The sequence below is a fragment of the Psychrobacter sp. Cmf 22.2 genome (assembly GCF_001921745.1).
Lineage (GTDB): Bacteria > Pseudomonadota > Gammaproteobacteria > Pseudomonadales > Moraxellaceae > Psychrobacter.
Map to the genome: position 1 here is coordinate 57,672 of NZ_MRYA01000005.1, position 57,671 is coordinate 115,342.

The following is a 57,671-nucleotide window of genomic DNA, read 5'->3' on the forward strand; positions in this document are numbered from 1 at the left end:
AATATAGCAGCAGACCGCCACACACACCTTTACTGGTCAAGTTTGCCAGCAGACTACCGCCTTTACTAATAGCTAGTAACAGACCAAAGGCACCGATCAGCAGACCAAAGGCCATTGGGTGACCACCAGCGGCAACGACAATAGGAATTAGGGGAATGAGGGGGCCGTGCGTACCCGCAAGGTTGGCCGTCGGTAGCAAAAATCCTGAGAATAAGATAACAAAGAAGGCGACGATTAACAGCTCATAGCGGACGTTTTCTAAGACAAAGGCATCGCTTAGCCCAAGCGGTCCTGCAAACGTAGCGGCAATAGCCCCCACCATAACGACTTTACCGATTGTCGCGGCCATCGCTGGAATGGTGTCTTCATATTCAAAACGATAATCACGAAATGGCAAGTTCATGCGCCAGCGCTTGGGCTGCATAATCTGTAGTTCATGATTTAGATAGGCGTCACGACTATTAAAGTTTGAGCTTGGCTGATGCAAATCAGTATAGCTACCTTGCAATTCATCATCGTAGTGAGCTGGATTTGACTGCTGCGGATTGGTTCTTGAAGCGGGGATCTCGTTACTACTCATCACATCTCCTTATGCCAACTGAGGATTCATTTTTTATCAATGACGACTTATTTGCCCAAAATCGTACAAAAAATAAGCTGCCCAACACAAATTGGCAGCCATTGTATGCTATCAAGGCTAGGATTGCGAGTTTTGCCGTCAAAACTCTTACCCTTCTATTCGCATTTTGATGTATGACTAATTCCACTCTTAGCGTCTATCTAAATATAATGAGCAGAGCCTTCATATATTGATAACAGGCCAAACGTTTACTATAGTATTGATATTATTAAATAATTAACATTCGTTACGCTTTAAGGCTGGTGACAGTTTTTATTTTTGACTATGATAGATGTTTTTTGCTCAGTTTATAATTAGCTCATTCCATAACTAATAGAAATGATGGTTATCAATATATGAGCATCTTTACGTACCGTAAAAGATAGAGAAAGATAAAGGAATAACAGTATGAGCTTCCTACCCAAGAATCTAGAAAATTTAAAACGCAAAACTAAAAAGAACGTCATGCCACTTTTAACGCCACACTTACTTAAGCTGCGTATCAATACTTATGCGCCTTATGTCGGCGCTGGTATCAAGGTCGAGCATGTCGATTTAGATCAGGGCTTGTGCGTAGTCAGTATGGGTCTTAATAGTCTGAACAAAAACATCGTCGGCACACAATTTGGTGGTAGCTTATATTCGATGGTTGATCCTTTTTATATGCTGATGCTCATGCATCAACTTGGCAGTACCTATGTGGTATGGGATAAAAGCTCGCATATTGAGTTCGTTGCTCCTGGCAATAGCAAAGTGACAACCCGCATGAAAATCCCTAGTACAGAAATTGCCACTATTCAAGAGCTGGCAAAAGACGGCGAACCTGTATTTCGCGAATATCAAACAGATATCGTGGATAGTCAGCAAAAAGTCATTGCTACGGTCACTAAGACCATCTATATACGCTTGCGTAAGTACAGCAAGTCCAAAGATCAAAGCAACCGTATAGACAACGTTGATAGCTAATTAATAACGTTGACAACTAAATGTAAACGTAAATACCCTACATACAAAAACCCCAATCTGGCAGTCGCTCAGATTGGGGTTTTGTCTTTTTTGGTATGGCCCGCTTATTTATAAATAAACCTATGAATAAGGGCTTGTATCTACTTTTGCTTCCCTCCTAAGCGCTATGTTAAACAATTTAGGAGGGTTGGCAAGTTTTAGCGCAATGCTTAAACTTAGATACCAGGTGCAGTTTCAACTGCATCAGGTACGCCAGCGTCAGTTTTTTTCTGAGCAGCTGGACGACCACCAAGCTTTTCGCGAATACGTGCTGACTTACCAGAACGCTCACGTAAGTAGTACAGTTTCGCACGGCGAACAGCACCGCGGCGTTTCACTTCAATGCTATCAATGATTGGTGAATGCAATTGAAATGCACGCTCAACACCAACGCCACTTGAAATTTTACGGACAGTAAACGCTGAGTTTAGACCGCGGTTACGCTTAGCGATAACCACACCTTCAAAGGCCTGTAAACGCTCACGCTCACCTTCACGTACTTTTACTTGAACCACGATAGTATCACCTGGTGCAAAGTTTGGGCGTTCAAGTAGTTGTTCGTTTTCGATGACCTGAACCAATGGATGCTTGTTGCTCATGAGAGTTATCTCCTCACATTAGATAATAGAGGCTTTACGCATATCACCTGTTTGTAATAATTAATCGTATCACGCATTTACGAGATACAACATAAATGGGGTCTAACAAACGGCCATTGTCGTATGACCTGTTTCATTATTGATCAAAATCTTCGTTGTTAACTGTTTTCAAGCTATTTTTTTTTGCCAGTGCTTTTAGCCAAGCAACTTGCTGCGCATTTGGAGTAAATGCTTGCCACAAATCTGGACGTCGTACTTTGGTACGCTCGACCTGTTGACTAAAACGCCATTTAGCGATATTGGCATGATGACCTGAAAGTAACACTTCAGGAACGTTTATACCAGCAAACTCATGCGGCTTGGTATAATGTGGACAATCAAGCAAACCATCGACGAACGAATCTTGCTCAGCTGACTTATCATCACCCATTATATCGGGTAGACGACGTATCACACTATCCATAAGTACCATTGCCGGTAACTCACCGCCAGTCAGTACATAATCACCAAGTGACACTTCCATATCGACATACTGCGATAATAAACGCTCATCAATTCCTTCATAACGACCGCATAATAAAATCATGCCATCATACTCAGTCATGCTGACCACACTCTTTTCGCTCAGCACTTGTCCTTGTGGTGACATATAAATCACCGGACAATGTGCTTTATCAATACGGCAACCATGTTGGCTAGCACGCAGACGCGCATCTTCAATTGCTTTAGATAATGGCTCCGCCATCATTACCATACCAGGACCACCACCATAGGGACGTTCATCAATACGGCGATAATTATCCGTGGTATAGTCGCGCGGGTTAATGCACTCAATTGTGATTTGTTCTTGAGTTACTGCTCGTCCCGTAATACCAAACTCACGAATCGTGGCAAACATCTCAGGAAAAATACTGATCACAGCAAAATACATCTGACCTCTGTTTAAATAATGCTCGCTAAATGATACCTATATAGGCACATTATTACTTCAATCTTAAAGATCAAATTAATAATCGCTTGGCCATGCGACATGGACTGTTTTATTGGTCATATCGACCTCAATTACAGTTTGCGCATGCCATGGTATCAAGCGCTCTTCATTATCTAAGCTGTTTGAATGTGCTGCGACACGCATAATGTCATGAGCACCAGTTTCAAACATCTCAGCAATATCACCAAGATACTCATCTTGCTCGTTCAAAACTCTTAGCCCAACCAGTTCCGACCAATAAAATTCGTCTTCTTCAGGTTCAGGTAGTGAGTCTTTTGCAACCCAAATAGCCACACCTTTCATGGTTTCAGCGATATTACGATCAGGAACTTGCTCAAATTGAGCCACAAGCCCTGTACCTTGCTGACGCCACTTACTGACTGTTAACGGCTTCATGCCAGTGGCAGTTTTTATCCACCATGGCTGCATATCAAAGATATCTGAACGTTCATCTGTATCGCTAAACACCCAAAGCCAGCCCTTAATACCATAAGGTTTCTTAAGCTGACCGATCTTTATAAGTGTACTGGCGTCTGGCACAGATGACATAATGTCTAACCTAACAATAAGAAAAACAGTAATCGCCAATAAAAAAGCAATTAAATGATAAAAACAGTTAACGGCGTATACTGGTCAAACCAGCTACGCTATCTATTTTAAAACATACTTAATAGTCTAAGAATTGACTATAAGTACTCAACGACTATCACTTAAGCAGTTGCTTCAGTAGTTGTTGTCGCTGATTTGTTGTAAGCCTTTGCTAATGAAGCAACGCGATCTGAAGGCTGTGCACCTTTTGCGATCCACGCATTGTACGCTTCCATGTTTAGGCGTACTGCTTCTTCAGACTCTTTGGCGAGTGGATTAAAAAAGCCAATGTTTTCAATATAGCGACCGTCACGCGCGCGGCGTTGATCAGCAACAACTACTTGATAAAATGGGCGTTTCTTGGCACCGCCCCGTGCTAAACGAATAACAACCATGTGAATTCTCTCTTTCGCAGGTATACCAAAAAGGGCATAATTATATCACAGTCTTGATTTGTTGAAAACATAAACTGTGTTTATTTAATGACTATTATAACAATGGCTTAAAGGCAATTAAAGGCCTGAAATATCACACCCTATTTATGACGCAAAGGTAGATATCTAATGATAACTTTGTAGCCAGCTCGTAGCGCCTAATGCAGTATTGCACTATACTTTATGCAATACTGCAAGAGCGTTAAATTCTTATGATTACCCCAACTTCTCGTCATCGCCGCACAGCTTGGTTACCACGTTCGTACTCTAGCACTTGGCTTACAACCTTAATGGTGGCCTTCATTGTCATAATCAGCGTTGGTCTATCTATTTGGTTTTTTTGGCGCAGTTTATATTTACCAGAGCTCAAAAACCATGCGCGTTATTTGACAAGCGAGCTGCGTTTAATGAATAGTGCCAGAAAAGACTGGCAAGACAACCCAAGGATGCAACAATGGCTATATCGTAACTCACACGTGGTAGTCGTTAACAATCCTAGTGACTTTCCTCAAGTTGAAGACAAGATTTTTGTAGGAGTATTTACAGATGTTTTGCAACGAGAAATCGGAGCGCAATTAGGCCGACCTGTTGAAGTATATTTTAAATTTAAGCCCACGCCTCAGCTATGGATACAAGACAGTCGTGACCAAAGTTTTTGGATTCGTGAACCAGTTGTCTATTATTCTCAATACAGCCCAACATTGTTAGCGTTATTCCTGTTAGGCTTGCCAATCCTGACTTTATTGACAATTATCTTGCTAGCACGTCAGCTAAACCGTCCTCTTCGTCACTTACAGCGTGCGGCTACCAATTACATTCGTCTTGGTCATGCGACTACTTTGCCAACGCATACAGGACCTACCGAAATCCGCCAGGTCAATACGGCATTCAATCGACTATTTACAACGCTTAGTCAAGCGCAAAAAGAACGCACTATCATGTTGGCTGGTATCTCACACGATCTGCGTACGCCGCTGACACGCATGCGTTTGACCGCTGAAATGTTACCAGATGACTTTTTTCGTGAGGGGTTGATTTATGATATCGAAGACATGGATGCAATTTTAGAGCAGTTTATATCTTTTATGAAAGATGGTTCTGATGAGCCTGTACGCCTCACCAATTTAGACACTATATTTAATGAAATTATGGTCCAATTTGCTCCTATGCCGTTTGTTTATCAATCAGAGCTTCAAAGAGCGGTGCCAATACGTCCCTTATCGATAAAACGCCTAGTTATCAATCTTGTGAATAATGCAAATCGTTATGGTAAGCCGCCAATCTATTTGTCTGCCAATATCGTACCGACCTTCATTGAGACAGTGATTGCAGAAAATACTGATATCGTGACTGAAAGCGAGGTAAATCAAGAAGCTCAGGAGCAATTGATGATATGTGTACGTGACTGCGGCGATGGAGTAGCAGAAGACCAATTAGAACGAATTATGCAACCGTTTGAGCGTGGAGAAACAGCACGTACCACTCAAGGCAGTGGACTTGGTTTAGCTATTGTTAGCCGTATTGCAGGTTTACATCATGGCACTGTAGAAGCTATCAATCATCCTGAGGGTGGACTACAAGTTTGTATCCGCCTGCCTCTTCTATCCAAAGTTGCAGATGAAGCGGTCATTGATGATGATTTGACTACCCCAGATAATGCCATCAATAGCGAAGGCTAACAAAAGAACGAATATAAGACAATTCATCGAAAACCATCATGAAGAGATGGTTTAAAAAGTGGGTTATTCTTTAGTCCCGATTAACGGCGGTACATGCTTGGCACTATTAATAAATGTTATTGGATGCGTGAGCTCTGCTTGTGCAGTCTGTAAACTCTCAGTAGGAGTTGGTTTTTGTATAAACAAGTAGTAGCCAAGCATTAAGGCATTTAGTAATACTAAACCACCGAATAAATAAGGCATTTTACTCTCCTGTACAGCCTTAAACTCAAAATAACGGTAAGCTCAATATTACCGTAGATAAGGTTATTACTTACCAAAACGTGATTTATTGATCTCATTCATAAATCACGTGGTCGACTCCATTAACAACTCTAAATGATTTTAGTTGATAAAGTCTTCTCATACAAATCAATTATTGGCTAATAAGGTTTTTGGGTTACTCATCGCTAAAGTCACGGTCACTTTTTTCTTGAGTCAGCTCATCGGCAGCAAGCACTTGTGTTAAAGGTTTAATGGGCCATGTCATAACAAATCTTGCCCCGCCAAGACTATCGCTTTCATCCACCTTCATACTGCCATTAAACCAAAACGCAATGCGTGAAACAATAGATAGTCCCAGCCCATATCCACCTGATGCTCGTGTACGGCTATCATCTAAACGAGAAAAGGGAATAAATACTTTTTCACGATCTTCCTCAGGTATACCGTGACCATCGTCTTCAACACTAACAAAAGCATTGCCTTTTTTGACACCAGCACTAATAACTATGGTTGTTTCTGCATAGCGCAGCGCATTACCAGCAAGGTTTTGAATAACGCGATGTAGATAGCGGCGATCTGCTATTGCTGTTACTTTTGCACTTGGAAGTTTTCCAACGACCTTGATAGACTTCCCTAAGGCATTGGTCTCGCGTACCACCTGCTCAACCAGTTCCCTAAGGTTTACTGACTCTAATTCTAACTTAGGAGATCCCTCTTCAAGTTTTGCGTAGGTCAAAATCTCATCAATTAATCCATTCAGTGCTTCGATATCTTCGTCGATATAGTCACGCTGCATAAAGCGTGAGTCCTCGTCATCGGTATCTGCAAGCATATCTACAGCAAAGCGAATACGTGCTACGGGCGTACGTAACTCATGAGAAACCGCTCGAGTCAGCTCACGTTGTGATTCAATCAGACGTTTAATATGTTCTGTCATCGCATTGAATGTGGCTGACAAACGCGCGATCTCATCTTGTCCAATGACTTGTACTTGAATATCAAGATTGCCTTGGCTAACTTCGTTCACCCCTACTTGAATCAGCTGTAGTTTACGCTCAAGTGGAAAGATTAACGCATACACACCTAGGCTAATTAGGAACATACTTATCAGAACCATACTGATAATTAAATTTAACGGGAACCAATTAAACAAAGAAACAGGACCCATTACAATAGCCATATCATTGATCTCAGAGGGCACAATTATTCTAATAGCAGAGTTGCCTCGGCTGGTGCTAGTATCTTGAAACAATATAACCACTTCATCACGGCGTAGGCGTGCCATCTGATCAGTGTCCAAGCCCAATGCATTGACGCTCTTAAGCTCTAACGGAAAAGAGAATTTCTCTTCTAACTCTTTTAGACGCGTACGTTTTGCAGACAACGTCGTATAGTAAGACAGATCATCCAACAAAAACACTGCCATTGCCCGTACTTGTTGCTCTGTAACTTGCGATATTCTAACAGTTAATACGCTTTCTCCATCTGGTAGACGATGATAAACATCGGCATAAGTAGGCTGACTGTTATAACGCACGACTGTATTGCCGTTATCAAAACGGCGTAACTCACTTGAACTAAAGTCTATTTCGGCAGTAGGCACAATACGAAAGGTTGAGCCAAATAGACTACTAGCGTCCGATAACCAATATTCGCGTTGAGTGGCGCTTATCTGTCGACCCACACCTTCGCTAACTAAATAAAAGGCGCCTGTAGCCATATTCTCACGATAGGTTTGTACACGCTCCTTATTAATAGTATCCATTAATAACTGAGCAAATAAGGCCACACATAGACAGACTATCAATAGACCGGCATAAATTCGAACAAAAATACTGTGCTTTAAAGAGGAAACTAATGACATACGTGCCGTGACCAAACTGTTGAGTAATAACTGCTAGTACCGTTTTGTATTGAGATATCGACATTACAAAAGGTAACAAGCACTGTTAAATAAGCATAAAACTTAAAGATGATATTTTATCATTATATTTAAATATCATAACCATAATACAATGACTGTTTTAAAGTCAGATCTATATAATGTATATTGAGCTTGCATCCAAAATTACCGCTTAATTAAACCACATAACGCTTGTCTTAAGTTCAAAAACTTGAAATTTAGCCACAAAAAAACCAGCAAAGTGCTGGTTTCTTGTTAACTAAATAAAAATTATCAGTTATGGCTATCGTCAGAATAAGCCTAATTGCCTTCTTTGACGAAGAGATAGCCTTTACTACGTACCGTCTTGATACGTTTCGGGTTTTCTGGATCATCACCAATCTTAGGACGAATACGTGAAATACGCACATCAATAGAGCGATCTTGACCATCATATTCGATACCGCGTAGACGCTCGAAGATATCTTCACGCGACAAAATACGACCAGCATTAGAAGCCAATAACCATAATAAATCGTATTCAGCGCTGGTAAAGTCAACCAACTCGTCACTTAGTGTCACAGATCGACCACCATTATCGATGACCAACTCACCGAACTCTAAACGCTGTGGCACATCTTCTGATGGCGCATTTTCTGAGCGGCGTAACAACGCACGGATACGTGCTAACAATACGCGCGGTTGAGCCGGCTTGGCAACGTAATCGTCAGCACCCATCTCAAGACCCAGTACTTGATCCATATCTTCTGTACGTGCAGTCAGCATCAAAATTGGATTTTGATAATGTGGACGCACTTCACGGCATACGGTTAGACCATCACTACCAGGAAGCATGACATCAAGTACTACTAAATCTGGTTGTTCGTTAACGATACGACGAATGGCTCGATTACCATCAGTCTCGATCGCTACTTCTAAGCCATTCTTAACCAAATAATCTTGGGTTAACATAGCTAAACGCTCATCATCTTCAACAATCAAAATTCGGAGTGTGTTGTCTTCTTCAGTCGTTGTCATTGGTGTGTCCTATAATATATAAAATTAATAGCAGGTAATTTAGTAGCACAATGAAATGGAACAGTTGATGTTCTTATGAATGGTGCAATTGTGGTAACACAGTATACTATCAAATAGTCAGCTTTCTATACTATAGCTTATTGTCGTTAACAAAACCTATAAAGAACATATCCTATAAGTTTAGTCAACGTCCAATAATCTTAAGTCTTTAGATATTTACATAATGAAGAGTAGTATTAAATGGCTAGTAATCAAATATCATAAAAAATCACATTTACTATAAAAGAATACTATTGCTCACAATCTCATTAAAAACGTTCATTACTATTAACGATTCAACTATTATCGATTTAATAAAGAATATAAAATATTTACTTCTTCTAACGAAATACCATATTAGGAAAAGAGATTAGGTAGTAAATTTTATTATTTAATCAACTAAATTTGTTGATAATCATAAAAAAAACAGCCCATGATGGACTGTTTTTTTTATGATTATCAATAATATCAAATAAAAACTGCTACTTAACGTGATAGAAAATATATTAAGCGCGGTTTTTGTATTTACGAATCGTTTGTAGCTGGGCTACTGACTCTGCCAATGATGCCAAAGCGGCATTGGTTTGTACGGTATCAGATTGGTTGACCAGCATTTGCTCCGCTTTTTTGCGTGCTTCAACGATTTTACTTTCATCGAGGTTGTGTGCGCGCATAGCAGTATCAGCGAGTACAGTGACCATCTTTGGTTGTACTTCTAAAACGCCACCTGATACATAAATCACTTCTTCTTCACCGTTTGGTGTTTGCACTCGCATCGCACCCGGTTTTAGCAAAGTAATAAGCGGTGTGTGACCTGGCAATACACCAATCTCGCCTTCAGTACCCGTAGCTATTAACATGCTGATTTCGCCCGAGTACAACTCTTCACGAGCACTTACGACGCGACATTGTAACGTTGCCATATTTAACTCCTTACGATCAAAACACAATCAAAACTGCTATGCGTTATCTATTCGTAAGTAGGCTTGAACAGCCTACTTACGCTTTAGTAAATACTAACACAACTTATGCTGCAGTAGATTTCATTTTCTCTGCTTTGGCGACTACTTCTTCGATGGTACCAGCCATGTAGAAAGCTTGCTCTGGTAGATCATCGTATTCACCAGCGATGATTGCTTTAAAGCTAGCAATGGTATCGCGTAGTGGCACATATTTACCAGGCGCACCAGTAAAGACTTCGGCAACGTGAAATGGCTGCGACAAGAAGCGCTGGATCTTACGAGCACGGTAAACAACTAATTTATCTTCTTCTGACAACTCATCCATACCTAGAATGGCGATGATGTCTTTTAGCTCTTTATAGCGCTGCAACACTTCCTGCACACCGCGAGCAACGTTATAGTGTTCTTCACCGATCACTTGTGGATCTAACTGACGTGAGGTTGAATCTAGTGGATCAACCGCAGGATAGATACCTTGTGAGGCGATGTCACGGCTTAGTACAACTGTCGCATCCAAGTGAGCAAACGTCGTTGCTGGTGATGGATCTGTCAAGTCATCGGCTGGTACATAAACGGCCTGTACTGAGGTGATTGAACCTGACTGCGTTGAAGTAATACGCTCTTGCAGCATACCCATCTCTTCAGCGAGTGTTGGCTGATAACCAACCGCTGATGGCATACGACCAAGAAGTGCTGATACTTCAGTACCCGCTAGCGTATAGCGATAGATGTTATCAACAAATAGTAGTACGTCACGACCTTTGCCAGTGGCAGGATCTTTGGTATCACGGAAGTACTCAGCCATAGTAAGACCAGACAGTGCAACACGTAGACGGTTACCTGGTGGCTCATTCATCTGACCATATACCATTGCAACTTTAGACTTACTAAAGTCTTCAGTATTAACAACGCCAGCTTCTTGCATTTCATGATAGAAATCGTTACCTTCACGAGTACGCTCACCAACACCAGCAAATACTGATAGACCTTCGTGTTTTAGGGCGATGTTGTTGATCAATTCCATCATGTTGACGGTTTTACCAACACCAGCACCACCAAATAGTCCAACTTTACCACCTTTAGCAAATGGGCAGAGTAGATCGATAACTTTAATACCTGTCTCTAGCAGCTCAGTACTATTTGACTGCTCTGCATAGCTTGGTGCATCACGGTGAATCGACCATTTTTCTTCCGCTACAACAGGACCTTCTTCGTCGATAGGACGACCAAGAACATCCATAATACGACCTAGCGTACCTGTACCGACTGGCACAGAAATAGCTGCACCGGTATTAGTAACAGGAAGGTTACGCTTTAGGCCTTCGGTTGATCCCATGGCAATAGTACGTACAATACCATCACCTAGCTGTTGCTGTACTTCTAGGGTGGTTTCGGTACCGTCTACTTGCAAGGCATCAAAAATTTGAGGAACTTCGTTACGGTCAAACTCAACGTCAAGAACCGCGCCAATAATCTGTACAATACGACCGCTACTCATTGCGTTCTCCTTGAACTTCTATATATAGGTGTAGTCAATTATGAAACAGCAGCAGCACCGCCAACGATTTCCGAGATCTCTCGAGTAATCGCCGCTTGACGCAGCTTGTTATAAACCAACTGTAAATCGTTAATAAGGTCACCAGCATTATCTGTTGCTGCTTTCATCGCTACCATACGTGAGGACTGCTCAGAAGCAATGTTTTCCATTACCGCTTGATAAACAATCGACTCAATATAGCGACCAAGCAATTCATCAATCAACGTCTTGATGTCAGGCTCATAGATATAATCCCAGCTAAGCTCTGTCTGTATGCCACTTTCTTCATCATCAAATGAGCGCTCCGGTAAAGGAACCAATTGATTGACGGTTGGCTTTTGAGTCATGGCATTAACAAACTGGTTATATACCACATAGATACGGTCAATATTGCCGTTACTATAATCCTCGAGCATGGCCTGAACGGGAGAGTTTATTTGCTCAAACGTTGGTTTATCGCCATAGTCAGTCACCGCTGACGTCACTTTACCACCAAAGTTTTTGAAAAAACTCACCCCTTTAGCGCCAATGACTGCAAATTCAGTTTGTACAGACTGGTCTTGATAATCTCGAATACTCTTAGATAGAGCCTTGAATAAATTAATATTCAAACCACCCGCCAGACCACGATCAGAGGTAATGACGATATAGCCAACCTTGTTGACCGGACGCGATACCATGTATGGGTGTTTGTAGTCTGATGAAGCATGCACCAAATGTGAAATAACCCGGCGCATACTATCAGCATACGGGCGACCCACTTCCATGCGCTCTTGAGCACGGCGCATCTTACTCGCCGCTACCATTTGCATAGCACGAGTGATTTTTTGGGTGCTTTTAATACTGGTGACTTTGGCACGTATCTCTTTTAAGCTTGCCATAATGATTCCAATATAAGAGGGTTAAAAAGCATTTGCGCATGCAACATACAGTTAATATATAGTATCACTCTATCAGAGTACTCATTACATGTTTTGCATGACGCGACTAATACCGTCAATGGTTAGAATAATGGCGCAAATATCTGCTTAGACAACGCGCCCATTTTAACAATTAAATTATAACCAATCCGGCTTAACCCGTTAAATTAATAACTGTGATTCTGTTTAAAAGTCTGTACTGCTGACTTTAAACGTCCTGCGATATCATCGTTATAATTCGCAGTATCATCAATCTCGCGCATCAATTCACTTTGCTCATCATGCATATAGCGTAAGTAAGCTTCTTCAAAAGCACCAATCTTTTCAACTGGTACATCCGCCAAGAATCCTTCGTTTGAAGCATAAATAACCGCTGCTTGTTCAGCAATTGACATAGGTTGATACTGTTTTTGCTTCATCAGCTCGGTGACGCGCTCACCATGATCAAGCTGCTCACGAGTCGCATCATCAAGATCAGAGGCAAACTGAGCAAAGGCTGCCAATTCACGGTACTGTGCTAGCGCGGTACGAATACCACCAGAGAGCTTTTTAATGATCTTAGTCTGAGCAGAGCCACCAACACGAGATACTGAGATACCAGCGTTAACCGCAGGACGGATACCTGAGTTAAATAAGCTTGATTCTAAGAAGATCTGACCATCAGTGATCGAGATCACGTTAGTCGGTACGAATGCTGATACGTCACCTGCTTGGGTTTCGATGATAGGTAGTGCGGTTAAAGAACCTGTTTTACCTTTCACTTCACCGTTGGTGAACTTTTCTACATAATCGGCATTTACACGTGATGCACGCTCAAGTAGGCGTGAATGTAAGTAGAATACATCACCAGGATAAGCTTCACGACCTGGCGGACGACGTAGCAACAGTGAAATCTGACGATAAGCAACAGCTTGTTTTGACAAGTCATCGAATACAATTAGTGCATCTTCACCGCGATCACGGAAGTACTCACCCATTGTACAGCCTGAGTATGGTGCAAGGTACTGTAGTGCTGCTGGCTCTGATGCCGAAGCGACTACAACGGTGGTATATTCTAAAGCACCGGTTTGCTCAAGCTTACGTACGACGTTGGCAATAGTAGAGCGTTTCTGACCGACTGCGACGTATACACACTTGATGCCAGAAGCTTTCTGGGCGATGATCGCATCGATAGCCATTGCTGTTTTACCAGTCTGACGGTCACCAATAATAAGCTCACGCTGACCACGACCGATTGGAATCATAGTATCAACGGCTTTATAACCTGTCATCACTGGTTGATCAACTGATTGACGATCGATAACACCTGGAGCGATTTTTTCGACTTTATCTGTCAATTTGGCATCGATAGGACCTTTGCCATCAATGGGATTACCCAAGGCATCAACAACACGGCCTAGCATCTCAGGACCTACTGGTACTTCAAGAATACGACCAGTACAATAGGCTTTTTGACCTTCTTGCAGCTGTAGGTAATCACCAAGTACTACCGCGCCAACAGAATCACGCTCTAGGTTAAGCGCCATTCCATAGATTTCGCCTTCAAACTCAATCATTTCGCCGTACATGGCATCTTCAAGACCATGAATCTGCACGATACCGTCAGATACTTTGACAATCGTGCCTTCATTCTTTGCAGTTGCACCCGCATCAAGGTCTTGAATACGCTGCTTAATCAGGTTACTGATTTCCGCTGGATTCAATTGTTGCATTGCCTTGTTTCCTTTAATTTATGATAACCCGCCCACTGACTTAAATGCTCTTACGTTCACGCAGATTTTATATGACTGCGTCACTGAATGGCATTAGGCAGTTAGCTGTGTTTTTAACTGTTGTAACTTGCCGCGCATTGAATCATCAATGACTTTGTCACCGACTTTGATTGTAGCGCCTGCCAATAGACTTGGATCAACTGACTCATGAATTACCACACTAGCATTGAGCGATGCGGCAAGACGCGTTTGAATCGTTTCGCGCTGGGCATCGGTCAATGGATAGGCAGAAGTTACATATGCGTCAAGCTGCTTTAAGCTTATTGCCTTGTGACGGCGATAATGCTCATAAACTTCAGGAAGCAGTGCCAGACGCTCTTGTTCTGATAACTGTTTAATGAAGTTACTAAGTGCTACTGATACTTTCGTATAGCTGGTGTCACCGCTTGGTAGAACACCTTGGTTCTCATTTAACAGCTGCTTAAAAGCAGAGTCATTAGGACCAGCTACTTGCGTATCATAAAGATCGACCAAAGCAGCTGACTTATGCTCAGCAGAAACAGCTGGATTTTCCAGCCAAGTACTGAACGACTTGTCATTGACAACGCGGCTGGCAATAAATAAGAAGTTTTCCCACTCATTTACTACCCCATTTTCGTTGGCATAGTCAAACGCGGCTTTAGCGTACGGTCGTGCTAAGGTTGATAAGTCAGCCATGATATCCTCACAATTACAGCTTCGCCGCCAGTTGGTCTAACATACTGGCATGTTTTTGCTCATCGACTTTGTCTTGCAAAATCTTCTCAGCACCAAGTACAGCCAGTTCAGCAACTTGCGCACGTAATGATTCACGCGCTTGGTTAATTTCTTGTTCGATAGAAGCTTGCGCTTGTTGGCGAATACGCTCACCTTCTGCTTGGGCTTGCGTTTTTGCATCTTCGACAAGCTGGTTGGCACTTTTATTAGCTTGCTCGATTAAAGCAGCAGCTTTAGTCTTAGCAGCATCGAGTTCCTGCTGGACATCTTGCTCCGCGGTTGCCAGGTCTGCTTTTGCTTTTTCTGCGGCATTTAAGCCTTCAGCGATTTTACGCTGACGTTCGTTGATAGCCCCAATAAGTGGTGGCCACACGAATTTCATGCAAAAAATCACAAATATTGCAAAAGCAATGGCTTGACCGACGAGGGTAAAATTGATATTCACGTGATCACCTCTTTGTTAATGAAAAATCAGTTTAATTGGTCATGTTTGGCAGTCAAATCTTGACTATATTTGATAGTAAATCTTTGAACACCAAACACTTACAACTGAGCTTTCGGATTAACCTGCTAGAGGGTTAGCGAACAACAATAGCATAGCAATACCAACACCGATCATCGGAATAGCATCCAAAAGACCTGCTACGATGAACATACGAGTTTGCAACTGTGAGCCAAGCTCTGGTTGACGCGCAACCCCTTCTAAGAACTTACCACCTAGAATAGCAAAACCAATACCTGTGCCAAGTGCACCAAGACCGATAAGTAACGCTACTGCGATAACTGTGTAACCACCTAATACTGGATCCATTGATGTATCCTCATTTACCTATTGAATGTCTAATTAATGTTCAGTTGATGATGCAAGCGACAAGTAAACTATCGTGAGCATCATAAATACGAACGCTTGAAGTGTAATAATCAAAATGTGGAAGATAGCCCACGGTACCGATAACGCCCATTGAATCCAAAATGGCATTAGAGCAATCAGTATGAAAATCAATTCCCCAGCATACATGTTACCGAATAAACGCAAACCTAATGAAACAGGCTTTGCAATTAAGGTAACCGCTTCTAAGATGAAGTTGATGGGGATTAAAATAATTTGCAAGATAGGATTCTTGGCACTAAACGGATGTAGTGTTAACTCACCAACAAAACCGCCCACGCCTTTCTCTTTGATGCTATAAAAAAGAATTAACAAAAAGACTGAGAATGACATGCCAAGCGTGATATTGGGATCAGTTGTTGGAACAATCTTAAAGAACACGTGATGTGGATCATGGCCCATCGCGGCACCAATCTGGCCCGCTAGACTTGGAATAAAGTCGATAGGCAATAAATCCATTAGGTTCATCAAGAAGATCCAGACAAAAATGGTCAATGCCAAAGGTGCAATCAACTTTGAGGTACCACTGTAAGAATCACGAACGTTGTTATCAACAAACTCAACGATTAATTCAACTGCCGCTTGAGTTTTGCTTGGCACGCCTGAAGTCACTTTTTTGGCAACCATCCAAAAGATGGCACAAAATAAAATACCCAGACCAATTGACCATAGCATAGAGTCAAGGTGGATAGCATTAAAGCCCATTTGTCCCGCTTCTTCAGCAGTATAGGCAACTTTCCAACCTTCGCCTGGCAGATAGCCATACGTCCAGTTCGTTAAGTGGTGAGAGATATATTCTGATGATGTTTGTTGCTCGGCTGCCATAATATAAGCTTCTTATTAATCAACGATTGAATCAACTACCAAAGAATACGGTTGTCATCTGATAAGTATACTAATAACAATATTTGCCTGACCTAACTGAACTTTTAAGAAGATTAATAGCATCTTATAGGTTCGTATTATCTGCAAATAAATCGTTTTCGCACTCTCATGTAATCAACAACATCCAACCCATACTTCTGGTGCAGTTACTGGTTTTTGACAGACTTCAATAAAATTTAGTTATCAAAAAAGGGCTTATGAGTATTCATTACTAGCCCTTAGCATCTGCACATAAACGTACTTAAAGTTATCATATTAGTGTTTGCCGATATCTTGATTTGCAAGATATGTGCTCAATACAGCACGTTTAAGCAAAATAATTAGCTGCCTATCTTAATGCAGCGTAGTATTCGTGTAAAGGCAATTATGTGTTTTTTATCTGCTATGTAACTATTATAGTAGCTTGTAACGTTTAACAATATAGGTTTGCGCTCTTAATTAAATTGTAAAACATTATTTTTAAGCAATTATGTTTATAGTAATTATTAGTCTTATAAAACTTCAAAAACACATCATTTATTAATTTTCGACTTAGTCGTAGAGAAGTTGGACGGCAGGATGACATTTTTATGCTATTAACAGCATTATATTTATAGAATAAATATGGCGTTATATCGGATAAATACAAAAGCTCAGAAAATCATCATAAGCGACTGTCATTTATCATTAACGTATATGCCACAACATCCAACTGTGACTAATCTGCATTACCATAAAACCGATGAATAGCGCGGGCGCTGACAGGGGTCGTATGGTAATAAAAATTAGTGCGAAACCAAACACAGTCAACAACCATTTGGCCATTTGACCTCGATATAGCTGGCTAACAATATGTTGGCGCGCGCGATATCCTGTGTACCAAAAGATAAATCCAGCAAATACAGCTTGAGTAACAAAACTTAATAGCGCACCAATCGCAGTACTTTTTGCTACGACAAGATCACTGCTAAGCCAACTGACATCTATAATCCAAGCGACAATAATAAGGATAAATAGTATCCACGCTTGACGTTTAATATAGACGCCGATTTGATCTCTTTGCGTACGTTTGGCAGGTTTGGTCATCAGCTTACCTATAGCGTTGGAATAATAACCGTAGCATTCAAGTCATAGTAGCGTGTAAATGGCATACTTCTCTATGAACGGTTCACTATACAGATATAACCTTTTAACCAAAATAAAACGCCACTTATTATAAGGAGCAACTGAGTAATTAGCAAGTAATATATGGCAAATATCAAGCCTTTAATTCGTTATCGTTAATTAATGGTTCATAAAAATACTAAATAATCCTTAAATGCCAAATTGGCCCACTCATTACTCAAAACATTGTGTTGTTTGTTGATTATTAAGATATACAGTTACGTAATTTTTGCACCATGTTACTCCAGCCGCTAACGAAGTCTTTGCTACCGCTCATGTCTTCAGGCTGTACAATCATATCTACTGGCTGAAGCTTAGCAAGCAAACCTTTACCCGGAGCGCTTGGACTAACCAAACACATTTTTTTAACGGGACGCTGCTCATTAAGCCAACGAATCTGACTGGCTTTAGGTGCCAAATGATGGTCCGTACTCAAACTACCAGCAAGCTGTAATTGCAGCGCTTTTTCAATATATTGGTAAGCATCATGATAAGCCCAATAAGGATAGGTTTTTCGATTATCTAGTTGCGTCAACTCTACTGCTCTATCCAGTCGTTGGGCAAACTTCTTTGCGTTGGCTTGATACAAATTTTTATGCTGAGGGTTTGCATGACTGTGAATCACTGCCAGTGCACGGGTGATGGCTTTGGCGTTTTCAGGATCGAGCCAAATGTGCGGGTCTAAAGTATCTGCAATAGGTTGGCCTTTGACATCACGTAATGGGTGACGGTTAAAAGCATCAAAGCCAAATAAAGCAATCGCATTTGGTGCTGTGTTCAAGCTCGATGCAAGGTTGTTCTCTAATGGCTCACCAAACCACACAACAAACTTACTGTCTTGAATGGCTTTAATATCACCAGGGCTGATACTGCCATGATGTCCGACCTCCCCTGCTTGCAGTAGTCGATTGGCTGATGGCGCGCCTTTAGTGACGGCCTCACTTAATAAAAACAAAGGATAGTTACTAACGCTAACGGTCGCTGCTTGTACAGTCATCATAAATGAGCTTAACAGCATCAACATTAGCGTCAATGTGTATTTGGGTTGACACAAAAACTGTCCTATTCTGTAAAAGGAGAAGCTATTCATTCTATATTGGAAGTACTTATTTTTATTGTATAGATTGCTAAGGTTTTGGAGAGTAGCATTCATCGGATAACTGCCCTATAAGTATGGTCTAAAAAGATCAAGTCTGGAGAAACCACTTGATAAATAACAACGCTGATTTTACAATTTTTATTATGTTATACTATAACAATAAAAATGGCTAATAAAATTTCTTGTTGACAGTTTTTAAATATTTTGGCTTATACTGCTGGGCGTTATATCATCGTTTTTTGGAGTCTATACAATGTCTTCTGCTTCTTCTGTTTGCGAACATTTACATGATGTTCAACACTTTACGTCATATGATGTGACTGAGCGTTTAGAGACCGCCAAAGCTCAATGTCGGTTGCGCGGTGTACGCTTTACCCCGCTGCGTCAGCAGATATATGCACTAATATTGCAAGCCAATAAGCCAATAGGTGCGTATGACTTGATCACAGAGCTGCAACAAATGCGGACGACTACGAGGGCTGACAATGCAAAAGCACCAGCTCGAAAAAACGTAGCCCCGCCAACTGTCTATCGCAGCTTAGAGTTTTTGTTGGGTGAGGGATTGATTCACCAATTGACTTCGATCAATGCTTATGTCCCTTGTTGCCATCCACGTGATGAACATACTGCTGCGTTTTTAATCTGTGAAGTGTGTCAGCGTGTACAAGAGTGTAGTAGCCTGCCAGTACAAGAAATGATGAGCTTTGCAGAGCAAGATGCCGGTTTTATGGTTTCTCGTAGCGTCATTGAGATTAGCGGACGCTGTCAAAGTTGCCAATAAAATATCTATGTTCTATCTACCCCTTCTTCTTACGTCTATTTAATTTTCGGCTGTTATCTTATGAGCCTTTTAGAGCAATCGTCCAATAATAAAAACATCTCTTATGGGTTACCGTTACTTAGCTTGAATGGTATCAATTACCATATTGGTCAACAGCGTTTGGTCAAAGACATCAATATCGATATTGCTGTCAATGAAACTGTCAGTCTGATCGGTCCAAACGGTGCAGGCAAGTCGACGTTGGTCAAACTTATCTTAGGTCTCATCACGCCCACAGCAGGTAAGATTATTAATCATCAACCATTGCAACTTGGTTATGTGCCGCAGCGTTTTACGGTGCCGCCTATCTTACCATTACGAGTAAAAGACCTTTTGACTCAGGCAGACAGACGTCGTTTAACATCAGAACAACGCCAGTTTATTTTTGATAATTTATCCTTAAATCATCTGTTATCACGGCAAATGCTACATCTTTCTGGCGGTGAAACGCAGCGCGTACTACTGGCACGGGCCTTACTAGATAAGCCCAATTTATTGATTTTAGATGAGCCAATGCAAGGGCTTGATCCTGATACTGAGGTTTGGCTCTATCAATTTATCGATGAGCTGCCAGATTTTTTGCGTTGTGCGATGTTGGTGGTGTCACATGATTTACATTGGGTCATGAAAGGCAGCCGGCGGGTTATTTGCTTAAATAAGCATATTTGCTGCGAAGGTCAACCGAGCGAGCTTGCCATCACCGCTGAATTTCAAAAATTATTTGGTCATCATTATGAGCAGCCTTATGTGCATAAGCCCCATGCTTGTGAGCATCAGGCACCAAGCGAGTTATTATAAGTACTATTGTGAGCGACCTTTTTTGGCTCTACAAATCTACTGACGTACTTTTCTTTATATAACCTTTTAATCCCTATTACGAAACGTTCTGTGCTTAGGGCATGTTCTCAATTTAATCGATAGTCATCTAAATGAGGACACACCTTAGTATTAAGCAATGTTCTTTTATTTTAACGGAAGACAGCTTTTATGACCGCTTGGTTAGCTATCATTGCCCCTGCCTGGATTGCCGGCAGTATATTAGGTCTACTATCAGCCCCACTTGGCTGCTTAGTATTATGGCGACGGATGGCGTTTTTTGCCGATGCCTTGTCTCATGGGACACTATTAGGAGTCGCGATTGCAGTTTGGTGGCAGTTGCCAATGGGTATTGGTATTGCCATCGTCAGCGTTCTAGTAGTGTTAGCCCTGTTATTAATTGAAGATGAGCGCCTACCTACTGACGCAGTACTGGCAGTGGTGGCAGTGTCTTTATTATGTCTGGGGCTATTGACCTTAACTCAGCTCACTGATCAGCAAGCAAATGTTTTAGGGTTTTTATTTGGCAATTTACTTGAGCTTGATTGGGCTGACTTGCCATTGCTCGCTGGTAGTGTGCTAGTAGGGTTAGTGTTTTTGGCCTATATATGGCCCGCTCAAATAAAACTTGCTACTCACGAGGCTCTTGCCCGCATTCAAAGGGTTAATCCGACAAGACAACGCCTGTTTTTTATGGGTGTGTTGGCAGGTTTTTGTGCCATTGCTTTGCAAGCCGTTGGCAGCTTATTAATCAGTGGCCTACTAGTATTGCCCGCATTAACGGCACGTTTGTGGTCAACAGCTCCTAAACAGATGGTCGTCTTTTCACTCATAATAGCGCAAGTAGGCGTAACGCTAGGCATTTGGGGTAGTATTTGGCTTGATATACAGACTGGACTTGCTATAGTTTTAGTATTAGCGGTCTTATTTTTTAGCGCCCTTTTAATAACCAAAACAGTGACCAAGATACGTGTTTAGCTTTACTAGGTATTTTTAATGCTTAAAGTCGTTTTAACCAATGGAATACTTTAGCATTATCAATAAGTAATTTATAAACCTTGTTTGGCATTTAGTGCTAGAGATTACATAACTTTTGTGCTATAAGTTTGCACTATTATTTTTTATAGTGGTTTTCTTAGGCTTTAATTGTCTTGATGTAGTAAGGGATCGACCTTATGCCAAGTTATCCTGCTCGTGAAATCAGCAGCCCAGATGGTCAGGTAAATGTATTACAGATTACAGATATGCATTTATCTACCGTACAAGCAGTACAAAAGGTAGCTTATAAACAACCAACCTCTGAATACTGTTGTACATATAGTTTTGAGGCAGTATTAGCACAAGCATTGAGCGAAGATATTCGCTGTGATTTGATTTTAGTCACAGGCGATTTGGTTAATGTGGTCAAGCCTGCTATTTATGATCATATTTTTAAGGTACTGCATGATACCGGCATCCCTTTCGCTTGTATTGCTGGCAATCATGATGTAACAGATGAGCTTGGTGGCAAACTACCATATTCTCAGCGCCAGCTCATCCCTCAGCCTGCAGACGAACGTCTACTCAGTCGCCACGTAATACATACAGACTACTGGCAACTATTGCTACTAAATTCTGCAATTCCTGGTAAGGTCGCAGGTGAAGTGACCAATACAGATATTGACTGGTTATGCGCGCGTTTGAGTGCCTGCGACAAACCTGCGCTTATTGCCTTACATCATCATGTGATGCTCATGCACTCAGAGTGGATAGATGCTCACATTGCAGATAATGTATCTACTTGTTGGCAACGTATGGCGGCATTTCCACATTTGCGCGTGATTATTAGCGGTCATACGCATCAAGACCAAGTTCGCTATCAAAATGGGGTTACCGTATATACCACTCCATCAACCTGCTATCAGTTTAAGCCTTACGAAGATGACTTCGCTTATGATACAAGTGCATTACCTGGTTACCGTTGGTTGCAATTAGCCAACACTGGGCAGGTTGCAAGCTGGGTCAAAAGATTAGATACTTAGCGGCCAGTTTTATTGCTTCGATGAATAACACTGTTTATATAGCTTTGTTATCTATTGATTTTCATCATTTATAAAGCTTAGGATTTTAGTATAGTGTGTAAGATATTTTATTAAATAATACTAGGCAATGATAATAGAATAGACGATACTGCAAATAATGATACAAGCTAAATAGACTTTAGTTAGATGGATATTAAAAATAAGATGGAATAGGAGCGCCTAGCATTAAGTGTTAGGCAAATTATAGTGGCTAGGATAGCTGAGACGACAACCAGTTAAGTGTTCACAATCAGCCGTGTACTCATGAACATTATTATTTATACCTAGATGATAATGTTCATTATAGCAACGACAAGATGCGTACTTATTTATGAATAATGTCCATCATTATTGTTATGTCGATATGAGCGTACCTTTAAAGCAGCTGTGTTACTTGCGTTACCCTGTGATAAAACGGTCTATAAAAGATAAGTAATAATCTGTGTTGACACTTATCCAAGTTTTATCCTTTAAAACGTCGTTTCATTGAATTAATTTGAAAAAGTAGGATACCCATATGAGCACCCTGACTAATAATCCGAGTGATGTCAAATTCACCCCTTACGAGCCTGCCAAAGACGAAGAGTATATGTCTGATGCGCAGTTAGAGCATTTTAAAGCCATTTTATTGGACTGGAAAAATCAACTAATCGGCGAAGCTGACCGTACAAAGACTTATATTCAAGATGAGTCTAGTGCCATGCCAGATATTAATGATCGGGCCACTCAAGAAGAAGAGTTTGCACTAGCATTACGCACGCGCGACCGTGAACGCAAATTGATTCGCAAAATTGACAAATCTATGTCAGAGATTGAAAACGATGATTATGGTTTTTGTGAAACTTGCGGAGTAGAGATTGGTTTGCGTCGTTTAGAAGCTCGACCAACAGCAACGCAATGTATTGACTGCAAAACGTTGTCTGAGATGAAAGAGCGTCAAAACCAAGGTCATACATAACATACTATTCCTACTATATAGGACTGATCTCGTTGATCAATTCAATTAATTAGTCCAATAGTATTCAATGCAACAAGCGACCATCCAATTGGTCGCTTGTTGCATTTTACGGCCTACCCTAAAGCCTAAAATCAGTTAACAAAACTTCTTAATTTAATAAATATCTTTTCCCCTAACGCTCTTTTACGCTATTCTTATTCTTTTATTATTATAGCGGCTTATTTTGACACGCATTCATACTACTGATACCCCTACAATGACACTATTTAAACCAACGTCTAAACTGACGTCACTGTCGGCGTATCCTATTGGGCGTTTTGCTCCTTCACCCACCGGCGAGCTGCATCTTGGTTCCTTGACCACGGCGCTGGCAAGTTACTGTCATATCAAATCACTAGGCGGCGACTGGCTTCTACGTATTGAAGATACCGATACTGAGCGCTGTGACCGACAATTTAGTGAGCAAATACTGATAGACTTAGAGACCTTAAACTTGCATTGGGATGGCGATGTCGTTTATCAGTCCGAGCGCATTGATATTTATAATGAATATCTATCTTCCATACTGGCCCCTCTAACTTACGGTTGCCTATGCTCACGTAAAAGCCTTGAACGTTATTGGGAGCAAAAAGCCATAATAGAAAGCGCAAACTTGCAAAACGCCACTCAAAAACTTCTTAATAGACAGCGCTACCCACGCTGCTGTATAGAGGCACATCTTGATAAAGACCGTTATAAACTACGCCTGCAGCTACCAGATTATCTCATAGGTTTTCAAGATGGTATTCAAGGATTACAATGGGATAATCCGCAGCAAACCTTGGGCGATATGGTCGTTCGTCGCCAAGATGGCATGATTAATTATATTTTGGCAGCAAGCCTTGATGATGGGCTACAAGGAGTCACTCACATCATGCGCGGTTTAGATATCTTACCTATGACGACTGCACAAATCAGCATCATGCAAGCTGCACGTTTACCAGCTATAGATCAGTGGTATCATTTGCCACTAATATGCAATCCTGATGGACAAAAGCTCTCTAAACAAAACCTTGCCCAACCTATAGATACTCGTAAGCCCAGTCAGCTGATTGCGATGGCTTTACAGTTATTAAAGCAGCCTGCTGTCGATATGGATACTCCAGCTCGCATGCTCGAGCAAGCCATTACACAATGGGACAACACGCCCTTGCAAGGTAAGAATGCACTAAATATCATCGCTCCTTAACTAATCACTTCAGAGCAAAAAGCGCCACCCAACGGCGACGCTTTTATTATCTTTAGGGTAATAACTGACATAGATTAATGACTAATATTAACGAATATACGTCATTCTGTTTGTCTGTCCTAGCACTTTCTTTAGAAATAACGGCACTGGCTTTTTTCTATCTCAGGACTCTCGTTATAAATCTTGAGTAGCAGCGCCACCATCACCAAACTAATCAGCATTGATGACCCACCATAACTAAAGAACGGCATCGTTAATCCTTTAGTCGGCATCGCTCCCATATTCATAGCAGCATTAATAATCGTTTGTGCAATAAAAATAATGCCGATACCAAAAGCGGTATAGCTCATACGCATTTGCCGACGTTTTAGCGCATTATAACTAATACGCATAGCACTACCGATGATAAGTGCTTCTAATATCAAAATCATCGTCACGCCAACGAAGCCTAGCTCTTCACCAGTAATGGCCAACAAAAAATCTGTATGTGCCTCAGGTAAATGTGATAGTTTTTGGACGCTTTCACCATAACCTACACCTGTAAACTGTCCACGACCAAATGCAATCAAGCTGCGTGCCAATTGATAGTCAGTATCTTGAATATCATCAAAGGGATCTAAAAACGATAACACCCTTGTCAGACGATACTGAACCATAGTGACTGCCAGTACGCCAAGCACACCTACGACCGCCCCTAGCGCGACAAATTGCTTATAAGGTGCCCCAGCGATATAAAATATAGCAAACACTGTGCCGACGATGACCACCAATGAGCCAAAATCAGGCTGCAATAATAATAAAAAAGTCAGCAGACCGATCACTAAAGAGATGCGTAAAAACCCATCCCAACCGTTACGGACTTCAAACGAGCGTCGCACTACAAAGTCAGCAACGAAGACAATGACCACAAGCTTCGCTAGTTCTGCGACCTGAAAGTTAATCACGCCCAAGTTTAGCCAGCGTTTTGAACCATTAATAGGCGTACCAAATAGCGTCGCTATCAAAAGCGCACCAGTGACACCTAGCAATATAAACTGTGTCTCAGTCTGGTAGAGGGTTTTTAGTGGTACAAAGTAATACGGTATCGCTGCAGCGATTAGCCCGATGCCCATGTATAGCAGCTGATGTTCAAAAAAATACAGCTCGCTCATGCCGCGACTTAGTGCAAAAGGAATAGAGGCTGAAGCCACCATAAGTAAGCTAAGTACCATCATACAACCAACGCTAGATATCAAAATTGCGCGTGCTGAAGGTAAAGAGAGAACACCATCTGCGCCAGAAGTTGGCTGAGACTTTTGAGAAGAACGAGAAAAAAAAGAGAGCGCCATAATATTCAAGTATATTAACAAACAAAAAAACACGACATCTATCCGACGCCACCGTTTAAACCAAATCAAATAGAAAACAGACTTAATAGCTATCACAACTAGTAAACGTACCATCGCTTTTAGTAGACGTTAGTTGGCGACTACTAAAAAGAGGTTCTTCATAAACCAGAACTGGCTAACTGTGTTTGACAGTAGCAGTAATTTATAAGCAAAACAATCATTTATCATCTAAATAGATGAATTAACTGAGCGTATTGACAGCATCAGTATCTGTAACCAATTGCGTTACTAACTCACGAAAGTAATCGCCGCGAGCAGCATAACCACTGAACTGATCAAAGCTTGCACATGCAGGTGATAATAACACTGCTTGTACTTGCGACAAGCTGCTACTAGTCACTTGCTGAATAGTAGCAAAAGCATTTTCTAACGTCTGACACTGCTTGAGTAGCACATCATCATTTAGCTTGGCTGCACGTAAATGCTGCTCAATCTGCTGGCTATCTTCCCCAATCAATAAAACCTGACTGACATATTGATTAATAAAAGGTGCCAGCTCACCGAACTGTTGGCCTTTGCCTTGACCCCCTAAGATTAGAAGTAGTTTACCGTCTTTGGCCGCATACACTGCACCTAAACCCTCAATAGCAGCAATGGTCGAGCCAATATTGGTACCTTTAGAATCATTGAAATAATCAATCCCTGCTACAGTTTCGACATACTGACAACGATGATCAAGCCCTGTAAAGCGTTGTAAGGTTGCAAGCATACTATCGATAGGTAGACCTGCAAGCTCGCCTAGTGCCAGAGCCGCTTGAGCATTAAGTAAATTGTGGCGACCTTTAATAATCAGCTTGTCTGCTGATAGTAGCCGCTCTGTACCACGAGCTAAATAAATCTGTCCATCGACATCAGTTATCAAACCATACTGACCTCTATCTGGCGCATGAATACCAATACTTAAACGCGGTAAATCATCAGCGACCAATGGCCGAGTAAGTGCATCCTCACGGTTGATTACTACCGATTTGGCACCTTGAAAAATACGGTGCTTGGCCTGATGATAACCAAGCATATCGCCATGGCGATCTAAATGATCAGGAGACATATTGAGCACTGTTGCTACTTGAGCGCCCAGATTGGTCACTGTTTCTAATTGAAAGCTAGACAGCTCAAGTACGGCTAAAGCCATATCGCTATTAGATAAAAGATTTAAAGCTGGAACGCCAATATTACCGCCGACACCGACATTGATTCCAGCATCCGCAGCCATTTCACCAACCAGTGTCGTCACGGTGCTTTTGGCATTAGAGCCCGTAATCGCGATGATGGGAACATCACAAGCCTCACAAAACAACTGAATATCGCTTATTATCGGAATATTGGCTTGCCGCGCTGCTGCGATCGCTTGAGTGTCAAGAGAAATACCAGGACTAATAATAATACGTGCGGCTTGTTGCAATAACTCTGCATCAATAGCACCAAACTGACGAATTTCGATAGCAGCAGGAAGCTTATCTGCTAATACTGGTGCTGATTGACCATCTGTGACTGCTACCTGATAGCCTTGTTCAGTCAAATAACGCGCTGCCGATAGCCCTGATTGACCCAATCCGACCACCACTTGTAGGCCACTGCCTTTATGGATTAGAGTTTTTGTTGCAGCGAGGGTCGTCATATATCTTTCCTTTTCTGAGACTATGGTCTGGCTATCAAATATGGGTGGTTATCGATAAGACATCGGCTAGATAGACGATATGATATTTTTAACTATTATAATGGTAAGCATGATAACGGTATCGTGCATGTTTCGGTACTGCTTTTTCATTACTTTGTGCTATTATGCGCATGTTTTTATATTAAGTTACTGAGGCCTTAACTGATAATTTAGTTTTGTATGTCGATTGAATGTGTTATGACCTATATTATGGCATTTATCGCAAGGCTATTAGACCTTGGTAGCGAATCATACTGTCACTAGGTTGCAGCAGACGCTTATTTATAGTTACTTTTTCATAGCTATTCTGCCTATCTTACCTGACAATCTATCTGCTGTGATACATCATCATAGCCATTTGAGTACTATCTTAGGTTTTTATCATATTTTACTATTGGCAATACTGCAAACGACTCGGTAGCCAAATGTTGTGAGATATTCATAATCTTTAGATAGTGAAAGTGCAAGACCGTTTGACAGTTTTAGTCTGTTAAGCGACGCGGTAGCTTCTTTAGCGGCTAATATTATCTATAAACGGTTATTGTTGATAGATAATATAACCACTAGCGGATGATTACTTTTTTTGCCTCCAAATCTATGCAGTTTACTTATGACATCTTTTTTTGATAGCTTACGTGATGAGTGGTTTTCTAATGTGCGCGGCGATATGCTGTCTGGTATCGTTGTTGCATTGGCGCTGATTCCAGAAGCCATTGCTTTTTCTATTATTGCAGGCGTCGATCCAAAGGTTGGTTTGTACGCCTCATTTTGTATTGCCGTAGTGATTAGCTTCGTTGGCGGTCGCCCAGGCATGATCTCAGCTGCGACAGGTGCGATGGCGCTTGTTATGGTTGATCTAGTCGCTGAGCATGGGCTGCAATACTTGCTTGCAGCAACACTGCTATGCGGCGGTATCCAAATTATCATGGGTATCTTAAAGCTTGGTAATCTGATGCGCTTTGTCTCTCGCTCAGTAGTGATCGGCTTTGTCAATGCGCTGGCGATTTTGATATTTGCCGCTCAGCTGCCAGAGCTTAATCCAGCGACTGAACGTGTTGGCTTGACCGTCTATATGATGACGGCAGCTGGTCTAGCAATTATCTATCTGTTTCCGCTTATTCCCAAGATCGGCCGTATTGTGCCATCACCGCTTGTGTGTATCGTTGGTCTGACAGCTGTCGCATTATATATGAATTTAGACATTCGTAATGTAGGCAGTATGGGCGACCTACCCGATTCGTTGCCTGTGTTTTTGCTACCTGATATTCCACTCAATCTAAACACGTTACTGATTATTGCTCCTTACTCTATTGCGTTAGCCATTGTTGGTTTGCTCGAATCGATGATGACCGCTACGATTGTAGATGAGTTGACCGATACGCCAAGTAATAAAAATCGTGAATGCCGTGGTCAAGGTATTGCCAACGTCGTTTCAGGTTTTTTTGGAGGTATGGCAGGGTGCGCGATGATTGGTCAATCCATGATCAATGTAAAATCTGGCGGACGTACGCGCTTATCGACATTGATGGCGGGTGTAGTCTTATTGATTATGGTGGTCTTTTTAAGCGATTGGGTCAGTCAAATTCCAATGGCGGCTCTCGTTGCTGTTATGATTATGGTATCCATCGGTACATTTAACTGGCAGTCTATTCGAGAATTTAAAACGCATCCTATGTCGTTTAATATTGTCATGCTAGCGACCGTCTTGACCACTGTCTTTACTCACAACTTAGCGTATGGGGTTGGAGTTGGGGTTCTACTATCAGCCTTGGCTTTTGCTAACAAAATTGGACAATTCTTAACCATATTTAGTGAGTATGATGACGGTAGCAATACTCGTTATTACTACGTCCAAGGACAAGTTTTCTTTGCATCGACAACGCAATTTTTGCAAAGCTTCGATACTAAAGAGGCAGTAGACAATATTGAGATCGATGTCAGTCACGCGCATTTTTGGGATATCAGTGCGGTCGATACTTTAGATAAGTTGGTCATGCGCTTGCAACGCGAGGGTATTGATGTCAAAGTAGTTGGTTTAAATAACGCCAGTCGCACGTTGATCGATCGTTTTTCTATTCACGATCGCCGCGATATCGGCCTATTAGATTAGCAAATAGGCTCAAACGTCTAGTTTTGCTCTCAGAGTTTGCTGAACAGTGGCTATCAGTTATGGCTGCTGTGCTGCTCTGTTTCGCTTAACTGTACTTTTTTTTGAGATGATGTGGTTGCCCTTATGAGTAACTTAAAACCAGATAGTGTTATTGCTTGTTTAGATTGTCCTGACCATGTACAAGCTGTATTGGATGCTAGTATGTGGGCCTCAAAGCGTATGCAAACGCCCGTCGGTCTACTACATGCAGTACCAAGCGTACAGCAAAAGGCAGCTATCAACTATTCAGGCTGTTTAAATATCGACGATGAAAATCATTTACTTGATCAATTTACAAGTCATGAGCATCTGAGCAACTCAGAGCTCAAAGCACAAGGCAAACTTCTACTGCATCAAGCAGCGGCTTATTGTGAGCAAAATTTGCATAAGCGTAAAGTCTATACGCTGCATCGTCATGAAACGCTCGGTGATAGTATCGATTATGTCGATGAAAAATCACAATTGATAGTCATCGGTCATCATGTTACCTGTAAATCTACCCTAAGTCAGCTGATACGTTTGAGTCATTGCCCCATTTTGGTGACTCATGCACCATTTTCGCCCCCTACTACCGCTTTATTTGCATTTGATAATCGCGCCACTTCACATAAAATGCTTAATTGGTTATGTAAAACACCGCTGATTAGAGCCTTAACCATCCATATTGTGATGGTTGGTAAAGATACCTCTGAAAACTGTGATGCACTACGCGAAGCTTATGCACGTCTCAAGCAAGCAGGTATCAATTGTAAAAAAACTTTATTGAACTGCCGCGATGTTTGTGCTGCTTTGAACTATTATCAAAGCGAGCATAATATTGGCCTGCTGATGACTGGTGCTTTTGGACAATCGCGGTTACGTGAGCTACTCAAAGGGAGCGAAACTGAGAAGTTATTGGGCACTACTAAGACGCCTTATTTACTTTTTCCTAAAGCCTAAATTCCTTTATCTTTGCTATTACAGCGTATAAGTTATTACTAATATCGAAGCTACCTGTACTGCTCTTAGCGTAGGCAGCTTCTTATTTACAGCCCAATCTACTGTCTGGCTATCAGACGATTATGTTGTAAACCCGCCCTACTTTTATCTTCGTATGCCATCATTCACTGACCTCTATAACGCCTTATTATCTACGCTGTTATGATAGATACCTGTATCCGGATTTTGTTTTGACATCTAAGTTCCCCTCTTTGTAAGATTTTCGCAAATCATCACAGGATACCCTCCCCGTAGGGTATGAAAGTTGGTTATAATAAAGTTCTTGTTGCACCTAACGTCACAGGCAATACTGCTGTATTTATCCTAAAATTACTATGTAATTATCAGGACTATCTCGTTTTTATTGCACCATATACGATGAGAATTTAAAGCTTTTGTCCGTTATAGTGGTGGTCATTTTTAAGGTAGATAAGTCCAAACGTTCCTCCCCCTTGAGTACGTCTGGCACATTTTTTGAATGACTTATCACAAGCATGGCAAAGCTATGATGCATTAAAAGTATGCAATGGCCTGCGACATCATTCATATAAGGAAATTTTTTATGAAGTTAATCACTGCGATTTTAAAACCATTTAAGCTTGATGATGTGCGTGAAGCACTGTCAGATATTGGCGTCAAAGGCGTCACTGTCACCGAGGTTAAAGGGTTTGGTCGTCAAAAAGGACATACTGAACTGTATCGCGGTGCAGAGTACGTAGTGGACTTTTTACCAAAAGTAAAGGTCGAGGTAGCGGTTATCGACGAGATGGTTGAGCCAGCTATTGAGGCTATCACCCGTATTGCCAGCACTGGCAAAATCGGAGATGGCAAGATATTCGTGACAGCACTCGAACAAGTTATTCGAATTCGTACCAGTGAAACAGGTCCAGATGCTATTTAGAACTTATAGTTAAGCCATGAATAAGTAGTTTTGCACACTATTGGTGCAAATATAGTCTTAGTAAACGTTATAAGGATAATTGCTCCATCATGTACGTCTAAAAGCAAACCAATCTACCGCATTGTCAATTCAAGGGGGAATTAAGATGCAAAGTCAGATTTTTGAGCTGCAATATGCACTCGACACGTTTTATTTTTTGGTATGTGGCGCACTGGTCATGTGGATGGCCGCAGGCTTTACCATGTTAGAGGCCGGACTGGTTCGATCCAAAAATACTGTCGAAATTTTAACCAAGAATATCACTCTTTTTGCAACCGCCTGCACCATGTACATGATATGTGGCTACGCTATTATGTATGGTGGCGACTGGTTTTTAAGTGGTATTGCAGGTGATGAAACTTTAGTAAAGGACGCTTTAACAGCCTCAGCCGAAAATGGCTTTGAAGGTGATTCTGTCTACTCTGCAGCATCTGACTTTTTCTTCCAAGTTGTCTTTGTAGCCACTTGTATGTCGATTGTCTCAGGCGCTGTCGCTGAGCGCATGAAACTCTGGGCTTTTTTATTATTTGCAGTAGTAATGACGGGCTTTATCTACCCACTAGAAGGTAGTTGGACTTGGGGTGGCAGCGATGTCTTTGGACTATTTAACTTAACTGATATGGGCTTTTCTGACTTTGCAGGTTCTGGCATTGTTCATATGGCAGGGGCAGCAGCCGCATTAGCTGGTGTATTATTTTTGGGTTCGCGTAAAGGCAAATATGGACCCAATGGTGAGATACGAGCGATTCCTGGTGCTAATTTGCCATTAGCAGCCCTTGGTACATTGATACTGTGGATGGGCTGGTTTGGCTTTAACGGTGGTTCAGTATTGAAACTGGGCGATATCGCTAGTGCTAACGCAGTCGCAATGGTGTTTTTGAATACCAACGCTGCTGCAGCAGGTGGCGCAATTGGCGCTTTATTACTAGCACGTCTTATCTTTGGCAAAGCAGATTTGACCATGCTCTTAAATGGTGCATTGGCAGGCCTAGTAGCCATTACTGCAGAACCTTCTACCCCATCTGCACTGCAAGCGACGCTCTTTGGTCTTATTGCAGGGGCAATTGTCGTATTATCTATTCTTGCTTTAGATAAAATAAAAATTGATGATCCTGTCGGGGCCATTTCGGTCCATGGTATTGTTGGCCTGTTTGGTCTACTAATCGTCCCTATTACCAATCCTGCTGCTAGCTTGCTGGGGCAGATAGCGGGCGCTGCGACTATTCTTATCTGGGTGTTCGTTGCTAGCTCCATTGTATGGGCGATTATTAGAGCTACTATTGGTTTGCGTATCTCTGAAGAAGACGAGTACGAAGGCGCTGATATTGCAGAATGCGGTATGGAAGCTTACCCTGAATTTACTAACTAATTTTACTCTAAAAGTCAGCTTGTTTTGGCAATATTAAAATTTATTAAAAATAAACCCGCATGACCAATTGGCGATGCGGGTTTTATTATTTTTTGTTCAATACAATCACATAGTAGATGTCAAACAGTTGTATGAATAACAATATTGCTTATTTCTTTTTCCAAGTTTGACTACGTGAAAATGGTCCCAGATAGCCTTTTAAATTAAGCGTATTACCTTCCAAACTGGCAGTCATACGGTAGGTTTTGTTTTTCTCAGGATCAGTGATAGTTCCACCACTATACTTACCGCCGCCATCCGCTTTTAGATCAGAGATGATAGTCATACCGACGTGTTTCTTACCTTTTTCTGATACGGTACTGATAAGCTTACCAGTTAAGACACCGTTTGACTCAGTGATTTTGACCACACCTTTCGGCTTGCCATCGTCAAAAGTTTGCCAAGTGGTGTTGGCTAATGGGTCAGCTGCCATTGCCATAGTGGCCATGCTAATACCAGCAACTGCTAACACAGATTTTGTAAATAATTTCATAGATCGACTCCATTCGTATGATGATTCAAAAACAACGTTTTTTGTGCTTATCCTATGTCATCAGTCGTTTGCTGCCGCCTTCTATTAACATCTTAAGCGCTACAATCAACTTAAATGACACCTTCTGCACTCATTATAGACAAAATCCGAACTTTGCCTAGTAGTTTTTTATAGATAATTGTTTCTATAAAATCAAAACTATATCAAATAGTTACATGAAAGGATTGTCTATATCTTTGTCTGGTCGGTCACTGTTTTCTTTTGACGAGAGCGTTTTTTTATTATTTTGATTAGAATTTTTGAAAGCTTGTAATACCTTAGTCGTCAACTCATGCAACTGCTTTGCTTGCTCGTAGCCTGACTCATCAAGCAATAAATCAAGATCTCCATAAATGATAATTTTGTCTTCTTGATTTTCTATGATTAGCTCACCAACTTGCATACTTTGATGATTATTCGCGAATGGTTCAATCATTTTACTCTCCATGTCTGAGTAACATTGGATATTATTCACAGGTAAATAATGGACATTATTCAAGCTGGCTATAATTTATGCTTGCAGCTGTGCAACCAACCATTCAAGAATTGCCCATACAAACAGCATCCAAGCAGGCCCTTCAGTTGGCGCATCGCTCGGTGTATCTGTACTTTCTCCAGCCTTTAATGGCAACTCTAATGCTTGCGTTTTGGTTTGAATATCAAGCACTGGTAAAACATCAATGCCAGTCTCAGCTGTCAATTCATTAATACTAATGATTTCTATACGCTCGGATTCGTCGTTGGGGGCATAATATACACCCGCCTGATTGGTCGCTGGAATATAAACGGCCTTGAAAAAATGACTGGGCACCAGCACTCGTCCAGCAAGCTGTTTGGTTTTCTTATTAGTAAATGCGACACCTGTGACCGTATAAACTTCACCATACTGCTGTGTTAGGTAACGCGTAGCAGACTCAATATTACGCCAAATATAGCGGTTATTGCGTGGCGACTGCGGCGCTATATTGGCCAAACTAAAGCTGTCGTATTGCTGGCTGCGGGTGGCCATATCGGCATTGGGTGCCAGATGCCCGCGATCGTAACCAGAACCTGAATAATCTGACAGTGAAGCACGTGCTGACTTCGGAACTCGGCTTTCTTCATGAAAGCTATCTTCCCGATCGATGTCTTTGGCTTGCTGCAAACGCTTGCGGGTTAGATGTTCTGCTGACCATAACGGTGTACGTGATATCCCAGAATACATGACAGCAAAACCATCCATACATAAGGGTTGTGTCTTATTATTTAGCTTATTATTAATAAATTCAGGGTAGATACCACCATAAAAAGACTGGCTACATTGGGTAAAGTCATCCGCCTGCGCCGATGATAGTCCTACTGTGACAGTAAATACTGTTATTATAATGCTATTTTTAAAAACGTCTTTATACCTGCCAAAACTTATCATGCAACTTTCAACCGTCTATGCTCGCTATTACGTATACGCTATCCTAGCAGGGGTCTACTAATAAAGAAAGATAAGGCGTAAGTCGTGACATTTTAAATCATATCCGCTATACTTAGGCGTTCAAAAATCGGTGAAGTGGGTGAGTGGCTGAAACCGCACGCCTGGAAAGTGTGTATACGTTCATAGCGTATCGAGGGTTCGAATCCCTCCTTCACCGCCAATCTTATCAAATGCTAGTTTTCCTATCTTGTCCTAAACACTCCTATACACCTCTGCAACCCTTTATAAATAACGCTTCTAGCGTTTTTTTTATGTCTAACGTTTTCCTAATCTATCCGAACATGACCTACCTATCCCATAGCTTGTGTTGGTCTATCTGTTGGTCTATGATTTCATTAGACCTCAAAAAGACCAACATTTAAGCTTTATTATTCAGTATTAGACCAACGTATTTGTTGTATCACTTGAATTATATAGCTTATAGCCATAGGGAATAGACCAACATGTTAAGCGATAGTAAGATCCGTAAGCTTAAACCTAGTGAGAAATGCACGCCTGCGCGTCCTGACAAATACAGTGATCAGCAAGGTTTACAGCTATTAGTACGCAATACTGGCACAAAGACATGGATAAGCGCCTATCGCTTTGATGGTAAGCAAACACGAATGACACTTGGCACTTATCCTCTTATGTCGTTGTCTGAAGCAAGGCAGGCTAATACTGAGATCAAGGCACTACTCACCGATGGTATCGATCCAAAAAATAAAAAGCGTCAAGACAAGCTTGCCAATATCCAAGCGCAGAAGTTTAATGACTACGCATTAGATTGGCTTAATGAGCGTCAGCGTAACGTCAAACCGCGTACCTATCAGCAAGACTATAATCGTATGCATAAAGACGTGTTGCCACACTTTAAAGGTATTGCTTTAAAGGACGTGAGCTTTGAAGATTGCCGTTCAATGGCAGATGAGATCGAAAAGCGTGTGAACAAAGACGGTGAGCCACCGCGTGAAGTCACCAGACGTACTATCGATTTGGTTGCTAATGTCCTAAGGCGTGCCAAACGTGAACGTATTATCGAGCAAAACCCAATCGATGATCTAAAAGCGCTCTACCCTAAAGCCAAAAGTCAGCACATGAAGCACGTGGATATTAATGAGCTGCCTGCGCTACTACAAGCTATCGAAGGCTATCATGGTCATGATCAGACTCGTTTAGGTATGAAGTTTTTAGCCTATTCATTTTGTCGTACTATCGAGCTACGTATGATGAAATGGTCACACATCGATTTTGCGAACCGCTTATGGCGTGTTGATATCGATAATCTTAAAATTGCACGTAAGCACGTTGTACCATTGTCAGATCAGATGCTCGCAGTGCTAGAAGAGATGAAACCTATCACAGGACAATATGAGTATGTGTTCTATCATACGGGCATGCATCAGCCGTATAGTGAAGAGTTCATTAATAACGCACTTGATATCTTAGGCTACGCAGGTAAACAGACAGGTCACGGCTTTCGCCATATCGCCTCAACCAACTTAAACGAGCTTGGCTATATGGGCGATGCTATCGAAAAGCAAATGGCCCATGATAAAAAAAGCAGTATTAGAGCGGTATATAATCATGCACAGCATTTAGAAGAGCGCCGTAAAATCATGCAGGTCTGGGCAGACTTTTTAGACCTGCTAAGAGACACAGGCGAGGTTGTAGACTTTCAGACTGCGAGGCAGCAGATTGAGCAGTCGCTTAATAGTCCGAAAAATGCGCTATTAACAGATGTCGACAGCAATGCTCTAATACAAGCTTTATTAGATAAAGGTATAAGCCCTGAAGACATGAAAAGATTAGCGAGCAAGAAGTAGTACTAAGCGATCCATACTGGATTGACGGCAATAATTTATCTCATGCAATGAATTAAATATATCATTACCTTTTATTATAGTTTAACAAAGCGTCTCTTTGTCTTTTTCTTTTGTTAGTTTGATTTGGCTTTATTTCTAAGTCTTTTATGGCTTCCTCAAGCTCGATAGGTTCTTCAACTTCAATAGCCTCTTCAAGCTCGACAGGCTCTTCAACTTCAATAGCCTCCTCAAGCTTAACAGACTCTTGTTGTTTGATAGGCTTTTCTAATGGTGACTTTTCCTTAACAGACCTTCTGCCGCTAATAAGTTTATCAATCGCCGACACTTCATACGTATTATCTAAATCTACTTTTTCAATCAGTGCCTCTATGACCTTTTTAGGAGTAGCGTTCAATTGACCAGATAACTTAATTAGAGTGCTATGTGCCTCTTTATTAAGCGTAAGGCTACGGTCATTTTTTGTAGTAGATCTGATTTTCCTATGCTCACGTGAACGTCGTGCCTTTATTAACAGATTGATAATTTCGTAAGCACTAAGCTTTGCGAAATTTTTCTTTTTATTGATATTATCGAGTTCTTCTTCTGATTGGTTTGTGGTGACAGTATTTATATCATTTTTTACACCATATGGGTATAGAGATGCATCAGCCGAACTAGTGATGTATATATACTGCCGTATATCCAAAGAAGCTTTAACTAGTGCAATTTTATCCTTTTTACTCACTGGTACAAATATACCAACGAGTACCAGTATTTCATCAGCTTTGAACCTTTCCAGAATAGCGTCAACTTCATCTACAGGAAGTTTGTTAAGCCAATTTAGAAAATGATCATCGATGCGGTTCGAAACGTAATTACCTTGATGATTATTGAATGAAGTTCGATGATCAATGGGTAAATCATATGTATTGTGGTCAAATGCTCCTCTAATTATCTCAGCAAGATCTCCCCTCAAACTGCATCCATGAATATCTATCACGTGTAACAAACGATTAACAAATTCAGCTTCAGAAGTAGATCGTAAATAACTTAAGAAAAACTTTCGGTTTGAATGATTGAAAGTAGCCATACTATAGCTCAGCCATATTGCAGCTCTCAACTCGGTTTTGATCCATAACAAATCGTTATCATTAATAAGTATTTTATGTACATTATCACCTATTATTTGAGCAGCTTGATTTGGATTCTTTTCCTTCTGTAAAGCATCCATTAAGCATTTATGTACTGCAGTTTTATCTGGTAAATCAAATATACCTAGGGCTGTAGTAGTTTTGTTTTTCTCAAAATACGCAAGAGAATAGTAAAAAACATAGGCTTGTCTCACCGTGAGTTTTTTGACTACATTATCCCAAAGAGGATTGCCTTTATACCTACTTCCGTACAACTCTTCGACGATATCAATATGATCACTCATTATAATAGACTCAATAAATAAGGCTTAATTAGCATAAAAAAAACGCATTTTAGAAGTATAAAAAATACGCTATAGCGTAATAAAAACGTGGTTAACATTGGCTGTTATGACATGCTACATATGAGTTAAATTATCAAATAATGCTTATTTGATAGTCTAATACTATATTAATGGTAATCTTAATCTGTGTTAGAAACAATATTTGATTTTGAGTCAGTTTTTTATAACTTAATTAGTAGCTTTAGCAAGGTGATGAGCTTAGTTATTTTTTCAAATTATTTGGCACCTTCTGAGAAGTCAGATTACTAAGAACTCGTTAATAGATACGAGCCTTATTTACTATCTTTAATCACTATCTAGCTTTGTCAACTATTGTCTGAAGCGAATAAAAATTTTCAGCTAGAAATATAAAATCTAGCATTTAATGCGTTTTATCAAAACGCTAATATGGAAACTTTTGGTTTCCAATTAAACCTATTGGCTTCAAGCTAACTCCATTCTTAACACATTTTCATAATCTCTCGTCTCACTCGTATCCAAATGCCAAATACTAAAAAAGCAGAACGCGCTGTCACGCAATCTGCTTAGTTGGTTATTTATATTATTAACTAAAGATTAAATAACTATGAGTAATTTAATACGCACTTCATTGATGATTATGTACAGCAACTCAAACTTTAAAATCAATGGAGCACACTCATGTCACAATCACTCATCAACCAATCACATCTCATCTCTAACATCGACAGACTGGTTAGAGATATCATATTTAACCCTGTTTGTTTCGAGAACGTCAAAACTCGTTTAAATGGGTTATACCATCCGTTCATGGATAACTTTGATCATACGTTGTTTTATTCACAAACTATCGACTCATTTGTCTATAGCACCGATGCTATCGTCGGTGATTTATATCCGTCTGACGTTATTTGGGATCACGATAAAACACAGCAATTTATTAATAATCTATCGTGCTATAAAAGCACGATAGAGATTGAAGATAATGCCCGACGCTATCAAGAAATACAGAATATGAAAAATCTTGAGTTTTATATCAGAAATTTACTTAATCACTATTCAAAATTATTATTCGTTCGAGTCGATTTGAAATACTTACAAGATAGCAGTCACTTGGTGAATATCGAGGACTTCAACTTGCACATGAAGAAGCTTCGAGAATTTATCGGTAACAAAGAGACTTGCTTTGCAAGTTTGCAAGGCAACGCTTGGGCATTAGAGCAAGGGTTTGAAAATGGCGGTCTACACTGTCATCTACTACTAATCTACGATGGAGCGAAGCGACAAGATGACTGGTACTTGGCTAATGAAGTCGGCAAGAAGTGGCAGAGTATTACTTCAGGTGCAGGCACCTACTATAACTATCATGATGCAGAGACTAAACAGAACTACCAAAAAAATGGAAAGCTAGGCATTGGTATGATTCACCGTGATAAACCACAGCAAGTAGAGAACGCTGTATGTACAGCGCTATACTTGACTAAGCCTGAAAAGCAAGGACAGCACTTAAAAGTCTGGTTACCTAGCATGCGCACCTTTGGCCGTGGGATTTATAGAACGGCTAAGCGTCGTGGAATACCTCCTATATCAAACTAATTTTAAATACATACTACTGTCATGAGATCGAGCATTAGCGTCTTAGTGCTCATCCTTACTCACTGATTAAAGGCCTGCCTCGTGCAGGCCTTTTTTATGCGCGCAATAAGGAGCCCTTATGAAACCAGTATGTCCACGCTGTCAGTCGTCCGCTGTTTATGTGATGATTGATAGTACTAACCATCAGCTTATTGATGAGCTGTTATCACCCGCTGCACTGATTGGTCTTGGTGTCAGTCTATGCAAATCATTCAAAGTCCATCCTGTGATCGGCGTGATTGCAGGTACTGCGATTGCAACCGTCATCGAGCTTGCAAAGCTTCATAGCGCTTTACCGATGCTAGTTAATAAGCAGCATCGCTGTGATGACTGTACGCACATTTTCTCAACCATCAATTAATGAATAAACGCATTACTTAATGCTTATAAACAATTAAACCTAAAAGGAAATTAATCATGGCACATTTAATCGAAAACATGGCTTATGTTGGCGATACCCCTTGGCACGGCTTAGGTAGCCAGTTGCCAAAGAATCAACCTATCGAAGTCTGGGCTCGTGAGGCTGGTATGGATTGGCGTATCGAGTCCTCCGATGTCAGCTACATGGCTAGTAATGAAAAAGGGCAAAGCCTGATCATGCCTTTTGATAGCAATAAGGTGTTATACCGCTCAGATACGCTTGAGCCGTTATCAGTGGTCAGTCAACGCTATCAAGAAGTACAGCCGCGTGAAATTCTAGAGTTCTATCGTGACTTAACCGAGCACTCACACTTTGAGCTTGAGACCGCTGGCGTTTTAAAGGGTGGTCGTAAGATGTGGGCTCTTGCTCGTACAGGTCAGTCCATGACCCTAAAGGGCGGTGATGTTAGTAATGGCTACCTTTTGCTGGCTACCGCTTGTGATGGGACGTTAGCAACGACAGCGCAGTTTACCAATATCCGTGTGGTGTGTAATAACACCTTAGCGGTAAGCCTCGCTGATGGTAGTGGCGGTGTGGTCAAAGTACCGCATAGTACCTCCTTTGATGCTGATCGCGTCAAGCAGCAGCTAGGCGTCTCAGTCAAGCAGTGGAACGAGCACATGTATGAGATGAAGCAGCTGACCCAGCGCCGCGTTACTCAAGCAGAAGCGGCAAACTATCTTAATCGAGTCTTCAACGATCAAGATAACGACATCATTCTGTTTAACAGTGCTAAGAAAGAAAAGGACGCCGTACCGAATGCTCGCGCCATGAATCAGGTGATGAGTATGTTTAACGGTCAAGGTCGCGGAGCTGATCTCGATTCAGCGCGTGATACCGCTTATGGCCTGCTATCTGCTATGACCGAGTATGTGGATCATGAGCGCCGTGCTATGTCTACCGATCACAGACTAGACTCAGCGTGGTTTGGTGCTGGAGCTAAGCTGAAGGAGAAAGGCTTAGAAGAGTCGCTACGTATGCTGGCTTAATCAGCTACAGCTTTATATTTAAACAATCAACCACGCCTTAGGGCGTGGTTTTTCTATGCCGATTATTCAACCAGTCACATTCACTAATCCATTTATAAGGAATTTATCATGGAAACCATCGCTTTAAATACCAACGTTCAGCCAAGTCGTCGTAAGCGTAAAGTAGTACAAGCTAAGCACACCAAGCCGAATACTAACATTAACGCTAAGACTAACACTCAAAATAAGAAGGAAATCGTTAAGCAAACCAAATCTACTATGCCCAGGCGCTTGGTTAGTACTAAGGACTTAAGCCGTGACAAGTGGCTTGAGATTCGCCGTCAAGGGATTGGCAGTAGTGATGCTGCCGCTGCTTGCGGTATTCATCCTTACTTGTCAATGCTAGAGCTATGGCTGATTAAGACGGGACGCGCAAGCTCAGACTTAGAGGAAAGCTTAGAGGGATATGCGCCACTGTATTGGGGCAATACTTTAGAACCGATGGTCGCTAAGTACTACCAAGAAAAGACAGGCAATAAGGTAAGGCGCGTCAATGCTATCTTGCAACACCCTGAGCCCGATAAAGCCTTTATGCTTGCCAATCTTGACTATGCAGTGACAGGTAGCGAGGAAGTGCAAGTACTTGAATGCAAAACCGCTGGTGAGCATGGCGCGAAATTATGGCGAGATGGCGTACCGTTATACGTGACTTGCCAAGTACAACATCAGCTAGCGGTTACTGGTAAACAAGCCGCTCATATCTGTGTATTGCTATGCGGACATGAAGCGAAGATCTATAAGGTTGAGCGTGATGAGCGCTTAATTGAATCGATCATCGAGCAAGAGCGTCTGTTCTGGCAGTACGTAGAGACTGATACACCACCAAACCCTGATCATAGCGAGTCAGCAGCCAAAGCGTTAAAGCTACTTTATCCAACGCCTAAGCCGTCAAGCAGGATTGACTTTAAGAACGATGATGGCGCGAACAAGCTGTATGAGCAACTGCTGAGCTACCGTGACTATATGCAGGAACTAGAAGATCGCCATGACCAGGTGAAGCATCAATTGCAAAACTTAATTAAAGACAATGAAGTGGCTGTATTTAACCAAGGCGCTATTTCATGGAAGCGCTCTAAAGATAGCGTTGGTCTTGATAGTAAGGCCGTTGTTAAAGCGCATCCTGAGCTATTAGCCAAGTTTAGTAAAACCAAGCAAGGCAGTCGCCGCTTTGTGGTCTTAAGCGATTAAGTGCTTATGCCAAAAGCACACTATTGACTCATGCAATAAACCTACTAACGACAGCAAACGCATAAATGCCCACCTTCATAGGTGGGCTTTTTATTTGCTTTACCCATTTTATTAAACACAAGGAATACCACTATGATTAAAGGTCTAACCATAACCCCACCTGTACTTGGTCGCATTAGCATCGGTAAAGTCATCTTAAAAGATGGCAAACGTCTCCCTGCCAAAGACGATCAATTCACCATCACCAGCCAAGTGCAAAATAAAGACGGCTGGATCAATCATCCCCTAAACGAGGTGCTGCGTAAAAGTAAAACCGATAAGCTCAGACAAATACCCGTACGTATGCTATTTAATGATCCTGAGCTAAACCTGCGAGCAGAATACACGCTATTTGATCGACAAACGGGACGCCCCTTATGCGTAGGCGACGGTGAGCACTGCCAACGTCGAACCAACAACGGTGTGGAGCAACTGCCTTGTCCTTCGCCTGATCGCTGTCCCTTAGCTCAAGGCGGAGCCTGTAAACCATACGGTCGTCTCTACGTTAATCTAAGTGAAGACGATGAGCTTGGCACCTTTGTCTTTCGCACAACTGGCTTTAATAGCATTCGTACGCTTGCCGCTCGTTTACGCTACTTTGCTGCGGTATCCGGTAATAAGCTGTCTTGCTTGCCGCTGCAACTCACCCTACGTGGTAAAAGTACGACGCAAAGCTATCGTACGCCTATCTACTTTGTGGATCTAACGCTACGTGAGGGGGTAACGCTTAAGGAAGCGGTCTCTAATGCGCAAACCATTGATAATGAGCTGATCGAACATGGCTTTGATCAAGCGGCTTTAGAAGCTATAGCAAAGCAAGGCTACGTGAACTCTTGCTTTGAGATCGATAGTGAGATGGCCTACGAGGTAGATGCGTTTGATAGTAGCGACGGTGATGATCAAAATGCCGAAGGTCAACAAGACAACTCACCAAAGCCGTTGCCCATGCATGACGTGACAAGCATAAAGCAGGGGCTACAGCAAAGCGTGACAGCGGTAAGCTAAGTTAAAGCCACAGCATAAAAAGGAGCTGATTCGTTCAGCTCTTTTTTTATGGGCTAAGCAAAAACAGGACGCTATAGGATGCCGTAAAAAAATATAGGACTCGGTAAGTATATGAGAGGACACGCTCTCATTCACTTATAAGGAGATGATTATGAAACAGTTAAACGCAAGCACTCAACAGAATAATTCAATACCAAGCATGCCACTGATACCTCGTATGCTACCGCTTAAACAAGTCGTATACTATACAGGCCTTAGTAGCACAACAATTTACGACATGCTCGATAAAAGATCAGATCGTTATGATTCGACCTTTCCTGTTCAGGTCAAGCTATCAAAAGGTAGAGTGGCATGGGTTGAGAGCGAAGTCTCTCAGTGGATTGAGAATAAAATAATAGCCAGAACACAGTCACTATAAGCAATAAACCCCAGTTTGATAAATGAACTGGGGTTATATTCTGATATCAGTCATTATAACTGAACCAGCTATTCTAAATAAGTTATACCTTACATGCTACGCTGGCTGCTTTAGCTTCCTCATAAACACCATAAGCATCTAGCCCTAAAGCACTAACGTCATCAAGATATTTTTTTGTACCTTTTTCAAGTGGACCTTTCCAATCCGGATCATTGAGTGGGTCTGGAATATTAACTACTTCATCCCCTCTCTCAATCGCTGCTTGTATTTGTGTCGAGTAAGTTTCATCCCACATTGCCCCTACTTTTTTACTAAGCGCCATACCTGAATTGTCATCAACGACTTTTTTCAAGTCTTCTGGCAAACCTTCGTATTTATCTTTATTCATAGTTACCATTAGAGCAGAGCTATAAAATGGCATGTTAGTATGATATTTCGTCAGTTCATTAAGCTTAAAAGTTTCCATGGCTTCCCATGGAAAGCTTAAGCCATCAACAACACCTCGCTGTAAGGAGGTATATATATCAGTAGCAGGTAACCCCACAGGTGAAGCGCCCATACTTTCAATGATATCCCCTGCCACTGCCGAAGGTCTACGTATGCGCATACCTTTCATATCTTCAGGAGTTTTTATTATTTTATCTGTACTATGTAAAGTCCCAGGCCCCGTAGCGAACATAAAAAGCAAATGTGAATCTTCGTACTCACTAGAGATAGTCCCATTTTCATAAAGGGTTTGTAACATACAGCCTGTTTGTGTCGACGAGTTAGACAATCCTGGAAGTTCTGCAATCTGGGATAGTGGGAATCGACCACTCGTATAACCTTGCACTTGAGAGCCAATATCAATCGTTCCTTTTACGGCAGACTCATAAGCTGTATCTGCTTTACTAATCGTTGCTGAAGGATATACTTCAACTTTAAGACGACCATTGGAGTCTGCTTCAATTTGCTTGGCCCATGGTTCAAAAATCTGTTCATTAATGTCAGATGTCGCTGGGTAAAAATGTGAAAAACGTAGAACAGTGGTATCTTGTGATGAGGCAACTTCACTACTCTTATCGGTTTCGCCAGAACATCCGATTAAGCTGATAGCTGCAAATGCAGTAATAGAAAATAAAGAGAAAAGTTTCACTATTAATTCCTTTTGATAGTGATTGCAAGTAGGAGATCATTTGACATAACGTATGGTATGAATCGTTTAAAAATAACAGTTATAGTGATACCAGTCAAATCATTTTACGTATGCCTGAATGTGTGTATAATCCGTAGATACTCAAGTTTTATTTTTAAAGGTCGCTAACACTTTCTGCTATTAAACTTAACGTTATCTAGTACGTTAAATGACAAAAATTGATATAAGATAAATTTCTGTTACTAGCACTTCGAACTTAGCGTTATTTTATATAAAATACATCTACACAAGGAAGAACAAAATGACAGGGATTGAGTTTTATACCAATAGTCATATTATCAGTGAAGTTGACAGCATGCGTCAGAAGCTCGGTACATTAGCTAAACAGTATCGTGCGACGTCAGCTATTATCGTTACGGATACTGGAATCTCTAATCTAGGCTATGTCGATATTGCTCAGCAATCTTTAGAAGAAGCTGGTATTAATGTTGTTGTATTCGATAGTGTCATTGCTGATCCACCTATTGAGATCGTCAATGATGCTATTAAAACTGCCAGAGACAGCAATTGTGATCTGGTTATCGGTTTAGGTGGCGGCAGTTCTATCGATACTGCAAAAATCGTCGCCTTACATCCTAACAATTTTGAGTCTATAAATGATATTTTGGATCAAGATGTTAGTGAATTTGATAGACTGCCTTTATTTGCCATTCCCACTACTGCTGGTACTGGAGCAGAATCTACCTTTGTCTCTGTTATCACAGCGCAAGATGGTAGTAAAAAAGCCATTTACACTCCAAACATCTTGCCTGATGTTGCCATTTTAGATGCCACTCTGACACTTAAACTCCCACGTCATATTACCGCGGCAACCGCTTTGGATGCTATGGTTCACTGTGTTGAAGCATATACAAGTCGCACTAAGAAAAACCCTATTTCAGATGCATTAGCTGTTAAAGGACTACAGATGCTCTGGAGTAATTTTGAACAGGTTATGAATCAAGGCGATGATATCGAAGCTCGTTCTAATATGTTATTGGGCTCAACCTTGGCTGGTATTGCTTTCGTCAACTCATCAGTAGCAGCTGTTCATGGACTCTCCTACCCACTTAGTATTAACTTTCATGTACCGCATGGACATGCTAATGCACTTGTCATGTGTGGCGTCTTTTCATTTAATCTATCAACAGCCGCACCACTCTATGCAGAACTGGCTCATGCCGTTATGCCTAGTCAAACCGCTGACCTAACAGACTTAGATGCAGCAGGCTTATTCATTGCTGAACTAAGAAAATTTTTGGAAACAAGCGGTCTCAAGTATCGCTTAAGTGAATTAAATATTACAAAACAGGATATTCCGGTTCTAGCTGATATCGTTACCAATACTTACGCTCGCCTTATTGCGACTAACCCAAAGGATATGTCATTAGAAGAGGTAACAAACATATATAAGGAGATACTCTAATAAAAGCTGTCATTATTTAAAACAGTTGTATTTATTTATCAAGGAAGATAACCACTACTCAAGGGAAATAATCATGTCAGAATATAAATTAGACGTTGTTGTTGATGGCTTTCATTATTTAGAAGGACCGCGCTGGTATAACGATGCTTTATGGTTTGTTGATTTTTATACACAAGGAGTTTATCGCGTTAATGAACAAGGTGTGGCAGAAAAGATCGTCCATATTGAACAGCAACCCTCTGGTTTAGGTTGGCTACCTGACGGGCGTATGCTGGTTGTGTCGATGAAAGATCGTAAAGTCTTACGCTTAGAAGACGATGGCGAATTAGTCGTTCATGCTGATATCTGGGAGCACTGCGATGGGCATGCCAACGATATGGTGGTTGCTCCTAATGGCAATGCTTATGTTGGTAATTTTGGTTTTGACTTGATGGGCGGTGCTGACCATAGCCATGCCGGTCTAGTATTGGTCAAACCAGATGGAAGCTCGCAAGTTGTTGCAGAAGGTCTATCCTTCCCTAATGGTATGGTGATATCGGCCGACGAAAAAACATTAATCGTCAACGAGTTGTTTGGCAATAAAATCACGCAATTTGATATCAAAGAAGATGGTAGCCTCGGAGAAAAGCGTGACTTTGCAAACTTTGGTGAATTGGGTGATGAGCCAAACCTCGGTGTGCGCATAGAAGGCGCAAGTATTTTACCAGATGGCCTTACCTTAGACGCTGAAGGTGCGGTTTGGATTGCAGACACGCTGAATCAACGCGCTGTCCGTATTGCGGAAGGTGGCGAAGTTCTAGATATTGTCGATACTGCCCCTGATGGTATTTTTGCTGTTGCTCTAGGTGGACAAGAGGGGAAAACACTCTTTATGTGTGCTGCACCTGACTGGGATGAAGCGTCTCGCAAGGCTGAAACCAAAGGTCGGATGTTATCTACACAAGTTAAAGTAGGTCATGCTGGTACGCCATAATTATTTTTTAGCCTGCTAAATCTAGTTGCCTTCAACTAAATCTAGCTACACTTAGCTACGTTTAGCCGCAAATAGCTACCTTTTAGCTAAACCTAGCTATTTGCAAGATACCAAGTTTGGTTTTTAGAGGTCACAAAACCATCGCGCCGCATTTCCTGGAATAGATTACGCACTTTGTTCTTACGCTGTTTATCGTCCAATACTTGCGGTAACTTATTAGCCAGCATTTTATCAAAGTCAGCTAGTCTGCCTCGCTCAAACGTCTTAAGATATTCTATAATCAAGCTTTGATAATGCATGTCATCTAAGCCGCGCATTTGCATATACTCTGCTTGCTGCTCAGTATGCTTAGCAACATTAGCGGCAATGATATAGCTGTTTTTACGTCCTTCTATCAATGACTTTTTGCGTAGCGCATCGGCTTCCTCTTCAGTGATCGCCTGCCCTTTTTGGACTTTATCAAGCGCTATGATGTCATGCAGTGTGAGATTATCCACGGTTGCTAACTGCTTGGCGTACTCTTGATCAAGTACCTTGCCTGTAAACTTCACGCCTACCCTTTCACGGGTTAAGTCATAATCTGGTAGAGGAAAAAAGCGCTTAGACTGAATCTGATACATTTTTTTGATACCGCTACCGACTGTATCCATCGTATTTAGACTGACCCATTTAATTACTTTATTTTAATGGAGGATTAGTGCTTGATAATAACTGCTCTAATGGTGTAGTCATATTCCAGTTGTAAAAATAATCCAAGCAGTTCACAATCACAAAAATAATGAGAGCACATACTAATAATAAATATCCAGCATGTGTGATTATTTTGACTTTAACAGGGGTAATCTCGGAATTCCACTTATCAAGCAGTGCATCAGGTATCTTATTCTCTGCTACAAATCCATTAATTTGACATCTCAAATGCCACAGATTGTAGCCCTGTTGAAAAGTCGCGTACAACACCATAACGGAGTAGACGCAGATTGAACCAATTACAAGACTATTAATTTTCGCACTAAATTTTGCCATTGAAATAAGTGCAATGGTTACAGGTATAGCCAAAATCTGTGTTTGTAGGTTTGTGATTATATCGTTAGCTTTTTCAAGAAACTTTTCAGAATGCTCGGTAATTTTGTCATTAAATTTCGAAAACTTAAAGTCATCTAGGTAGAGAGCGTATTTAGAAAGTACAGACTGGTACGTACTTTCTAAGTTTTGGAGTAATGAAAAAATTCTATCTTCTTTCTCTACACCGACGAGACTGTCAATAACTATACTCGCAACAATAGTATTTCTTTCAGTTTCGTGAACTAGAAGTGACTTCTTGACTTCATCATCATCGTTATTGATATCTGCATTTAACCAGCTAGTAAACTTCTCAATTATAGTGCACAGATTGCCAGATTCTGAACTACGAGGTTTAGAAGTCTTTACTGAGCTTAGATAAAGCTTAGCGGTATCTAAATAACGCTTAGTTCCGCTAGGCATTGTTGGAATTTCACAATGAGTCTGAGCAAAAATAACAATCTGTTTGTCTTTAAAATAATACTGCTCTTTCAAGCAGTTAATAAATTTAAAAATTAACTCTAAGGTAGGTAATAAAGTATTATCGCTACTGTTTTTAAAGTCATATTTATCTTCATAGACAATTATTTCATCAGGGCTAGTATCATAACTCTCGTCTTCAAGGACATGTTCGATATAGCTTTCATATGAAGCATACTGATCCGCAGTATCGACAATAGTTAAACTATAATTTATATTTTTATCTATCTCATAACAATCGTCTTTAGTAGTAAACTTTGCAATACTCACAAAGTCCCCAGCTTCAAATGATTGAATGAGCGTGATATCTTCCTTTTCTTCGAAAGTAAAACGACCAGTGATACGCTTGCCAGAGAATTTAACATTCTGACTTCGTTTCACCAAAGTTAAGACTTGCTCACGTAGTTGGTTCATTTGAACCTCTATTTAAATAGTTTTCTAACTGCTAGTAGGTTCTCTGAGCTAACCTTTATTTCGATAATCGCCTCATCATTATCACTCTCTTTTAGCTTAACCTCTTCACCAAGTAAACTACGGCTACCACTAATTTTGAGAATTTCATCGTCACCAATTTCGCCAAAATCGAGAGAAAACATTTCATAATTTTGAAGTGGTTTTTTTGCAGGAGCGAAAACATTGCTATTATTTTCATCAGTTGCTGAATAACCGTTATTCTCTCTGAAGGTTTTAAAACTATCTCCAACCGCTATAGTTAGATTAGATAAGGTGCTTTTAGTTACTATTATTGGATCTATTTCATCAACTATATTAACGCTTTTTTTGGTTTTGGCTTTATGACCAAGTAATGTAAGTACCTCACTTTGAATCTCTTTTTTTGACTTCTCATCGAATGAGCTTTTATCGAGGTAATTAATCAAACTTTTCATTAGTTTAGTCGTTGCTACGGTATCATCAAGTCTAACTCTTATTGGTAAGAAATCTTGAATATATTCAGGAATTTTACTGCTAGTTCCTTTTTGGATCCATTGTATATAGTTCTCAGCTTGATAGGTGCTTTCTGAATTTTTGTATTTGTGATCTTTAAGCTTTGTGATATTGATACGACATGCAATTTTCAGATTAGAGGCGTCAATATGATTCGTATCTATGATCTCTCCTGTTTCTTCGTTTATTGTAATTGCATCTGTCAGACTCAATAGAGCAATATCAAGATATTCAATACCATCTAGTGTATAAAAGATCATTGGTAGATGATCACCAGTAGTCATAGGTTCTTCATATACATGATAATGCAAGGCTTTGGTAAGATGGTTAGTGATGCGTCTATATCTTGTTTGTGCTAATGACTCCTGCCTTAATACTGATCTGTCTTCATCAGGTTCAGATGGCACAGACGCTAATAGCTCCCGAGCAAATATATTATAAAAAGCTACATTAGCAGGTTTCGTAAAATTTAAAAGCTTCAGATTAATTATACATAGGTAGTCAGATAGCACCTCTCCTAAGGTATCAGGGATATCAAAAGCTTCAACATGCGAATGGGCTAATCCATTTTTTTCTAATTGCTCATCAAGAAATTCAATTAATTTGCACACTTGTACGCTATCGGCATGAAGATTTTTCCGAATCAATGGAGGCGTTACAGATTCCTGATGAGCCACTTTGATAATTTGATGGATTATACTTGCTTGGACTACAGCCTTAGGTTGACTCATTTACACTCCGATTAGTCAATATGTACAGATTAAAAACGACTACAGTTCATAGTCACATTATTTATAGTGAGATAGAACCTAACTTCGATCTAAGCCCTCATCTCATAAACACTATCGTTACCGCCTCTATAACTAGCAAAGATATGCTGATAGACGTCTGTTGCTTTAGTATCGACATCTTCATCACTATATGATTCTTGAGGTAGCCATAACAGATTGTCATGGATAACTATCTTAATCTGCGCAATAACCTCACGACTTTCTCGCCAGCGTTCAATATTTAGCTTTTCAGCCTTTAATACGTCTAGTGTTTTCTTAGCCACTTTCTTAACTTCTTTGACGTCTTTTTCGCTAAGCTCCTTACCTTCAGTCAGTAGATCAAAAATCGCTAACACCTCCTGATCACCTAAGTTTTCTTTTACAGCTCTCTGCTCTTCCTCAGATAAGTCTTTGACGAAATCGTTCAAGTCGTCAAAAACCTTAACCGTGTTCTCTAGAGATTTACCTGCATTGTAATCATCTATTATTTCTTTATAACGCTCATAGAACTTAACTCTTGAAGGATTTTCCTTCAGCATTTGTTTTAGCTTATTCTCAATGATTTGTTGCAGGGTGTAGGTGATCGTATTTTTTTGCTCAGACTTAGCAAATGCACCTTTTAATTTATCAAAATCCAAATTGCTTAGGTCAATATAGATACCGTCTACATGATCACTTTGTTTGACACTGATACTATCACTCACCAATATTTGTAGCTTTTGCATGACTTCGGTGATATCAGCAGATTTGACACTTTTATTGAGGCGCTTATAAATAGCGTCAATTGCGTTATGGTCTTTGGTATGAGCTTTGGCTTGCGGTTCAGGAAAGAGAGCTTTGTATTTCCTAAAGACGTTTCTTGCCATAACCTCGAAGGTAGCGCGAGTATCCTCGTTTAAACACACGCAGTTTTCAGCTTCTTGTATTTTGCTTATCCTCATCATTGGATTAGCATTCTTGAGAGACTCAAGATCAAAGTCTAGTGAGTGAAGATGCTTTGTCGTCTCTTCAATAGCAGCTCTGAGCTCTTCTTCTAGTTCAGATAGATCTTCTATTGGGCTACCAGTGCCCTCTCCCTTACCTCCGCCACCAGTATTGCCACCTTCACCATATACAGAATATGCTTTTTCTAGCTGCTCGTAGACATTGCCATAATCAACAATTAAGCCATTTTCTTTTTCATCATCATAGACACGGTTCGCCCTAGCTATGGTCTGCATCAAAGTATGACCTTTGATTGGCTTGTCTAGGTATACGGTAGAGACAGACTGAGCATCAAACCCTGTGATCCACATGGCACAGACAATCGCGAGACGGAACGGATTATCAGGATCTTTAAATTCTTTTTCTAGATCACGCTCTACCATTTTTTTACGATGGGTCGCGATATCTAGTCCCAGTTTTTTAAACTTATCAACTTCATTTTGCTCACTACTGACTACAACGCAAACCTCAGTTTCAGTAACTCTTTTGTATTTACGGCGCAGCTCTTGAGCTTCTTGCAGATCTTCAGCGTCATCGATACGCTTTTGCAGCTCGACCAGATATTCATCCCAATAGTTTTTGATCAGATCATACATACGAACCGCAGTCGGCTTATCAAGAGTCACTAGCATGCCTTTACCCTGATAGCCACGCTCATTAAAGTGCCATACCAAATCTTTAGCAATGGTCTCTAGTCGTGACTGTGCGGTTAATATAGGATAATTTTTACTGAATTTGTAGATGAGCTTTTGTCTTTGCTCCTCATCTAAGTTCTCATCTTCTAGCGCTTCAGCCATCTTTTCATCGAGATCTGGATTGTCGATCTCGAGTAGCTCCCCCTTATTTAGATAATGCAGCGGTAGCGTCGCCCCATCTTCAACTGCACGTTTAAAGTCATAAACGGAAACATAATCACCAAATATATTTTTGGTAAGCTCTTCTTCATCCTTGATAATAGGCGTACCTGTAAAGCCTAGGTATGAGGCATTAGGCAAGCCATAAAAACGCATATTACGCGCGTAGATACCGCCTTGTGTACGGTGGGCTTCATCTGAGATAACGATGACATTTTTTCGATTGGTAATGAGTGGATATTCGCTCTCTTTCTTGGGGTCTATAGAAAACTTATGAATCAAGGTAAATATATAGCGATGGTTTTCTGATAACAGCTCACGCAAGTGCTCGCGTCCCGTTATACCAGATTTGTTACCTGCAATTAGATGCTTTTCGTTTACTACGCCAACACCTGAGAACGTATCATAAAGCTGACTTTCCAGCTCGCTTCTATCGACTACTAACAGGAAGGTATAAGAGCCGCCCATCGTGCGATGGATTTTTTCGCATAAAAAAACCATCGAATAAGACTTGCCGCTACCTTGGGTATGCCAAAACACGCCAAGCTTGCCTTGCAAGTCTTCAATGTCATCTACTTGATCAATGACTTTATTAACGCCAATATATTGATGGTTTTTTGCCATTATTTTGACAACCTCACCGTATGAGGTATCAAACAATAAAAAGTTCTCAAAAATATCCATTAGGCGCTTGGGATCGCATGTACCACGAATCATGGTATCTAGGCTAACTACACCTTCTGCGTTTTCTTCTATACGCTTCCAATCAAGGAAGTACTTATAAGGACTGGTTATCGTACCGACTTTGGTATCTATACCATTGCTTAGAATGACAAAGCCATTACAATGAAAAATAGTAGGAATGGTGTCTTTATAATCAGTAAAGTTATCATCATAAGCGTGACGTAAATCTTTATGATGGGCTTTTAGCTCAAAGAACACCAATGGAATACCATTGACGAAACCCACCATGTCAGGACGACGGTTATAAAGATCGCCTATGACCTCTAATTGCCTGACTGCTAAAAAGCTATTATTGGTATAGTCATTATAATCAAAGACTTTTAGATGACGCTCTTCAAGCTCATTATCGCTATTAGTGAACTTAACGGGGACGCCGTCTTTGAGCAGCTTATACTTTTCTTGATTGATCCTACCTAGCGTTTTGTCAGCCGATTTTTGGATGATAGTATCAATGGCTTGCTCATAAGCAGTGTCTGGCAGATCAGGATTTAGGGTAACTAAAGCATGGTGTAACTCACGAGTGAGAATAACCTCTGACTTGTCTTCTCTGCCGAGTAGACCATCTTTACCGAAGGTTTCGTTATGCCAAGCTGTGACGACTCGCCAGCCAAGCTCAATCAATACGTCTTTGGTTGCTTCCTCAACCATGCCATCTTCTGAATATTCGTAGCTCATGACCGTCCCTATAAGTTATAGCTGTTTTATTTTTATACTTCGATAATACCCATCATCAAACGTGGTAAGAGGATGTCTCTGGCTTCTTTAAGCTTTTCATTTTGTTGCTTAAGGTTCCAGATCACATCCAGATAGTCCTTAGTTTGTGCATCGAACTTATCGATTAATGATTTGGGTGGCAAACTAATAACATACTCTTTAAAGTCTATCGACTTCACGGCTGGATAAGCTGCGCCTGTCGCTCTATTAGTAAGATAAGCTATAAATTGTTCTGTACCTAAGACTTGATAAAGAAACGAGGTTGGAACTTCAGTTGGACTAACAACTGTAAAACCCGTCGATGCGATAGTATTTTCTTCTGGGTTCCAAATCACAGCATAAGACTTTCTATTTGGACGTACACATGACCAAATAATATCACCATGAGTAATTATTCTTTTGGCTCGACCAGGGGCTTCTTTGATTGGGTACTTGGTTGTATGGTCTATACTTTTTGTAGAAACGCTTGATATATCGATGTATTCAATATCTTCATCAAAACTTGACGAAATACTGTTAGCGTTAACTTTTGCTATTTCTACTAACGTTGTATTCGTCCACCCATTGAGTAAACCTGTCTCTGCATCGATTTTAGTATTTTCATGATTAGGAAACTTCATACGCACAAACCATTCTTCATAGATGAGCTGTGCTTGCTCTTCTAATAGCTCGATACGCTTTATATTGTTTTCGATTAAGTCATCATAGGCAGATAAAATGTCGGCAATTTTCTGTTGGGTTGGCAAAGGTGGAAGATGAATTTTGATACTACCTATATCTCTATTACTTATATTCGCTTGGTTTCCAGCACCTTTGGCACGCAACCCTACATTTTGAAAAAAATGATCTGTTGTTAAGAAGTAATATAAAAAATTATGATCGCAGATCTTATTTTTTACTTTGAATTTTCCAACACGCTGATTAAGTAAAAGTTTTTCTTTGTGCCTTGATTTAGCGACTCTTCCAACTGCTGATGAAGGAAGCGTTATATGTGAACCAGTCATAGCAATTACAAAGTCATCATATTGAATATGATACTTTTCGTTTAACTTTAAAAAATCTTTATCAACGAAGTCTCCATTATCAATGACAAGCACTTTGTCTTTTAGACTTTTAATCTTAATAATAGGTACACCTGAACTGATAAAATCTTTTGATTTGAAAGCATAGCCATTAATAATTTTAGCAACGTCATCTATAGTATATTCTCTCCAGTCTTCCTTCACAGCTCAACCCCTTGAATCTTTTTCATAAGCTCAACTGCTTCTTCATTTAGACTGCTAAGCTCTGAGCGGATCTCAGTCATACGTCCTTTATAGTCAAAATCCATATCGATGTCGATATTTACGCCCACATAGCGACCTGGAGTCAGGCTATAGTCTTGCTCTTTTAAATCATCTAAGTCTACTACCTTGCATAACCCCTCGACATCAGCATACGTGCCATCAGGGAAATGTTCAGCAAACCACTCATTTTCTTTACTAATGCCAAGATCATCACCACGAAATGCGTTGATAAGGGCGGTTAGACCCTCTAATTGATCCTCACTGAAATCTTGAATCGTACTACTGACCTTACGATAAGTGTTGCGCGCATCGATCATTAAGATTTTGTCTTTATTTTCCGCCTTCTTATCTTTATTAAAGAACCACACATGACATGGCAATGATCGGGTATAAAAGAAATTGTTGGCGATAGAGACAATACATTCTACGTCGCCCGTTTCTATTAGCTTTTGACGTATTAGCTTTTCAGCATGACCTGCGTCAGTTGCTGACGATGCCATGACAAAGCCTGCCCGACCTGACTCATTCAGATAACTGTGAAAGTACTGAATCCATAAATAGTTACCGTTACCTATCGTTCCGCCTTTAGTCAACGGTGCGCCAAACGGCAAGCGAGCATCTTCTGTTAGAAACTTATTCTTACCATCGATACCGCTCACGTTGAATGGTGGGTTTGCCATCACAAAATCACATTTACCAGTGAGGTTATGCGGATTGGTATAAAAACTATTGCTCTCAATAATAGCGCCTTCAATGCCATGGACAGCAAGGTTCATCTTAGCTAGCTTAGTATTATTATTCTTAAGCTCTGTACCGTATACCGTGATGGCTTTATTGACGCTTTTGTCTGGGTTATGATCTCGAATAAAGTGAGCTGTCTGTACGAACATACCACCAGAGCCACAAGCTGGATCATGAACGACACCATGGTCTGGCTGTATAAAGTTAACGATTAGATTAACCAGTGATGGCGGTGTAAAGAACTCGCCACCTTCTTGTGCGCCCGCACCTTGCATGGAGAACTTCATCAAAAAGAACTCATAAATACGACCAAAAACGTCTCCTTTAGCTTTTTTCACTGCATCCTTATTGAATACACGCACAAGGTCACGCAATAACTTACTATCAAATGCTTGATAGTTTTTTGGCAGTATACCTACTAAAGAAGGGTATTCTTGTTCGATGAGCTTCATCGCATTGTTGATAGCTTCAGCGATATTCTCACTTTCAGGTAACGCTGCAAGATAGTCATATTTTGCTTTTTCAGGCAGCAAAATAGACCCTGCGGCGACAAAATCGTCTTTGGTTACTTCGCGCTTTTGACCAGTACGAGGGTTGATAGGTAACGACTCTTCAATATTGACCTTGGCGTCTTCATAGCGATTCTGTACAAACCGTAAAAATACCAAGCCTAATATAGGGTCTTTGTATTCAGCAGCGGTCAGCGTTGAATTCGCACGTAAATTATCAGCTGCGCCCCATAAGTCGCTTTCGAGCTCTTTGATTGAGATATCCATGAACGGTTATTTTCCTAATCTATATTTGAATGATTACTGCTTATATATTGCACTATAAAAGGTAAGCTGATTATGAAAGTTAAAACCACATCAGCATACTTTCTATCGCACTAGCTTGGACAGTATGATTTGAATTTTAGAGTTTCCAAAGCTGATCTTGTCGTGCTTGCTGCTCTAATACTAGCTTTTGGATGGTTTGCTGAGTCTCTCGGCTCTTATCTACACACTCAATTGCCTGTTCTTGCTCATCATCAGACGGTACTATAACAGGTATCTGCTTGAGCTCTTTTAATGATATATTGGGTATAGTAGCCCCTTTAACTAGGCT

Annotated in this window: 53 protein-coding genes and 1 tRNA gene (2 of these 54 cut by a window edge); 22 read left to right on the top strand and 32 right to left on the bottom strand. The window is 40.8% G+C overall.

The annotated features are described in order from the left end of the window. Positions 1-580, bottom strand: partial view of a DUF3360 family protein gene (locus BTV98_RS09800; RefSeq protein ID WP_058369606.1) — the beginning only. The gene continues 947 nt to the left of window position 1, outside the view; only the first 580 of its 1,527 coding nucleotides appear in the window; it begins with the start codon at positions 578-580; its stop codon lies beyond the left edge, outside the window. A gap of 447 nt (positions 581-1,027) precedes the next feature. Between BTV98_RS09800 and BTV98_RS09805 the strand changes: the two genes are divergently transcribed. Beyond that, complete coding sequence (locus BTV98_RS09805) at positions 1,028-1,585, top strand: DUF4442 domain-containing protein (protein ID WP_082638075.1); 558 nt, start codon at positions 1,028-1,030, stop codon at positions 1,583-1,585. Between the two features lie 215 nt (positions 1,586-1,800). Here BTV98_RS09805 and rplS read toward each other — a convergent pair whose 3' ends face one another. From rplS to rpsP, 4 genes are all read right to left on the bottom strand, one after another. After that, complete coding sequence (gene rplS / locus BTV98_RS09810; RefSeq protein ID WP_058369607.1) at positions 1,801-2,223, bottom strand: 50S ribosomal protein L19; 423 nt, start codon at positions 2,221-2,223, stop codon at positions 1,801-1,803. A 136-nt stretch (positions 2,224-2,359) separates the two neighbouring features. Continuing rightward, a complete protein-coding gene (gene trmD / locus BTV98_RS09815; protein WP_058369608.1) occupies positions 2,360-3,154 on the bottom strand; it encodes a tRNA (guanosine(37)-N1)-methyltransferase TrmD in 795 nt (264 codons plus the stop codon). A 75-nt stretch (positions 3,155-3,229) separates the two neighbouring features. Beyond that, the gene (gene rimM / locus BTV98_RS09820; RefSeq protein ID WP_058369609.1) at positions 3,230-3,763 is read right to left on the bottom strand and encodes a ribosome maturation factor RimM; all 534 of its coding nucleotides are present in this window, start codon (positions 3,761-3,763) and stop codon (positions 3,230-3,232) included. Positions 3,764-3,924: 161 nt separating this feature from the next. Then, the gene (gene rpsP, locus BTV98_RS09825) at positions 3,925-4,197 is read right to left on the bottom strand and encodes a 30S ribosomal protein S16 (RefSeq protein ID WP_058369610.1); all 273 of its coding nucleotides are present in this window, start codon (positions 4,195-4,197) and stop codon (positions 3,925-3,927) included. A gap of 251 nt (positions 4,198-4,448) precedes the next feature. On the opposite strand from rpsP, the gene BTV98_RS09830 reads away from it, so the two are divergent. After that, entirely contained in the window at positions 4,449-5,915 is a 1,467-nt protein-coding gene (locus BTV98_RS09830) for an ATP-binding protein (RefSeq protein ID WP_075103507.1), read from the top strand. Between the two features lie 63 nt (positions 5,916-5,978). Here BTV98_RS09830 and BTV98_RS09835 read toward each other — a convergent pair whose 3' ends face one another. From BTV98_RS09835 to BTV98_RS09895, 13 genes are all read right to left on the bottom strand, one after another. Next, positions 5,979-6,158: a hypothetical protein gene (locus BTV98_RS09835; RefSeq protein WP_075103508.1), complete on the bottom strand. Its 180-nt coding sequence runs from the start codon at positions 6,156-6,158 to the stop codon at positions 5,979-5,981. 196 nt (positions 6,159-6,354) lie between these two features. Beyond that, positions 6,355-8,043, bottom strand: coding sequence for an ATP-binding protein (locus BTV98_RS09840; protein ID WP_058369612.1), 1,689 nt, complete (start codon positions 8,041-8,043; stop codon positions 6,355-6,357). Positions 8,044-8,382: 339 nt separating this feature from the next. Beyond that, a complete protein-coding gene (locus BTV98_RS09845; protein ID WP_075103509.1) occupies positions 8,383-9,099 on the bottom strand; it encodes a response regulator in 717 nt (238 codons plus the stop codon). A gap of 545 nt (positions 9,100-9,644) precedes the next feature. Further along, positions 9,645-10,061 (bottom strand): F0F1 ATP synthase subunit epsilon, encoded by a 417-nt coding sequence (locus tag BTV98_RS09850; protein WP_021812807.1) that lies wholly within the window; start codon positions 10,059-10,061, stop codon positions 9,645-9,647. A 103-nt stretch (positions 10,062-10,164) separates the two neighbouring features. Next, entirely contained in the window at positions 10,165-11,598 is a 1,434-nt protein-coding gene (gene atpD, locus BTV98_RS09855) for a F0F1 ATP synthase subunit beta (RefSeq protein ID WP_058369616.1), read from the bottom strand. Positions 11,599-11,636: 38 nt separating this feature from the next. Continuing rightward, on the bottom strand, positions 11,637-12,518 hold the full coding sequence (gene atpG / locus BTV98_RS09860; RefSeq protein WP_058369617.1) for a F0F1 ATP synthase subunit gamma: 882 nt from the start codon (positions 12,516-12,518) through the stop codon (positions 11,637-11,639). Positions 12,519-12,724: 206 nt separating this feature from the next. Continuing rightward, entirely contained in the window at positions 12,725-14,269 is a 1,545-nt protein-coding gene (atpA, locus tag BTV98_RS09865; RefSeq protein ID WP_058369618.1) for a F0F1 ATP synthase subunit alpha, read from the bottom strand. Positions 14,270-14,362: 93 nt separating this feature from the next. Continuing rightward, complete coding sequence (locus BTV98_RS09870; protein ID WP_058369619.1) at positions 14,363-14,986, bottom strand: F0F1 ATP synthase subunit delta; 624 nt, start codon at positions 14,984-14,986, stop codon at positions 14,363-14,365. A gap of 13 nt (positions 14,987-14,999) precedes the next feature. Then, positions 15,000-15,470: a F0F1 ATP synthase subunit B gene (locus tag BTV98_RS09875; protein WP_058369620.1), complete on the bottom strand. Its 471-nt coding sequence runs from the start codon at positions 15,468-15,470 to the stop codon at positions 15,000-15,002. 117 nt (positions 15,471-15,587) lie between these two features. Then, entirely contained in the window at positions 15,588-15,836 is a 249-nt protein-coding gene (gene atpE / locus BTV98_RS09880; RefSeq protein WP_010197960.1) for a F0F1 ATP synthase subunit C, read from the bottom strand. 33 nt (positions 15,837-15,869) lie between these two features. Next, positions 15,870-16,739, bottom strand: coding sequence for a F0F1 ATP synthase subunit A (gene atpB / locus BTV98_RS09885; protein WP_058369621.1), 870 nt, complete (start codon positions 16,737-16,739; stop codon positions 15,870-15,872). A 726-nt stretch (positions 16,740-17,465) separates the two neighbouring features. Next, on the bottom strand, positions 17,466-17,864 hold the full coding sequence (locus BTV98_RS09890; RefSeq protein WP_058369622.1) for an ATP synthase subunit I: 399 nt from the start codon (positions 17,862-17,864) through the stop codon (positions 17,466-17,468). 283 nt (positions 17,865-18,147) lie between these two features. Then, positions 18,148-18,942, bottom strand: coding sequence for a metal ABC transporter solute-binding protein, Zn/Mn family (locus tag BTV98_RS09895; RefSeq protein WP_227511796.1), 795 nt, complete (start codon positions 18,940-18,942; stop codon positions 18,148-18,150). A gap of 352 nt (positions 18,943-19,294) precedes the next feature. On the opposite strand from BTV98_RS09895, the gene BTV98_RS09900 reads away from it, so the two are divergent. From BTV98_RS09900 to gluQRS, 6 genes are all read left to right on the top strand, one after another. Beyond that, positions 19,295-19,822 (top strand): transcriptional repressor, encoded by a 528-nt coding sequence (locus tag BTV98_RS09900; protein ID WP_058369624.1) that lies wholly within the window; start codon positions 19,295-19,297, stop codon positions 19,820-19,822. Between the two features lie 60 nt (positions 19,823-19,882). After that, positions 19,883-20,659 (top strand): metal ABC transporter ATP-binding protein, encoded by a 777-nt coding sequence (locus tag BTV98_RS09905; RefSeq protein ID WP_058369625.1) that lies wholly within the window; start codon positions 19,883-19,885, stop codon positions 20,657-20,659. 189 nt (positions 20,660-20,848) lie between these two features. Further along, positions 20,849-21,655, top strand: coding sequence for a metal ABC transporter permease (locus BTV98_RS09910; RefSeq protein WP_058369626.1), 807 nt, complete (start codon positions 20,849-20,851; stop codon positions 21,653-21,655). A gap of 197 nt (positions 21,656-21,852) precedes the next feature. Further along, a complete protein-coding gene (locus tag BTV98_RS09915; RefSeq protein WP_058369627.1) occupies positions 21,853-22,698 on the top strand; it encodes a metallophosphoesterase in 846 nt (281 codons plus the stop codon). Between the two features lie 556 nt (positions 22,699-23,254). Next, on the top strand, positions 23,255-23,695 hold the full coding sequence (dksA, locus tag BTV98_RS09920) for an RNA polymerase-binding protein DksA (protein ID WP_058369628.1): 441 nt from the start codon (positions 23,255-23,257) through the stop codon (positions 23,693-23,695). Positions 23,696-23,951: 256 nt separating this feature from the next. Then, entirely contained in the window at positions 23,952-24,923 is a 972-nt protein-coding gene (gene gluQRS, locus BTV98_RS09925; protein ID WP_178379377.1) for a tRNA glutamyl-Q(34) synthetase GluQRS, read from the top strand. 131 nt (positions 24,924-25,054) lie between these two features. On the opposite strand, the gene ftsW is transcribed toward gluQRS, so the two are convergent. After that, complete coding sequence (ftsW, locus tag BTV98_RS09930; protein ID WP_058369629.1) at positions 25,055-26,251, bottom strand: putative lipid II flippase FtsW; 1,197 nt, start codon at positions 26,249-26,251, stop codon at positions 25,055-25,057. Positions 26,252-26,492: 241 nt separating this feature from the next. After that, the gene (murD, locus tag BTV98_RS09935; protein WP_058369630.1) at positions 26,493-27,929 is read right to left on the bottom strand and encodes a UDP-N-acetylmuramoyl-L-alanine--D-glutamate ligase; all 1,437 of its coding nucleotides are present in this window, start codon (positions 27,927-27,929) and stop codon (positions 26,493-26,495) included. Positions 27,930-28,578: 649 nt separating this feature from the next. Between murD and BTV98_RS09940 the strand changes: the two genes are divergently transcribed. The 4 genes from BTV98_RS09940 (at position 28,579) to BTV98_RS09955 (ending at position 33,404) form a co-directional block, all read left to right on the top strand. Further along, positions 28,579-30,078 carry a SulP family inorganic anion transporter gene (locus tag BTV98_RS09940; RefSeq protein ID WP_058369631.1) on the top strand — a complete coding sequence of 500 codons (1,500 nt, stop codon included), beginning with the start codon at positions 28,579-28,581 and terminating at the stop codon, positions 30,076-30,078. A 123-nt stretch (positions 30,079-30,201) separates the two neighbouring features. Continuing rightward, positions 30,202-31,056, top strand: coding sequence for a universal stress protein (locus BTV98_RS09945; protein WP_058369632.1), 855 nt, complete (start codon positions 30,202-30,204; stop codon positions 31,054-31,056). A gap of 601 nt (positions 31,057-31,657) precedes the next feature. Further along, on the top strand, positions 31,658-31,996 hold the full coding sequence (locus BTV98_RS09950) for a P-II family nitrogen regulator (RefSeq protein WP_058369633.1): 339 nt from the start codon (positions 31,658-31,660) through the stop codon (positions 31,994-31,996). A gap of 145 nt (positions 31,997-32,141) precedes the next feature. Then, entirely contained in the window at positions 32,142-33,404 is a 1,263-nt protein-coding gene (locus tag BTV98_RS09955) for an ammonium transporter (RefSeq protein WP_058369634.1), read from the top strand. A gap of 148 nt (positions 33,405-33,552) precedes the next feature. On the opposite strand, the gene BTV98_RS09960 is transcribed toward BTV98_RS09955, so the two are convergent. The 3 genes from BTV98_RS09960 to BTV98_RS09970 all read right to left on the bottom strand — a co-directional run bounded on the left by BTV98_RS09960 (position 33,553) and on the right by BTV98_RS09970 (position 35,383). Beyond that, positions 33,553-33,936, bottom strand: a complete 384-nt coding sequence (locus tag BTV98_RS09960) for a DUF2147 domain-containing protein (RefSeq protein WP_058369635.1) — start codon at positions 33,934-33,936, stop codon at positions 33,553-33,555. 211 nt (positions 33,937-34,147) lie between these two features. After that, the gene (locus BTV98_RS09965; RefSeq protein ID WP_058369636.1) at positions 34,148-34,411 is read right to left on the bottom strand and encodes a hypothetical protein; all 264 of its coding nucleotides are present in this window, start codon (positions 34,409-34,411) and stop codon (positions 34,148-34,150) included. Positions 34,412-34,486: 75 nt separating this feature from the next. After that, positions 34,487-35,383: a DNA/RNA non-specific endonuclease gene (locus tag BTV98_RS09970; RefSeq protein ID WP_058369637.1), complete on the bottom strand. Its 897-nt coding sequence runs from the start codon at positions 35,381-35,383 to the stop codon at positions 34,487-34,489. Between the two features lie 129 nt (positions 35,384-35,512). Between BTV98_RS09970 and BTV98_RS09975 the strand changes: the two genes are divergently transcribed. Beyond that, positions 35,513-35,603 (top strand) — tRNA-Ser (locus BTV98_RS09975). Positions 35,604-35,886: 283 nt separating this feature from the next. Continuing rightward, complete coding sequence (locus BTV98_RS09980) at positions 35,887-37,248, top strand: integrase arm-type DNA-binding domain-containing protein (protein WP_075103510.1); 1,362 nt, start codon at positions 35,887-35,889, stop codon at positions 37,246-37,248. Positions 37,249-37,312: 64 nt separating this feature from the next. Here BTV98_RS09980 and BTV98_RS09985 read toward each other — a convergent pair whose 3' ends face one another. Continuing rightward, entirely contained in the window at positions 37,313-38,662 is a 1,350-nt protein-coding gene (locus BTV98_RS09985) for a hypothetical protein (protein ID WP_075103511.1), read from the bottom strand. A gap of 699 nt (positions 38,663-39,361) precedes the next feature. Between BTV98_RS09985 and BTV98_RS09990 the strand changes: the two genes are divergently transcribed. The 6 genes from BTV98_RS09990 to BTV98_RS10015 all read left to right on the top strand — a co-directional run bounded on the left by BTV98_RS09990 (position 39,362) and on the right by BTV98_RS10015 (position 44,414). Then, positions 39,362-40,276 (top strand): inovirus-type Gp2 protein, encoded by a 915-nt coding sequence (locus tag BTV98_RS09990; RefSeq protein ID WP_075103512.1) that lies wholly within the window; start codon positions 39,362-39,364, stop codon positions 40,274-40,276. Positions 40,277-40,394: 118 nt separating this feature from the next. Further along, entirely contained in the window at positions 40,395-40,676 is a 282-nt protein-coding gene (locus BTV98_RS09995) for a hypothetical protein (protein WP_075103513.1), read from the top strand. Between the two features lie 56 nt (positions 40,677-40,732). Next, positions 40,733-41,725: a DUF932 domain-containing protein gene (locus tag BTV98_RS10000; RefSeq protein WP_075103514.1), complete on the top strand. Its 993-nt coding sequence runs from the start codon at positions 40,733-40,735 to the stop codon at positions 41,723-41,725. Between the two features lie 108 nt (positions 41,726-41,833). Next, the gene (locus BTV98_RS10005; RefSeq protein WP_083606178.1) at positions 41,834-42,952 is read left to right on the top strand and encodes a YqaJ viral recombinase family protein; all 1,119 of its coding nucleotides are present in this window, start codon (positions 41,834-41,836) and stop codon (positions 42,950-42,952) included. Positions 42,953-43,084: 132 nt separating this feature from the next. Next, positions 43,085-43,996 carry a hydrolase or metal-binding protein gene (locus BTV98_RS10010; RefSeq protein WP_075103515.1) on the top strand — a complete coding sequence of 304 codons (912 nt, stop codon included), beginning with the start codon at positions 43,085-43,087 and terminating at the stop codon, positions 43,994-43,996. 151 nt (positions 43,997-44,147) lie between these two features. Beyond that, entirely contained in the window at positions 44,148-44,414 is a 267-nt protein-coding gene (locus BTV98_RS10015; protein WP_075103516.1) for an AlpA family transcriptional regulator, read from the top strand. An 82-nt stretch (positions 44,415-44,496) separates the two neighbouring features. Here the strand turns inward: BTV98_RS10015 and BTV98_RS10020 are convergent, their stop codons facing one another. Next, on the bottom strand, positions 44,497-45,549 hold the full coding sequence (locus tag BTV98_RS10020; RefSeq protein ID WP_075103517.1) for a TRAP transporter substrate-binding protein: 1,053 nt from the start codon (positions 45,547-45,549) through the stop codon (positions 44,497-44,499). A gap of 301 nt (positions 45,550-45,850) precedes the next feature. On the opposite strand from BTV98_RS10020, the gene BTV98_RS10025 reads away from it, so the two are divergent. Together BTV98_RS10025 and BTV98_RS10030 are read left to right on the top strand one after the other, a co-directional pair. Then, on the top strand, positions 45,851-47,014 hold the full coding sequence (locus tag BTV98_RS10025) for an iron-containing alcohol dehydrogenase (protein ID WP_075103518.1): 1,164 nt from the start codon (positions 45,851-45,853) through the stop codon (positions 47,012-47,014). Positions 47,015-47,087: 73 nt separating this feature from the next. Continuing rightward, positions 47,088-47,987: an SMP-30/gluconolactonase/LRE family protein gene (locus tag BTV98_RS10030; protein ID WP_075103519.1), complete on the top strand. Its 900-nt coding sequence runs from the start codon at positions 47,088-47,090 to the stop codon at positions 47,985-47,987. Positions 47,988-48,079: 92 nt separating this feature from the next. Here BTV98_RS10030 and BTV98_RS10035 read toward each other — a convergent pair whose 3' ends face one another. The 7 genes from BTV98_RS10035 to BTV98_RS10065 form a co-directional block, all read right to left on the bottom strand. Continuing rightward, the gene (locus tag BTV98_RS10035) at positions 48,080-48,637 is read right to left on the bottom strand and encodes a hypothetical protein (protein WP_083606180.1); all 558 of its coding nucleotides are present in this window, start codon (positions 48,635-48,637) and stop codon (positions 48,080-48,082) included. Between the two features lie 28 nt (positions 48,638-48,665). After that, a complete protein-coding gene (locus BTV98_RS10040; RefSeq protein ID WP_075103520.1) occupies positions 48,666-49,943 on the bottom strand; it encodes a hypothetical protein in 1,278 nt (425 codons plus the stop codon). Between the two features lie 8 nt (positions 49,944-49,951). Beyond that, entirely contained in the window at positions 49,952-51,205 is a 1,254-nt protein-coding gene (locus BTV98_RS10045; RefSeq protein WP_075103521.1) for a nucleoid-associated protein, read from the bottom strand. Positions 51,206-51,294: 89 nt separating this feature from the next. After that, the gene (locus tag BTV98_RS10050) at positions 51,295-54,501 is read right to left on the bottom strand and encodes a type I restriction endonuclease subunit R (RefSeq protein WP_075103522.1); all 3,207 of its coding nucleotides are present in this window, start codon (positions 54,499-54,501) and stop codon (positions 51,295-51,297) included. 32 nt (positions 54,502-54,533) lie between these two features. Continuing rightward, positions 54,534-55,766: a restriction endonuclease subunit S gene (locus BTV98_RS10055; RefSeq protein ID WP_075103523.1), complete on the bottom strand. Its 1,233-nt coding sequence runs from the start codon at positions 55,764-55,766 to the stop codon at positions 54,534-54,536. Beyond that, positions 55,763-57,343 (bottom strand): class I SAM-dependent DNA methyltransferase, encoded by a 1,581-nt coding sequence (locus BTV98_RS10060; protein WP_075103524.1) that lies wholly within the window; start codon positions 57,341-57,343, stop codon positions 55,763-55,765. The genes BTV98_RS10055 and BTV98_RS10060 overlap by 4 nt, the downstream gene beginning before the upstream one ends. A gap of 136 nt (positions 57,344-57,479) precedes the next feature. Beyond that, a protein-coding gene (locus BTV98_RS10065; protein ID WP_075103525.1) for an N-6 DNA methylase crosses the window boundary here: on the bottom strand, positions 57,480-57,671 show its final stretch. 1,605 nt of this gene lie beyond the right edge of the window; 192 of the gene's 1,797 nt are visible here — the last part of the coding sequence; the start codon falls outside the window, past its right edge — the gene reads right to left on this strand; the stop codon is at positions 57,480-57,482.

Excerpts from the sequence above, each read along its gene's own strand:
- BTV98_RS09805 (WP_082638075.1), top strand. The coding sequence starts at position 1,028 with ATGAGCTTCCTACCCAAGAATCTAGAAAATTTAAAACGCAAAACTAAA.
- rplS (WP_058369607.1), bottom strand. The coding sequence starts at position 2,223 with ATGAGCAACAAGCATCCATTGGTTCAGGTCATCGAAAACGAACAACTA.
- trmD (WP_058369608.1), bottom strand. The coding sequence starts at position 3,154 with ATGTATTTTGCTGTGATCAGTATTTTTCCTGAGATGTTTGCCACGATT.
- rimM (WP_058369609.1), bottom strand. The coding sequence starts at position 3,763 with ATGTCATCTGTGCCAGACGCCAGTACACTTATAAAGATCGGTCAGCTT.
- rpsP (WP_058369610.1), bottom strand. The coding sequence starts at position 4,197 with ATGGTTGTTATTCGTTTAGCACGGGGCGGTGCCAAGAAACGCCCATTT.
- BTV98_RS09830 (WP_075103507.1), top strand. The coding sequence starts at position 4,449 with ATGATTACCCCAACTTCTCGTCATCGCCGCACAGCTTGGTTACCACGT.
- BTV98_RS09835 (WP_075103508.1), bottom strand. The coding sequence starts at position 6,158 with ATGCCTTATTTATTCGGTGGTTTAGTATTACTAAATGCCTTAATGCTT.
- BTV98_RS09840 (WP_058369612.1), bottom strand. The coding sequence starts at position 8,043 with ATGTCATTAGTTTCCTCTTTAAAGCACAGTATTTTTGTTCGAATTTAT.
- BTV98_RS09845 (WP_075103509.1), bottom strand. The coding sequence starts at position 9,099 with ATGACAACGACTGAAGAAGACAACACACTCCGAATTTTGATTGTTGAA.
- BTV98_RS09850 (WP_021812807.1), bottom strand. The coding sequence starts at position 10,061 with ATGGCAACGTTACAATGTCGCGTCGTAAGTGCTCGTGAAGAGTTGTAC.
- atpD (WP_058369616.1), bottom strand. The coding sequence starts at position 11,598 with ATGAGTAGCGGTCGTATTGTACAGATTATTGGCGCGGTTCTTGACGTT.
- atpG (WP_058369617.1), bottom strand. The coding sequence starts at position 12,518 with ATGGCAAGCTTAAAAGAGATACGTGCCAAAGTCACCAGTATTAAAAGC.
- atpA (WP_058369618.1), bottom strand. The coding sequence starts at position 14,269 with ATGCAACAATTGAATCCAGCGGAAATCAGTAACCTGATTAAGCAGCGT.
- BTV98_RS09870 (WP_058369619.1), bottom strand. The coding sequence starts at position 14,986 with ATGGCTGACTTATCAACCTTAGCACGACCGTACGCTAAAGCCGCGTTT.
- atpE (WP_010197960.1), bottom strand. The coding sequence starts at position 15,836 with ATGGATCCAGTATTAGGTGGTTACACAGTTATCGCAGTAGCGTTACTT.
- atpB (WP_058369621.1), bottom strand. The coding sequence starts at position 16,739 with ATGGCAGCCGAGCAACAAACATCATCAGAATATATCTCTCACCACTTA.
- BTV98_RS09890 (WP_058369622.1), bottom strand. The coding sequence starts at position 17,864 with ATGACCAAACCTGCCAAACGTACGCAAAGAGATCAAATCGGCGTCTAT.
- BTV98_RS09895 (WP_227511796.1), bottom strand. The coding sequence starts at position 18,942 with ATGATGACTGTACAAGCAGCGACCGTTAGCGTTAGTAACTATCCTTTG.
- BTV98_RS09900 (WP_058369624.1), top strand. The coding sequence starts at position 19,295 with ATGTCTTCTGCTTCTTCTGTTTGCGAACATTTACATGATGTTCAACAC.
- BTV98_RS09905 (WP_058369625.1), top strand. The coding sequence starts at position 19,883 with ATGAGCCTTTTAGAGCAATCGTCCAATAATAAAAACATCTCTTATGGG.
- BTV98_RS09910 (WP_058369626.1), top strand. The coding sequence starts at position 20,849 with ATGACCGCTTGGTTAGCTATCATTGCCCCTGCCTGGATTGCCGGCAGT.
- BTV98_RS09915 (WP_058369627.1), top strand. The coding sequence starts at position 21,853 with ATGCCAAGTTATCCTGCTCGTGAAATCAGCAGCCCAGATGGTCAGGTA.
- dksA (WP_058369628.1), top strand. The coding sequence starts at position 23,255 with ATGAGCACCCTGACTAATAATCCGAGTGATGTCAAATTCACCCCTTAC.
- gluQRS (WP_178379377.1), top strand. The coding sequence starts at position 23,952 with ATGACACTATTTAAACCAACGTCTAAACTGACGTCACTGTCGGCGTAT.
- ftsW (WP_058369629.1), bottom strand. The coding sequence starts at position 26,251 with ATGGCGCTCTCTTTTTTTTCTCGTTCTTCTCAAAAGTCTCAGCCAACT.
- murD (WP_058369630.1), bottom strand. The coding sequence starts at position 27,929 with ATGACGACCCTCGCTGCAACAAAAACTCTAATCCATAAAGGCAGTGGC.
- BTV98_RS09940 (WP_058369631.1), top strand. The coding sequence starts at position 28,579 with ATGACATCTTTTTTTGATAGCTTACGTGATGAGTGGTTTTCTAATGTG.
- BTV98_RS09945 (WP_058369632.1), top strand. The coding sequence starts at position 30,202 with ATGAGTAACTTAAAACCAGATAGTGTTATTGCTTGTTTAGATTGTCCT.
- BTV98_RS09950 (WP_058369633.1), top strand. The coding sequence starts at position 31,658 with ATGAAGTTAATCACTGCGATTTTAAAACCATTTAAGCTTGATGATGTG.
- BTV98_RS09955 (WP_058369634.1), top strand. The coding sequence starts at position 32,142 with ATGCAAAGTCAGATTTTTGAGCTGCAATATGCACTCGACACGTTTTAT.
- BTV98_RS09960 (WP_058369635.1), bottom strand. The coding sequence starts at position 33,936 with ATGAAATTATTTACAAAATCTGTGTTAGCAGTTGCTGGTATTAGCATG.
- BTV98_RS09965 (WP_058369636.1), bottom strand. The coding sequence starts at position 34,411 with ATGATTGAACCATTCGCGAATAATCATCAAAGTATGCAAGTTGGTGAG.
- BTV98_RS09970 (WP_058369637.1), bottom strand. The coding sequence starts at position 35,383 with ATGATAAGTTTTGGCAGGTATAAAGACGTTTTTAAAAATAGCATTATA.
- BTV98_RS09980 (WP_075103510.1), top strand. The coding sequence starts at position 35,887 with ATGTTAAGCGATAGTAAGATCCGTAAGCTTAAACCTAGTGAGAAATGC.
- BTV98_RS09985 (WP_075103511.1), bottom strand. The coding sequence starts at position 38,662 with ATGAGTGATCATATTGATATCGTCGAAGAGTTGTACGGAAGTAGGTAT.
- BTV98_RS09990 (WP_075103512.1), top strand. The coding sequence starts at position 39,362 with ATGTCACAATCACTCATCAACCAATCACATCTCATCTCTAACATCGAC.
- BTV98_RS09995 (WP_075103513.1), top strand. The coding sequence starts at position 40,395 with ATGAAACCAGTATGTCCACGCTGTCAGTCGTCCGCTGTTTATGTGATG.
- BTV98_RS10000 (WP_075103514.1), top strand. The coding sequence starts at position 40,733 with ATGGCACATTTAATCGAAAACATGGCTTATGTTGGCGATACCCCTTGG.
- BTV98_RS10005 (WP_083606178.1), top strand. The coding sequence starts at position 41,834 with ATGGAAACCATCGCTTTAAATACCAACGTTCAGCCAAGTCGTCGTAAG.
- BTV98_RS10010 (WP_075103515.1), top strand. The coding sequence starts at position 43,085 with ATGATTAAAGGTCTAACCATAACCCCACCTGTACTTGGTCGCATTAGC.
- BTV98_RS10015 (WP_075103516.1), top strand. The coding sequence starts at position 44,148 with ATGAAACAGTTAAACGCAAGCACTCAACAGAATAATTCAATACCAAGC.
- BTV98_RS10025 (WP_075103518.1), top strand. The coding sequence starts at position 45,851 with ATGACAGGGATTGAGTTTTATACCAATAGTCATATTATCAGTGAAGTT.
- BTV98_RS10030 (WP_075103519.1), top strand. The coding sequence starts at position 47,088 with ATGTCAGAATATAAATTAGACGTTGTTGTTGATGGCTTTCATTATTTA.
- BTV98_RS10035 (WP_083606180.1), bottom strand. The coding sequence starts at position 48,637 with ATGGATACAGTCGGTAGCGGTATCAAAAAAATGTATCAGATTCAGTCT.
- BTV98_RS10040 (WP_075103520.1), bottom strand. The coding sequence starts at position 49,943 with ATGAACCAACTACGTGAGCAAGTCTTAACTTTGGTGAAACGAAGTCAG.
- BTV98_RS10045 (WP_075103521.1), bottom strand. The coding sequence starts at position 51,205 with ATGAGTCAACCTAAGGCTGTAGTCCAAGCAAGTATAATCCATCAAATT.
- BTV98_RS10050 (WP_075103522.1), bottom strand. The coding sequence starts at position 54,501 with ATGAGCTACGAATATTCAGAAGATGGCATGGTTGAGGAAGCAACCAAA.
- BTV98_RS10060 (WP_075103524.1), bottom strand. The coding sequence starts at position 57,343 with ATGGATATCTCAATCAAAGAGCTCGAAAGCGACTTATGGGGCGCAGCT.